This is a genomic window from Pseudomonas sp. UMAB-40 (genome assembly GCF_900095275.1).
In the GTDB taxonomy this organism is placed as follows: Bacteria; Pseudomonadota; Gammaproteobacteria; order Pseudomonadales; family Pseudomonadaceae; genus Aquipseudomonas; species Aquipseudomonas mandelii_B.
On the sequence record NZ_LT607572.1, the window covers coordinates 1 to 57,247 of the forward strand.

A 57,247-nucleotide genomic window follows, 5' to 3' on the forward strand; every position below is an offset into this window, starting at 1 on the left:
GAAAACAGCCCATGAGGTTGCAGGAGATGGGCTGACCATACATTTTTATGTCCGTGAACGTGACCGCGCTCCCACATTGGACCTGTGTCGAGGCTACTGGAAGATCAGTTTCTCTGGCACATCTGCATCCCACAACACCCCGGCATCATCCACCGCCACCTCGACCACCCTGCCCTGCGCAAACAACGGTTTGGCCCCATGATCACCCGATAACGCCATCAACCCCGGCGCAAAGCTGCGCCCGAACCCGACCGGATGCCCATACTCACCCGCATGCACCGGCACGCTGACGCAATCGTCCGCCATCCCCGCCACCACCCGCTCAACACTCGACGGCAAGATAAACGGCATATCCCCCAGTACAATCAACCAGCCATTGAGGTCTGGACACGCCGCCACCCCAGCCGCAATGCTGTCACCCATCCCGGTCGACTCGATCACTACAATCTCGAAGCCATACGCCTGAGCCATGCGAATCACTTGCGGACGATCTTCGGTGGTCACCAGCACGCGCTTCCCAAGACTGATCGGCAAACTCAGCAGCACCTGCTCGATTACCGAACGAACAGCGCCATCGCGACCGGCACAGTCCGCCAGCAGTTTGTCCTTGTCCTCCCCCGCCACCAGCCTGAAACGACTGCCCTGCCCCGCCGCCAGCACGATGACGCCGATGGGATCACTCATACAACCTCCTGCAACGGCTTCTTCTGCTTGAGTTCGACGCCGTTCTTGATCGCCACAATCTCGGCCAGCAGCGACAAGGCGATTTCCGCGGGACTGTGGCTGCCGATGTGCAAACCGATCGGGCCGTGCAACCGCTCGATGGCCTGTGATGACAAGCCTAGCTGAGCGAGGTTTTCCCGACGTTTCAGGCTGTTGACTCGCGAGCCGAGGGCACCGACATAAAAAGCCCTGGAATCCAGAGCGGTCAGCAGCGCCATATCATCCAGACGCGGATCATGGGTCAGGGCGACGATGGCCGTGCGTTCGTCGGTCTGGATGTTCAGCACCGCTTCATCCGGCATGCCCGAGACGAAACGGCCGTGCTGCTCTTCCCAACCGTAGACAAACTCGCTGCGCGGATCGCAGATCAGCACTTCGAAATCCAGCAGCCGCGCCATCTCGGCGACATACCGGGACAGTTGCCCCGCACCGATCAGCAACAGCCGCCAACGCGGACCGTAGATGGCGCGAAGGGTGTGGCCGTCAAAGCTCAGCACATCGCTTTTGTTCGCCGCCAGCAAAACCACTTCACCGCTCGCAATATCCAGCGAGCGAGCCACGATTTCATGGGCCTCGCAGCGTGCCAGCAAATCGGCGACCCAACCTGGATCGCCGACCCGCTCTTCGGTCAGGCGCAACGTGCCGCCGCACGGCAAACCAAACCGTGCGGCCTCCTCTCGGGTGACGCCGTAGGTGATCAACTGCACCGGCGGTCCGTCAGGTGGAATCCGCCCATCGTGCAGCCGGGCAATTAAATCATCCTCGACACACCCACCGGACACCGAGCCGATCACCACGCCATCTTCACGCAACGCCAGCATCGCGCCAGGTGCCCGGGGCGCAGTGCCCCAGGTCTGGACCACGCTGTACAACACCACCCGCTGACCGGCGCGGCGCCATTCCAGCACGCTGCGCAGGACATTCAGATCCGCGCTGTCCATCAGGCCTGCGCCTTCTGCCAACCTTGCAGCTGATAACGAACCGGCAAGTTGCGGATGCGCTGGCCAGTGGCAGCGAAGATCGCGTTGCACAGCGCCGGCGCAATCGGCGGTACGCCTGGCTCACCGACCCCGCCCAACGGCACATTGCCCGGAGGCGTGACCAGATGCACCGCCACTTCCTTCGGCGCCAGTGACATGCGTGCCACTTCGTACATGTGGAAGTTGTCTTGCTGCACCTTGCCGTCCTTGAAGCTGATTTCCCCGACCACGGCATTGCCCAGGCCCATGACGCAAGCGCCTTCGAACTGAGCGCGAATCCGCTCGGGGTTGATCTGCGGACCGCAATCCACCGCGATGTCGGCCTTGTGCACGATCAACGTGCCGTCGTCTTTGACTTCGACCTCGATCACCGCCGCCACATAGGTGACGAAGCTGTAATGCACCGCCAGGCCCAGGCCTCGGCCCTTGGGCAGCTCGCGTCCCCAACCGGCGGCCTTGGCGGCCGTTTCCAGCACTGTGCGCATCCGCCCGGTGTCGATCGGATAACGCTCGGGGGATTCGCCGTAGTTCCACTCTTCACTCAAGGTACGCGGATCGATCTGACGGTCCGGGCCGAGCAGTTTGATCTGGTACTTGAGTGGATCCTGTTTGGCCTTGTGAGCCAGCTCGTCGACAAAGCTCTGGATCGCAAACCCATGGGGGATGTTCGACACCGAGCGATACCAGCCGACCCGCGTATGAATCGCCGCTTCCGGGTTTTCCAGGCGCACATTGGGGATCGCGTAGGCCATGTTGGTAAAGCCCATGCCCAGCTCGAAAGCCGCCTCGTGGTTCATGCCCGGGGCGAACAACGCGGTGATGCTCGGGGCCACGGTGCGGTGCAGCCAACCGGAGGGCAGGCCGTCCTTGCCCAGGCTGGCCTTAAGGTATTCGGCCGACACGGTGTGGAAGTAGGAGCAGTGGATGTCGTCTTCACGGGTCCATTGCACCCGCACGGCCTTGCCGGGGAATTCCTTGGCGAGGATCGCCGCTTCGATGATGAAGTCCGGCTTGGATTTGCGACCGAAACCGCCGCCCAGCAAGGTGACATTGAACGTGACCTTATCGAACGGAATGCCGAGGCGTTCGCCAATCCGTTCCCGGGTGACTTGGGGCGCCTGGCTCGGAGCCCAGGCCTCGCACACCCCGTCCTTGAACCGGGCGATGGCGACCATCGGCTCCATCGGCGCCTGCGCCAGGTGCGGCAGGTAATACGAGGCCTCGAGGATGCTGTTGGCGCCTTTCATGGCGTCGTCGATGTTGCCGGTGTTGCGCACCACCTTGCCGGGTTTGAGGGACGCGGCTTCCAGCTCTTTGCGGTAGGCGATCGAGTCATAACTGGCGTTGGGGCCGTCATCCCACTCGATTTTCAGCGCTTCGCGGCCTTTGATCGCAGCCCAGGTATTGCTGGCCACCACGGCCACGCCACCTAGCGGCTGGAACTCGGATGGCAGCGGACGGCCTTCGATCTGAATCACCTTGATCACGCCCGGGACTTTCAGCGCGGCGCTGGAGTCAACGGATTTGACCGTGCCGCCATAGACCGCCGGACGCGCAATCACGGCGTAAAGCATGCCGTCGAAATGCACGTCGGCACCGTAAATGGCGCGGCCATTGACGATGTCGGCACCGTCGATCGCCTTGGTGCCTTCCTTGCCGATGTAGCGAAATTCCGATGGCTGCTTGAGCCGCAGGCTGTCACGGGCCGGCACTGCCAGCGCACCTGCCGCGGCGGCCAGGGCGCCATAGCCCAGTTCACGACCGGTCGGCTGGTGCACCACTTTATGCAGTTGCGCATGGCACTCGCTGACCGGCACTTTCCACTGCGCGGCAGCCGCTTGTTCAAGCATGGTCCGAGCGGCAGCGCCGCAACGGCGCATCGGCTCGTACCAGTGACGCATGCTGCGCGAACCGTCGGTGTCCTGGTTGCCGAAGCGAATTTCGTCGCCCGGCGCCTGCTGCACTTTCATCATGGCCCAGTCGGCATCCAGTTCATCGGCGACCACCATGGTCAGGCTGGTGCGCACACCCTGGCCCATTTCCGAACGGTTGCAGACCACGGTCACCATGCCGTCAGCGGCAATGCTGATGTAAACCTTGGGATCATCGATCCAGCCATTGGGCATGCCGTCTGCGCCGAATTTTTTCTCTTTTTCTTCGGCGAAAGCGTCTTGCCAACCCCAGCTCGCTACCAGAACCAGCGCACTGGTCGCACCGACACCTTTAAGGAAGCCACGGCGGCTGAGGTTGCTCAGCGCAAAATCATTCGGTAACCGGCTCATGCCTTGGCCTCCTTCAGGTGAGTGGATGCCTGGCGGATGGCAGTCTTGATGCGGTTGTAGGTGCCGCACCGGCAAATATTGCCGACCATCGCCTCTTCGATCTGTGCGTCGCTGGGGTTCGGGTTGGTCTTGAGCAGCGCCGTCGCGGACATGATCTGCCCGCCCTGGCAGAAACCGCACTGGGCCACGGCGCTGTCGAGCCACGCTTGTTGCACGACTTGCCCGACCGGATCGGCGTGCAGGTTATCGATGGTGGTGACGTTCTGGCCGACCACCGCGCCGATCGGCGTGATGCAACTGCGCGCCGGAGCGCCTTCGATATGAATGGTGCAGGCACCGCACAGGCCCATGCCGCAGCCGAATTTGGTGCCGTTGTAACCGGCCACGTCGCGGATTGCCCAGAGCAGCGGCATATCCTCTGTGACATCGAGTTGATGGTCTTGACCATTGAGCTTCAGGGTAATCATGGGCACGCCCGCATATTTATAGGGTTATGGGGTCGAGCAATCTGCCGCCGAGGGTTGGCGGTTGGCATCACGCAGATCGGCTCAGGCTAAGAGGCTCTCTTACGCGGACGGCAACGTCTGCATCGGGCCTTTGGTGGAGCAAATGCTTGCATCGTTAGGTGGCTAAGTTAACCCAGCATTAACAAAAAAGCCCTGCACAGTTGAAGGTGTGCAGGGCTTTGAGATCAGTCATTAAAGCGTAGCTTCAATACTGATTCGGCTCCATTTCCAGGTCGACGTTGAAACGTTCCAAAATGTCTTTCTGGATGTGCTGCGCCAGGTGCAGCAATTGCAGGCCGGTGGCGCTGCCGTAGTTGACCAGCACCAGCGCCTGTAACTTATGCACGCCGGCATCGCCGTCACGAAAGCCTTTCCAGCCGGCCCGCTCGATCAACCAGCCGGCCGCCAGTTTCATCTGCCCATCAGGTTGCGCGTAGGCCACCAGGTCCGGGTATTGGCTTTTCAGCTGTGCGACCAGCGCGGCCGGCACCAGAGGATTCTTGAAGAAGCTGCCGGCATTGCCCAGCACTGCCGGGTCCGGGAGTTTTTCGCTACGAATGCTGCAGATCGCCTGGCTGACGTCGGTGGCAGTCGGGTGATCGATGCCCTGATCGGTCAGACGCTGGCGAACCGGGCCGTATTCCAGGTGCAGGTGTGCGGCGCGGTCCAGGGTGAAACGCACGCGCAGGATCAACCAGCGCCCCGACTCCTGCTTGAACAGGCTGTCACGGTAGGCGAAGTTGCAGTCTTCCAGGGTGAAATCCCGCAGCTCGCCGGTCTGGCGATCCAGCGCGGTCAGGCCGGCGAACACGTCCTTGATCTCGACGCCATAGGCGCCGATATTCTGCATCGGCGCCGCACCAACCGTGCCGGGGATCAGGCTGAGGTTCTCCAGGCCCGACAAACCCTGCGCCAGGGTGTGCTGCACGAACGGATGCCAAGGCTCACCGGCCTCGGCTTCGATCACGACCTTGCTGCCATCATCGCTCAGGATCCGAATCCCGCGCGTCGCCATGCGCAGCACAAGTGCCTGGACATCAGCCGTCAGCAGCAAGTTGCTGCCGCCACCGATCACCAGCAACGGCACGTCATGGGCCGACGCATACGCCAGGGCTTCACGCACATCGGCGTCGTTGTGGGCCTCGGCAAACAACCGGGCCTGAACGTCGACACCAAACGTATTGAACGGCTTGAGCGAAACCTGGGGTTGAACCTGCAAACTCATAACCGTCCCTTCAATTCGATCACCAGCAGATCACTGGCGCGCTCGATCAGGTCCAGCACCTGCTCGAAGCCTTGGTCGCCGTCGTAATACGGATCCGGCACTTCATCGAGTTCCGACTGGTAGCGACGCAAAAACAGATCCAGCTCGGCCTTGCCCTTGGCCGGTTGCAGGGCCTTGAGGTGGCGCAGATTGCTGTTGTCCATCGCCAGAATCAGGTCGTAGGCGGAAAAATCGGCGCGGGTCACTTGCTGGGCGCGTTGGGCGGACAGGTCGTAACCGCGCAGTTTGGCCGCAGCCTGGCTGCGTTTGTCCGGCGCCTTGCCGACATGCCAGTCACCGGTGCCGGCGGAGGCAACTTCGATGTGATCGGCCAGCCCCGCCTCGCGCAATTTATGCCGCAGCACACCTTCGGCCGTTGGCGAGCGGCAGATGTTACCCAGGCACACGAACAGAACGCGCATCAGGCCTCCAGCAGGCGACGGACGCGCTCGAGGTCTTCGACGGTGTCGACGCCGGTGGGCGGCGCGATCAGCGCATCGGCGACGTGAATCCGCACGCCGTGCCACAGGGCACGCAGCTGTTCCAGGGATTCAGTGTTTTCCAGCCAGCACGGGCCCCAGCTGACAAAGTCATGCAGGAAACCGGCGCGGTAGGCATAAATGCCGATGTGGCGGCGATACGGCACGCCTTCCGGCAGTTGCTCAAGGCTTCTGGCGAAGGCGTCACGGGCCCACGGCAATGTGGCGCGACTAAATGTCAGCGCCAGGCCATTGAGATCGCTGACGACCTTGACCACATTAGGGTTGAACAGGGTTTCGACGTCTTCGATCGGCTCGGCCAGGGTGGCCATGCGCGCCTCGGTGTGGGCGGCCAGGTTGGCGGCGACCTGATCGATCACGCTCGGCGGAATCAACGGTTCGTCACCCTGGACGTTGACCACGATGGCGTCGGCGGCCAGGCCCAGTTTCGCGGCGACTTCGGCCAGGCGATCGGTACCGGAATTGTGATCTTCGCGGGTCAGCACCACTTCGGCGCCAAACGCCTTGCACGCTTCAACGATGCGCGCGTCGTCAGTGGCGACCACCACACGCTCGGCACTGCTTTTGCTCGCCTGCTCCCAGACGTGCTGGATCATCGGCTTGCCGGCGATCAGCAGCAGCGGTTTGCCCGGCAGACGGGTGGAGGCATAACGCGATGGAATGACAACGGTAAAGGCTGTGGTCATTTATCCAGACGCTCGTCGGTGGTCAGGGTGCGGGCTTCGGTTTCGAGCATCACCGGAATGCCGTCGCGAATAGGGTAAGCCAGGCCGGCGCCCTTGCTGATCAGCTCGGTCTTGTCGGCGCTGAGCTTGAGTGGGCCTTTGGTGACCGGGCAAGCGAGGATGTCGAGCAATTTGGTGTCCATGAGCATTCCCTGGATTAGAACGGAGTTAAGGCAGAAGACGATCCGGCAACAGGCGCATCAGCTGCGTATCGAACCAGGCCACGAAGGCCGGTGATGGCGCAGCATCGACCGCCAGGTACCACCAATCGACGGCGGCGAAGGCACGGCACTTCACCGCGTCCTTTTCGGTCATCACCAATGGTAATGACGGTGTGAAATTCAAGGCCTGCACGCTGTACTCGGCGTGGTCGGCAAACGCATGCGGCACTGGCTGCCAGTGTAGCGTTTCGAGGGTCGTGAAGAAACGTTGCGGATTACCGATCCCGGCCACGGCGTGCAGCGCCTGGCCTGCAGGGAAGTGGTCGAGGGGACGACGCTCACCGCTGTGCAGGTTGACCAGTTCGGTAGGTTGCAGCTGGAAGGCAAAACCGTCGTCGCGATCATTGGTGGCGCCGTTGTATAGCACGGCGTCGACGCTTTGCAGGCGTTCGACCGGTTCACGCAAGGGACCGGCCGGCAGGCAGCGTTTGTTGCCCAGGCCGCGGGCGGCGTCGATCAACACCAGTTCCAGGTCCCGGGCCAGCCGGTAATGTTGCATGCCGTCATCAGAGAGGATCAGATCCAGCGGCTCACTCGCCAGCAGCGCTTTGACGGCGCTGCTGCGATCCGGGTCGATCATCAACGGCACGCCCGTGCGCTGGACGATCAACAGCGGTTCGTCGCCGGCAATCTCTGCGCTCTGATCGGCCTCGACGCGCCACGGCAATTGCGGCGGTTTGGCGCCGTACCCACGGCTGACCACCCCGACCCGCAAACCGCTGCGCTGGCAATGCTGGATCATCCACAGGATCAGCGGTGTCTTGCCGGTGCCACCGACGGTGATATTGCCGACCACGATCAGCGGCACGGGCGGCTGATAGATCTCGCCCTCACCCGCCAGAAAGCGCTTGCGCTTGTTCATGACTACGCGCCGGTACAGCCACTCCAGTGGCTGCAACAGCTTCAGGGCCGGATGACCTTGGTACCACGCGGCGAGCAAGCGATCAGACATGGCCATCAGGGCGCGGGCGGTGCCGCTTCGACCGTGGTCATGCGCAAGTGGCTGAAACCCAGCTTGCCGGCAGCGTCCATGGCCGTGATGACTGACTGATGCTGAGTCTTGCCATCCGCGCTGATGGACAGCGGCAGATTGGTGTCGCCATTGGATTCTTTTTGCAGCGCCTCCATCAGCGTCGCGAGGTCGTTCTTCGGCAATATCTGATTGTTCACCGAGAACGCACCTTCGGCACTGATGGCAACGTCCAGGTGCTTGACCTGCTGGTCTTCGGCAGGCGAACCGCTGACCGCTTCCGGCAGATCGACGCGCAACTGGGTTTCACGGGTAAACGTGGTGGTGACCACGAAAAACAGCAGCAGGATAAACACCACGTCGATCAGCGACGCGAGGTTGATGTCGACCGTTTCCCGCGGTTTGCGGCGGAATTTCACGCTTTGCCCTCGGCCAGGTCCACATCACGGTCGCCCTGAACCACTTCGACCAGTTTGATCGCTTCCTGCTCCATGCCCACCACCAGCTCATCGATCCGGCGTTGCAGGAATCGGTGAAAGAATACTGCCGGGATACCGACCATCAGGCCAGCGGCCGTGGTGATCAGCGCCTTGGAGATACCACCCGCCAGCACAGCGGCATTGGTGCCCATGCCCGTGCCCATGAACGCACTGAAAATGTCGATCATGCCCAGCACCGTGCCCAACAAGCCCAACAATGGGGCCATGGCGGCGATGGTGCCCAGCGCGTTGATATAGCGCTCGAGTTCGTGAATCACCCGCGCAGCGGCTTCTTCGATGCACTCTTTCATGATCTCGCGACCATGTTTGGAGTTGGCAAGGCCCGCCGCCAGGATCTCGCCCAACGGTGAGTTGGCGCGCAGCTCCTTGAGTTTTTCTTTATTAAGCTGCTTGTCCTTGATCCACACCCAGACTTGCCCGAGCAAATGCTCCGGGGTCACACGGCTGGCTCGCAGGGTCCAGAGACGCTCGGCGGTGATCGCCATGGCCGCGATGGAACTCAAAATGATCGGCAGCATCATCCAGCCGCCGGATTTGACCAATTCCCACACAGTGACAGCTCCCTCGAAAAAGTGCGCCACTCTAACATAGGGGCCGGATGCACCGAAGACTGTGATGTCGCATCCGGTCGGGCTTTCATAACTGGCGGTTATGGGTCGGACGGTGGCGGATCGCGCCAGAAACGCCGTTCCAGACGCATCGTCCACGGCGGCTTGAAGCGCCCCAGTTGCAGACGAATGGCACCGTGGGTGGCGGAGTCGTAGATCGCCGTCCCGCGCTTTTTATAACGCGCCATGACCGTGGGATGCGGGTGACCAAAGGAATTGCCCTGGCCACGGGATATGAGCACAGCCCCGGGTTGTAACGCGGCGAGCAGCGCCATCGAAGAGGAACTGCGACTGCCATGGTGCGGCGACTGTAGCCAATTTGTCGGCACGGCAAGCGAACTGTCGAGCAATGCCCGCTCGGCAGCAACATCAATGTCACCGGTCAACAGCAATCGCTCGCCATTGGCTTCGATCTGCAAGACACAGGATTTTTGATTGCTGTCGCCGGCGGATGTCCATTGCCAGAGCCGGAAGTCCACACCGTCCCAGGTCCATTGCCGGCCGCTTTCACAACCCTCTGCGCGCAATTCGACTGGCAGCGCCTCGGGATCGCCGCTCAGGACCTGCGTCACCGGCAATCCGTTGGCAACCGCACGCGCACCGCCGGCGTGATCGGCGTCGGCGTGACTGATGAGCATCAGGTCGATCCCGGCTACGCCCAGTTTGCGCAATGACGGCAGCACCACCCGCTCGCCGAGGTCGACATCACCGAAACGCGGTCCGGTGTCATACAGCAACGTGTGGTGGCGGGTGCGCACCAGGATGGCCAGGCCCTGGCCGACGTCCAACTGCCAGACGTCGGCGACGCCTTCGCAAAGCATTGGACGAGGTGGAAAAGCCAGCAACAGCAGCAGCGGCCAACCCAACGGGCGCATCGGCACACCTTTGGGCAGCAATAGAAGAAAGGCCCCCAGGGTACCGAGCGCCCAAATCCACACCGGCACCGCGACCGGCACCCAGGCGGGCAATCGCCCGGCCATCAATGCCAGCCCCTTGAACAACAGGTCAACCAGACCGCCCGCCAGCCACAGCAACCCCTCGCCCACATAAGGGACGGGCAATAACAACGTCCCGAGCAAAGCGGGTGGCAATACCACCAGGCTGACCCAGGGCACCGCCAGCAGATTGGCCACGGGTCCGCTGACGCTGATCGGCAAGCCGAGTATCAACAGCAATGGGCACAGTCCGATCGCGATCAGCCATTGCGCACGGGTCCAGGTTTGCCACCATCGCCAGGGCCCCAGCCGCCCACCGAAGGTGAAGATCAACACCGCCACCGCCGCGAACGACAACCAGAAACCCGGTTGCAGGCTCGCCAGCGGGTCGAGCAGTAAAACGCCGTTGAGCGCCAGCAACAGCGGCCACCAGGCACCGAGATGACGAAACCGCAGGCGCCACAACAGCACCAGGCCGATCATCACGCAGGCCCGGCGCACCGGCACCTCGAAACCGGCCAGCAACCCGTAACCCAGCGCAGCGGCAAACGCCAGTCCGCAGGCCCATGGCAGCCAGGGCAAACGGCTTGGCCACAGGCCATAGCGGGCCAACCCTGCGATCAGCAGATACACCAGCCCCGCCAGCAGCCCGATGTGCTGCCCGGAAATCACCAGCAGATGCACGGTGCCGGTGTCTTGCAGCACTTGCCAGTCCTCGCGACTCAGCCCGCCGCCGTCGCCCAACACCAATGCGGTCAGCGCCCCTGTCCGGCCTTGGGCATCGACGGCCTGCAACCGCTGGCGAAGGCTGTCGCGCCAGGCCCATTGGGCGGCGGCCAGCCTCTGGCCATCCTTGACCGTCCCGGTAGCGCCGATGCGTTGTGCCAGCAGCCAGGCGTCGTAGTCAAAGGCATGCGGATTGAGCAGCCCGGCAGGACGCTTCAACTTGACCGCCAGCCGCCACCGTTCGCCGCTGTTGACGGGCGGTCCGTCATACCAGGCGAGGCGCAGATGCCGGGGTAGCCGGGTGCTTCGGGACTGACTGTCGGTCAACTCGAAGCGCACCACCCCTTCGGCATTCTGCGGCAGGCCCGTCACCCGGCCTTCGACCCAACGAGTCTCGCCATCGAGCTTCAGCGGCAAGCGATCATCCAGCGCCCACTGCGCACTCGCGCACGCCCAACTGAAGCCGAACAGGCAGAACGCCAACGGGTAAGTCCGAAACGGCAACAGCATCAAACCCACGACCGGCAGCAACATCCATAACCAGACCGGCGGTAACACCGGTAAAAAACGCAGGGCCAGCAGACCCAACGCCAGCGCCATCATCCCTGTGCGCATATGCCCGTCCTTGAGAGTCCCACCCTAGGCATAGCTGCCCGACTGCACGCGCACGGTTATTAATTGTCACAAAGTCTGAATGGGCGGTTCATAGAATCCAGACATACTTGCCGCCTTAACCGACCGAGAAGCCTTATGCCCCGGCGCTTATTCAAACGTTACATGCCAGACCCGACCAGCATCAGGGAACACAAATCCTTACGCTTTCTCGGCACCCTGCTGCATGACCCGAACCTCTGGCACCTCAATCGTCATTCCGTCGCACGGGCCATGGCGGTGGGTCTGTTCGCGGCTTTCCTGCCCATTCCGTTGCAGATGCTGGTCGCTGCCATTCTGGCGATCATGGTGCGGGGCAACATGCCCATCGCCGTCAGCCTGGTCTGGCTGACCAACCCGATTACCATGCCGGCAGTGTTCTTCTGCACCTATCAGACGGGAGCGTGGTTGATGGACGTGCCGGCCAGGCATTTGCCGGACGAGCTGACCTGGGAGTGGATCAGTGGTGAGCTTTCCACGTTGTGGCAGCCGTTTTTGCTGGGTTCAGTGGTGACAGGGCTGGTGCTGGGCGCCCTCGCCTATTGCCTGGTGATGATGTATTGGCGCTGGTGGGTTGGGCGGCAGTGGAAGCGACGTAAGCAACGCCGGATGCGGTAAATGCAAAACGGCCTCCATTGTTGGAGGCCGTTTTTTTGTGGTGTCTGGGCTTGCCCGCGAAGCAGGCGACGCGGTCTTTCTCAGGTACGCATCCCGCGCCCACTGACCAGCAACCGCGCACAACCGACATACAACACAACTGTCGCCACCAGCATGAAAGTAATCGCCACGCTGATCTTGATGTCCGAAACGCCAAGAATGCCGTAACGGAAGGCGTTGACCATGTGCAGCACCGGGTTCGCCAGGGAAACGGTCTGCCAGAACGGCGGCAGCAAGCTGATCGAGTAGAACACCCCGCCCAGGTAGGTCAGAGGCGTCAGCACGAAGGTCGGGATGATCGAAATATCATCGAAGTTGCGTGCAAACACGGCGTTGATGAAGCCCAGCAGCGAGAAGATCGTCGCCGTCAGCACCACCACCAGAATGGTGACGCCCAGGTGATGCACCTGCAAATGGGTGAAAAACAGCGACAGCAGCGTCACGATGACCCCGACCATCAAGCCGCGCAGCACGCCGCCCAGGGTGTAGCCGATCAGAATCGTATGCGGCGAAACCGGCGACACCATCAATTCTTCGATGGAGCGCTGGAACTTGCTGCCGAAGAAACTCGACACCACGTTGCCGTAGGAGTTGGTGATCACCGACATCATGATCAGGCCTGGCACGATGTATTCCATATAGGTGAAGCCACCCATATCACCGATCTGCCGACCGATCAGGTTACCGAAGATCACGAAGTACAGGACCATGGTGATGGCCGGCGGCAGCAGGGTCTGCGGCCAGATCCGGGTAAAGCGCTTCACCTCGCGGTAAACGATGGTGTTGAGGGCAACGAGGTTGGGTTGCAGCTCGGAACTCATACCGCCACCTTCGACAGATTTTTCTCCACCAGGGACACGAACAACTCCTCGAGGCGATTGGTTTTGTTACGCAGGCTCAGCACTTCGATGTTCTGCTGCGCCAATTGAGTGAACAGCGCGGTGATGCCCATGGCCTTGTCGACCTGGACTTCGAGGGTGTGGCTGTCGAGCAGCTTGGTCGGGTAACCGAGCAACTGCGGCGCGACGTTCAGCGTGTTCTTGAGGTCGAGCAGGAAGGTTTCCACATGCAGCTGGCCGAGCAGCTGTTTCATGCTGGTGTTCTCGACAATCGTGCCGTGGTCGATGATGCCGATGTTGCGGCACAACTGCTCAGCCTCTTCCAGGTAATGGGTGGTGAGGATGATGGTGATGCCTTTCTGGTTCAGCTCGGTGAGGAAGGTCCACATCGAGCGACGCAGTTCGATGTCCACACCTGCGGTCGGTTCATCGAGGATCAGCAGGCGGGGTTCGTGAACCAGTGCACGGGCGATCATCAGGCGACGTTTCATGCCACCGGACAGCGAACGCGACGGCACATCGCGTTTGTCCCACAGCCCGAGCTGGGTCAGATACTGCTCGGCGCGTTCCTTGGCGATCTTCGGCGGGATGCCGTAGTAACCGGCCTGGGTCACGACGATGTCGAAGGTTTTTTCGAACTGGTTGAAGTTGAATTCCTGGGGCACTACGCCGATCGAGCGCTTGAGCTGCGCAGGATTCTTGTCCAAGTCGTGACCGAAGATATTCACGGTGCCGCTGGTCTTGTTTACCAGGGTCGAGAGAATGCCGATGGTCGTGGATTTGCCGGCACCGTTAGGGCCAAGCAAGGCGAAAAAGTCACCTTCGGCGACGTCCAGATCGATACCACTCAGGGCCTGGAAACCGTTGCCGTAGGTTTTGGTTAGCTGCCGGATGGACAGAGCGGAACTCATATCGGATTTACGCACCAAGAAGGGAAGAAAGGGATAACTATGGGCGGGCGGCGAGCAATGCAACCGCGGCGCACGAGCGCAATGGTGCTTGTCGCCGCCACACAAGTACAGTCAAGTGTGTCGATAGTGAGTATTAAGTCAACGCGGTCATAACGGCTTTTTTATACGCCGGACGCTGTTTCAGTCGCGCATACCAGGCTTCAAGATGCGGCTGCGGTGCGCGCTCGATCGGCATCTCGAACCAGGCATAAATGAAACTGCCAAGGGGAATGTCGCCCATGCCAATTTCGTCGCCGGACAGATACGGCATGGCCGCCAACGCCTGGTTCGCCATCGTCAGCAGGTCATCGCACTCCTTGATCGCGGCGTTGATGGCGGGCCAGTCCTGCTTGTCTTCAGGTGTGCGTAACACGCCCCAGAACACCGTGCGGAACGGGCCGGCAAAACTGGAGGTGGTCCAGTCCATCCACTTGTCAGCAGCGGCGCGGGCCTTCAGATCCGCCGGATACCAGGCCGTACCATCGGCGCGACTGGCCATCAGGTAACGCACGATGGCGTTCGATTCCCATAGCACGAAGCCGTCGTCTTCGATCACCGGCACACGGCCGTTGGGGTTCATCGCACGGTACTGCGGCGTGTCGACTACACCAAAGGCGCCGCCCGCATCGATGGCTTCATAGGCCAGGCCCAGCTCCTCGGCGGCCCACAATGGCTTTCTGACATTCGACGAATTTTTCCGACCCCAGATCTTCAGCATGACCGCCTCTTTATGGATGAATGCGCAGGCAGCATACGCCGGATCAGGCGCGGCTCAAATCACTCTGCATGTCACCCAGCAATGCTGGCAAAGTGTCGCTGAACAGATGCGGGTAGCACTTTTCCAGGTGCTCGAAAAAGAACGTTTCGGGCACGTCAGTGAACTGGCCGTGGTCCACCAGATACTCCATCAGCGGCTCGCCGTCGCGGTTGAAGGGATGAAAAACACTGTCGTGGATGCCGTCGAACTCCAGCGGCGCCACATTGAACAGTTCGCAGAGTTTTTGGTTAAAGGCAGGCGTCGCCTTGACCCAGCGACCGTTCAGATACAGCTCCGTATAACCATGCATGGCGAACACATCGCTCTTGAGCAACTCAAGCAACCGCGGGGTCGACAGGTGATTGCGCACGTCAGCCAGACCGATCCGCGCAGGGATCCCGCAATGTCGGGCTGCTCCGGCCAGAAGCGTGGCCTTGGGCACGCAATAACTCTCTCCGGCTGCCAGTGCATAACTGCCGCACAACGTATCCGGGTCGCGACTGAAGGTGTAGGGGTTGTAGCGCACGGCTTCGCGCACCGCGTAATAGAGCTTGATCGCCTGCTCAAGCGGATCGCGACTGGCGCCCCGATGTTTTTCAGCGAACTCCACCACCGAGGGGTGGTCACTATCGATGAAGCGGCCGGGACTCAGATACTCGTGCATGAGAACAATCTCCTGGGGAAGCCACGAGTCTAGCGATACCTTTAGCACAGAGATAACGACGTTTCGGCCAAACATGGGCGCATAGCCGCGTAGGAAACGAACGATTTCCCGGGCGTGTTGCCAACCCAACCTACAAAACTCATCGATGGTTTCCCACGAATTCAATCACCTCGCTCCGACCACCTTGTTTTGCGGATGCCGTCTAAGCTCTGAAGGTTGGTTTTACCCTGGTTCACGGAGGATTAAATATGCTGCTGTTGTGGATACTGGTTCTGGTTGTCGGGATAGCTTATTTAGCCCACCGTCTCATCGCCCCCCTGCCCGCCCTGTGCATCGTCGCTGTCTATATCGTCGCGATGGGTGCCTTCAGCCGCGCGCCAGGCTGGCTGCTGCTGATTTTCTGGGTGTTGATCGCAGCCGTCGCGGCGCCGTTGTTGCTGCCCGACCTGCGTCGCAAATTCTTCAGCGCGCCGCTGTTCAGCTGGTTCCAGAAAACCCTGCCGCCAATGTCGCAAACCGAACGCGATGCAATCGACGCCGGGACCGTGTGGTGGGACGGCGAACTGTTCAGCGGTCGCCCGGACTGGAACAAACTGCTGTCCTATCCAAAAGTGCAGCTCAGTGAAGAGGAACAGGCCTTTATCGACGGCCCGACTGAAGAACTCTGCGCCATGGTCACCGATTGGCAGATCGGGCAAGACATGGATCTGCCGCCCGAAGCCTGGACTCACATCAAGGAAAACGGCTTCTTTGCGCTGATCATTCCCAAGGAGTTTGGCGGCAAGGGCTTCTCGGCCTATGCCCACTCCCAGGTGGCGATGAAACTGGCGACCCGCAGTGGCGACCTCGCGTCCACCGTGATGGTCCCTAACTCCCTGGGCCCGGCCGAACTGCTGCTGCATTACGGCACCGACGAACAACGCAACCATTACCTGCCACGGCTGGCCCGGGGCGACGACATCCCGTGCTTCGCATTGACTGGCCCACTGGCGGGCTCCGACGCCGGCGCCATGCCCGACACCGGGGTCATCTGCAAAGGTGAATGGGAAGGCAAGGAAACCCTCGGTCTGCGCCTCAACTGGGAAAAGCGCTACATCACGCTGGGCCCGGTGGCCACCCTCCTCGGCCTGGCCTTCAAGGCTTATGACCCGGACCATTTGCTGGGCGACAAGGAAGACCTGGGTATCAGCCTGGCGCTGATCCCGACCGACACCGCCGGTGTCGAGATCGGCCGCCGTCACCTGCCGCTGGGTGCCGCCTTCATGAATGGCCCGAACTCCGGCAAGGACGTCTTCGTGCCGCTGGACTTCCTCATCGGCGGCCAGGAAATGCTCGGCAAGGGCTGGATGATGCTGATGAACTGCCTGTCGGTCGGGCGTTCGATATCCCTGCCGGCGGTCGGCACCGGCGCCGCCAAGTTCACCAGCCTGGTCACCGGACAGTACGCGCAGGTTCGTGAGCAGTTCAACGTTCCACTGTCGGCGTTCGAAGGTATTCAGGAAGCCATGGCACGCATCGGCGGCAACGCCTGGATGATGGACGCCGCCCGAATGCTGACCGCCAACGCGGTGGACCTGGGCGAGAAACCGTCGGTGCTGTCGGCGATTCTCAAGTACCACCTCACCGAACGCGGCCGCGAGTGCATCAGCCACGCCATGGATGTTCACGGCGGCAAGGCGATCATCATGGGGCCGAACAACTACCTCGGTCGCAGCTGGAATGGCGCGCCCATCTTCATCACTGTGGAAGGCGCGAACATTCTCTCGCGCAACCTGATGATCTTCGGTCAGGGCGCCATTCGCTGCCATCCGTTCGTGCTGAAAGAAATGGCCCTCGCTGGCCGTGAAGATAAGGATCAGGCACTCACCGAATTCGATGGCCTGCTGCTCAAGCACATCGGTTTCGCCGTGAGCAACGCCGCCAGCACGCTGGTGTTGAACCTCGGCTTCGGGCACCTGGAACATTCGCCGGGTGACAAGCTCAGTCAGGGTTACTTCCGTGCGCTTAACCGTCAGGCCGCCGCGTTCGCCATGCTTGCTGACCTCAGCATGATGTTGCTGGGTGGTGAACTGAAACGTCGCGAACGCCTGTCGGCACGTCTTGGGGATGTGCTCAGCAACATGTACCTCGCCTCCGCAGCGCTCAAGCGGTACCACGACCTCGATTCGCCGGAGCACATGGCGCCGCTGTTCAAGTGGGCCATGGAAGAAAGCCTGGGCCAGTCGGAACGGGCGCTGGATGAATTGCTCAGCAACTTTCCGAACAAGGTGTTGGGTTGCCTGTTGCGGGTGATCGTGTTCCCGTTCGGCCGTCGCCACAAAGGCCCATCGGACAAACTCGGCGCCGAAGTCGCCGCAGTGATCGGCCGCGCCAAGGGCGATCCAACCCTCGAAGAATTGCTCGGCGGTTGCTACCGCCCGCAATCGGCGGACGACGCGGTCGGTGCCCTGCAACATGCCTGCAACCTTTTGAACGCAGCTCAACCGTTACAGAAAAAACTGCACGTGGCGCTCAAAAGCGGTCAGGTCAAACCGGCTGCCGGGGAACATGTCATCGATGCAGCGCTGGAGGCGGGGGTGTTGCAACCTGGTGAGGCGCAGTCCCTGCGTGATGTTGAAGTAGCGCGGCGCAAGGTCATCGACGTCGATGATTTCGACAAAGACGAACTGGCGCTGGCCGACGGAAAGGTCCGCTGATCCTGTAAAAACGGGCGCAGGAGCTTTATACTCCTGCGCCCGTTTTGCTCTTGAGGACTTATCTCGTGTCCAACGTCGTTGCCGATCATCTTGTCTTGCTCGACCACCTGCGCAGCATCCTGGTCGCCGTAGGTGAGGCCGAACAGGTTCCCGAAGAAAGCCATGCCTTGTTCCTGGAGCGCTTCGACGAACTGCGTGCGTTGCTGCCGGTCGACCCGATCGAAAGCCAATACCTGGGCCAGGACATTCTGTGCCAGGTGATCACCCGTTATCCGCAAATCGCCCACCTGGTCCCGCGCGACCTGTTGTGGTACTTCGCCGGTGACTGCCTGCATTACATGCCCGATGATGAAATCGAATTGTACCAGGCACTGGAAGAGCGTCGTTTCGAAGCCGAACAGAACGACGAACCCTTCGACTGGAATCAGGAAAAACAGCTGCTGGCGATGTCGAACGACGACAGCAAGCACTGATCCCTGATCTGAAATGCAAAAGGCCCGCATGGTTGAACATGCGGGCCTTTTTTATGGCATTTCCGAGTGGTGTGGTGTTCGAGCAGCCGCCATCGTCGGAACGCCGCCCGGAGCAAGCCCGCTCCCACAGGTTTTTGTGGTGAAGCTGCAATCTCAGGCATCACACACATCACTGTGGGAGCGGGCTTGCTCCGGGCGGCGTTCCGACGAAGGCGTTCGTCAAAGCAACCCATCACTCTCAGGCAACTCATACTCCGCCGCGACCTTCCCCGCCTTCCCCGGCTTGCTCAGGGTCGGCTCCTTCTCCAGACACTCCACCAGATAATCAATGAACACCCGCAGTTTCGGTGGCAAATAGCGCGTCGGCGAATGCAGCAACCAGGCGCCGCCATGGTAGGACGCGAGGAAGGTCCAGTCCGGCAACACCTGCACAATCAACCCCTGCTCCAGCGCATAACGCGCCGTGAAATACGGCAGGCTGCCAATCCCGATGTGCTGCAACACCGCCCCCAACCGCACGCCGGTGTGATTGGCCGCATACCGCCCACGTACACCGACCGTCACAGCCTTGCTGCCTTTCTTGAATTTCCAGCGCGCATCGCTCGGGGTTTCACCCAGATAGATGCAGCTGTGGTTGAGCAAGTCGTGGGGGTGCGTCGGCGTGCCATGTTCGGCGAGGTATTGCGGTGTAGCGCAGAGCAAATGGTCGATGGTCAGCAACTGCCGCCCGACCAACCCGGCGGGTGGTCGATCGGTAATGCGAATCGCCAGATCAACGTTGTCGTCGATCAGATCCACCTGGCGATCCTCAAGCAACAGTTCCACATCCACTTTGGGATAACGGCGCAAAAATTCCGGCATATGCGGGTGAATCACAAATCGACCGACCGCCTTGGGCACGCTGACCCGAACCAGCCCTTCCGCTTCATGGGTGAACTGCCCGCTGATTTCCATCACGGACTTGGCCGCACTGACCATTTCCTGGCAGCGCTTGAACACCTCTTCGCCACCGTCGCTCAAGCGCAACTTGCGTGTGGTTCGCTGCAGCAGACGCGTGGCCAACGCTTTTTCCAGACGCGAAATACTGCGACTCACCGCCGAGGGTGAAGAACCCAATTGACGGGCTGCTTCGGAAAAGCTACCGGACTCGACAACCTTGACGAAGATCGCCATTTCACCCAGCAACGGTAGCGGTAGATTTATGCTCACAGCGCAACAGTCCTTTGATGTTTGAACGGATTATCACGCAATTCCACGCTTCATATAATAAAAAGAGAAACTTTAATGAGGACATGGAATATGACGCTTCGCCTCTTTTTCCATAGTGATGACCTCAAGGCCAATGTGGAAGTCCTGGATTGCACGCCCCAGGAAAGCGAGTTTGCGGTGGTGCTGCGCGCGACGTTGTTTCACCCCCAGGGTGGCGGTCAGCCTTGCGATACCGGCTGGATCGGCGAAAGCCAGGTGCTGCGCGTGGTCCAGGACCCGGACCGAATCATTCATTTTGTCGACCAGCCAGTAAAACTCGGCATGACCCAGATCCGGATCGACGAGCAACGCCGCCGGTTCAATTCGCGCATGCATTCGGCCGGCCACCTGATCGGCCATTTTGTCCAGGCACTGGGCTGGATGCCGGTCAAGGCTCATCACTGGCCGGGCGAAGGACGCGTGCAATTCAAACCGGTGGAGTCGGCAAAAGAGGTGGACGCCGAGATGATTCAGCACGGCATCGAGCAATGGGTCGCCCATGACCTGCCGCGCCTGACATCGATGCGCGAAGGCGCCCGGGAAATTGGTTTTGGTGAACTGCCCGCCTACGGCTGCGGCGGCACACATGTACGTAGCCTGAAGGATTTGGGCACGGTCACGATTGCTTCCCTTTCGCTGAAAAAGGGAATGCTGTCAGTCCACTACAGCGTGGATTGAGCTTTTGGGCGATGCCGCCCCCGGCATCGCTTGACGCCCGGGGGAGCCCGCACTCGCGGGCTCTGTTGACTATCTGATAGATGGACCTAAGACATGATGCTTGACGTCGAGCGTCTCGATGAGACGTGCATAAAAAAACTGGCCAACGAAGAAGTCCTCGCCATCCGCGTCAAAGGCCTGTTGCCCCAGCCGCTGGCGATTCAGATTGGTGACAAGATCCTCGCCCCGGGTTTTGAAGGCTATATCAATGCACCGAGCATCGGTCGCATCGGCATGGCGTTTTATGAGGCGGAAAACCAGCCACTGCTGATCGAAGATTATTTCGAGCATGCCTCGCGCAACATCGCGGAGTTGCGCAAACGTTGCGCGCCCTATTCTTCCCCGGTCGACACCCTGCGCTGCATGCTCGATGAGTCCTGGCCGGCGGGTGCGCACCTGGAAAATCTCTACGGCCGCAAGATGTATGTCGGGCTGTCCCGCGTGGTGAAACCAGGGGTGTGCTTCCTGGCCCATCACGACATTTTCGCCAAGGATGCCCCCGACAGTTATCAGGCCAGAAGCCTGGAAGCGCAGTTCGCCTGCAATGTTTACCTGAACATGCCCACTGAGGGTGGCGCCTTGCAGATGTGGGACCACGATATTTCTTCAGATCAATTCGACGAGATGCGTGGCGACAACTACGGCATCGATCCGGCCCTGCTCGGAACACCAACCTTGGAGATTCGTCCTGAGCCGGGTGATTTCATCATGTTCAATTCGCGCTGCATGCACTCGGTGACACCGGGCGTGGCGGATCCGCGATTGAGCCTTTCGTTCTTTGTCGGCTATCGCGGCAATGCTTCACCCCTTACTTTCTGGAGTTGAAATGCTTTCGAATTACCTGGGCGAGTTCCTGGCGCTGGCGACTATTCACTTTCTGGCTGTGGTCGCACCGGGACCGGACTTCGCTGTGACCATCCGCCAAAGTGTGCGTTTCGGCCGGCTGGTCGGGATCTGCACGGCGCTGGGCATCGGTGCGGGGATTTCCGTGCACGTGCTTTACACCCTGCTCGGGGTCGGCGCGTTGATGCACACAACGCCCTGGTTACTGACGGTGGCCAAGGTGGTGGGCGGCGCTTACATTTTGTACCTCGGTGTCAGTCTGCTGCGCAGTAAACCCAAATCCGCGCTTGAGGGTGACAAAATTGCCGAAGAGCCGGTCGTCCAGCAAACGCTGCTGAAGGCGTTCACCACCGGTTTTCTGACCAACGCGACCAACCCCAAGGCGACGCTGTTTTTCCTGGCAATTTTCACCACGCTCATCAGCGCCACGACACCCTTGAAGATCCAGGCGCTTTATGGGGCCTGGATGTGTTTTGTGAACGCGCTGTGGTTCGTGATCGTCGCGCTGTTCTTTTCCAGCGCCCGGGTGCGATTGCTGTTCATGCGCATGGGGCATTGGTTCGAACGCACCATGGGGGTGATTCTGATCCTGTTCGCCGGGCGTTTGATTCTGTCGATGTAAAACCTGCGCCCACGCAAAAGGCCCGCTCAGTCTGACTGACGGGCCTTTTTCGTTTCTGCGCCGCTTTTGCATTACTGTGCGACAGATCCCACATCAGGGACTCCCGTAACACTCCGTTACAGTGTTAGCTTGGAAACGTTTCTGTCTCATCGATCAGAAACTTCTCACCCACTGCCTGCAAAGGAATGCCCACAGCAATGAATTTCTCACTCAAGCACCTGGCTGCGTCAACCCTGATACTGGCCAGCCTTTCGTCGTTCACCCTGACAGCGCAGGCCAACATCACCCCGCAACAGAGTGCGGCGATCCTCAAGACGTTCAGTGACGCATCGGTAACGGATTTCAGGCAATTCCTGGGAGGCCTGGCCAAGAGCGATCTCGGCAAAACCGCCGACCTCGCCCCCGCCATCAGTGCCTTCCTCGACAACAAGACCCTTACTCCAGACCAGCAGAACGAAATCCATCGCCTGCTTGGGCTCTACGCACGGGTGAAATACGGCAGCGCTGCTACCGAGACCCTGCGCGAGCTGGTGGCCATCCCGACCTTCCGCGTCGAGGGCGTTGACCAGCATGACAATCCCGAATTCATCAAGATCGCCGAGAAGATCAAGGGCCTGGCCCAGGCGTTCAACCTGAACTTCCGCAACATCGACAACCGCGTCTATGAAATCTCCCTTGAGGGCAGCAGCGACGAAGTCGTGGGCATTCATGCACATGCCGATGTGGTGCCCGTAACGCCGGAGAATTGGGTCCTGAAAGATGGCACCAAACTTGATCCGTTCAAGGTCACCCTGATCGGCGACCGTATGTATGGCCGGGGCACCGAGGATGACAAGAACGGTATCGTGGTAGCGCTTTATGCGATGAAGGTCATCAAGGAAGAGAAGCTTCCGCTGGCGCGCAATTTCAAACTGCTGGTCGATACCACCGAAGAAACCACCGGCGACGCCATCCCTTATTACTTCGAACACAATCCGACACCCAACTACAACCTGGCGCTGGATGGCGGCTACCCGGTAGTGATTGCGGAGAAAGGCTACGGCACCGTGATGGCGAACTTTGCCAAACGCAAGGCTGAGGGCAAGGGCGCCGAAATCATCTCGATGACCGGCGGCATGGCCACCAACCAGATCCCGTCGACATCGGTCGTCACCCTTTTGAGTGAGAAGCCTGCCGAATTGGCCGCCAGCCTGCAGAAGGCCGGCGCCGATTATGCCAAAAGCAATGGCGGCAACTTCGACGTCACCGCCAAGGTTGAGGGCAAGGACGTCAAATTGACGGTCACCGGCGTTTCCGCCCACTCCTCCGAGCCCGAATCCGGCGTCAACCCGGTGTCGAGAATGCTGGGCTTCATCAATAGCCTGGAGGGCAAGGTTGCGCTCAAGCACAACCACATTACCGACGCCGCCCGCTACGCTGCCGACAACTGGGGCCTGGATTACCTCGGAGGCAAATTGGGGGTCGGTTTTTCCGATGCCTTCATGGGACCGCTGACCGCTTCGCTGACCTATGTCGGGATGGACGATAAAGCCTTCAAGCTCGCAGTCAACCTGCGGGTGCCGAAGGGCAAGTCGCCGGAAACGCTCAAGACCGAAATCGCCGACAAGCTTGATGCCTGGAGCAAGAAGACCCACGTCGCGGTGGCCTTCGACTACTCGATCGCCGAGCCGATGTACCGCAACCCTGAGGGTGATTGGGTCAAGGCCTTGCTCGCCGTGGCCAGCGAAAACCTGGGCATGGAACACAAGTACGGCACCTCTGCGGGCGCCACTTCGGTCCATGAACTGCCCAATGGCGTGCAATTCGGCCTGGCCAGGCCCGAAGTCAAGTACACCGGCCACACCGATAACGAGTTCAAGACGGTCGACCAGTTCCTGCTGGACCTGCAGATCGTGACGGAAATGATGGGGCGGATCGGGCAGTTGCCGAAACTCTGATCGCTTTTTCGGACCTGCTGTTGTGGCGGGTCCGACGCGTTGATTTTGATACCCACAAAAAAAGGACCTCAACAAGGTCCTTTTTTATAAATGACACACAAACAAAAACGCCGCTCATTGCTGAGCGGCGTTTTTGTTGAATATGGAGCGGGAAACGAGACTCGAACTCGCGACCCCGACCTTGGCAAGGTCGTGCTCTACCAACTGAGCTATTCCCGCAAATGGCGTCCCCTAGGGGACTCGAACCCCTGTTACCGCCGTGAAAGGGCGGTGTCCTAGGCCACTAGACGAAGGGGACACGCTAACTGAAACACATGGTGTGTATTTCAGTGCCCAAATCCGCATCCGAAGATATCGGTTCTGGTTTCACTCAGCCCTGCCCGAAAGCAACGCTGTTTAAAATTGGAGCGGGAAACGAGACTCGAACTCGCGACCCCGACCTTGGCAAGGTCGTGCTCTACCAACTGAGCTATTCCCGCAAATGGCGTCCCCTAGGGGACTCGAACCCCTGTTACCGCCGTGAAAGGGCGGTGTCCTAGGCCACTAGACGAAGGGGACACACGTACAACATTCACTTCCTACCGCGTTTCGCTGTGTGCTTTACGCTGTAAGTGGCGCGCATTCTATGGATGGATTGAAGGGTCGTCAACCCCCAGATATAAATTTATTTAAATCAATGACTTCGCCCCGCTTTCAGGCGCGATTCAGGCTTTTACGCCTCCCGACCTTTGGCGACTATATTCTGGCAACGACCAAGACGTTATAGTCCGCCGCCGAAGATGATGGCAATCTGAACCATAGTCGCCAGCATTTATATAAGTCGAACCCCGGCCGATATAAAGATAGCCAGAACCGATTCAACTCGTCGAGCGGTCCTATGCGCCCAAATGCCAAGCCACTACACTCGATCGCGAACCCTATAAAGAGGTCTTACCGGTGACACCACTCATGATCACCCTGCTAGTCGTAGCCGGGATCGCACTATTGATCGCCATTGGCTACATGAACCATGTGGTGGAAAACAACAAGCTGGAAAAGGCCCGTACCAAGGTTGAACTCAACGACCGCCTGCGTCGCTGCGGCGAAATCACCGAGACGTTCCCCGGTCAGCTGATGACACCCGGGCTCAAGCTGCTGCTGACCCGCCTGGAACTCAATGTCTGCAAGCGTTTGCTCAACCTGGAAAAAACCAGTTCCAACCTGAGGGCCCGGATTACCGAACTCGAAGCCCTGGCCGCGCAAGGCGAATCGATCCCGGTCAACAACCCGCCGGCACCGATCCAGACCGAAGCCAAGGCCAAGGACGTGCGTTTCCTGCTCGAAGCCCTGCACGGCCAAATCACCCGTGCCGCACAGGACGGCTTCCTGCCGACCAACGAAGCCAAGCGCTGGATCCGCGAAGTTCGCCACATTCTGGTGCTGCTGCACATCGAGTTCTTCAACAACCTCGGCCAACAATGCCTGCAACAAAACCAGCCAGGCCAGGCCCGCCTCGCCTTCGAACGCGGCGTGCAATACCTGCGTAAACAGCAGGAACCGCAGGTCTATGCCGAACAGCTCGAATACCTGGAAAAACTCCTGGCCCGTGCCAACGCCATGGTGATGGACAAAATCGCGGCGGTTGAAAGCGAAGCGAACCAATTGAACGTAGGCCTCAAAGACGTCGAGGCGGATGCGGACTGGAAGAAGAAAGTGATCTACGACTGATCGGAAGAAGCAAAGAAGCCACCGCGAGGTGGCTTTTTTTTGGGTCGGGTTTGGTGGGTGAGTACTGCCGGGGAAGATAGGTTGAGTCTCAAAAAGGTTTGCAGTCCATCTGAAAGATATTGGTCGGCTGTCAGGCCGCCATCACGAGCAGGCTCGCTCCCACAGTGGAATGATTTGTACCTGCAAGAAACTGGTCGGCTGTGAGGCCGTCATCGCAGCGATGCGGCGACCCGACAAGCCAGCTCCCATAGGGTTCGGTGTCCACCTGCAAGAGATTGGTCGGCTGTCAGGCCGCCATCACGAGCAGGCTCACTCCCACAAAAAGCAGATCGGCATACGGCTTTTGCTTTTCACCACTCATCAGGCCGAGCGTTAGCTCGCCTGCAGCTCTTGATCTTGATCCACCCGCCCCTTTCGGGAGGCTGAGTGGAGGTGTTCATCCGGGGAGTGGCGCGCAGCGCCGTTCGACGCAGTCGAACACGCTGCATGTAGGTCGTCGCGAAGCAGACCGGAGGGCAGTGTCCCCGGATGGATACCGGAGCGAAGGTACGCCGAGCCTTAGCGAGGGGCCGGACGCTTGGGGCGAGACTTTTTGGTTCCTTTTGTGGCGTTTGACAAAAGGGACTCGCCGTAAGGGCGAAACCGCCAGCTGCCGTTACCGCAGGAATGGATATGTACACCTGAAAGAGATAGGTCGGCTATCAGGCCGCCATCGCGAGCAGGCTCACCCCCACATTAGATCTGTGCACATACGCAGGGAGACAGATCAGAGCCTGAAGTGCCCGACCATCCCCTTCAACTCAACCCCCAACTGCGCCAGCTCAATGCTCGACGCCGCATTCCCACGCATCGCCAACGAAGACTGATCCGCACTCGCACGAATACTCGTCACACTGCGATTAATCTCCTCGGCCACCGAACTCTGCTCCTCGGCTGCCGCCGCAATCTGCTGGTTCATCTGCTGAATCAACGACACCGCCGCCGCGATACTTCCCAGCGCACTCTCAGTCTGCAACGCGTCACTTACCGCCAGCTTCACCAGCTCACCACTGTTCTGAATCTGCTGCACCGACGACTGCGCCGCCGAACGCAAGGCGCTCACCAGACGCTCAATTTCCTCGGTCGATTGCTGTGTGCGCTTGGCCAACGCCCGAACCTCATCCGCCACGACCGCGAATCCCCTGCCCTGCTCGCCGGCCCGTGCCGCCTCGATCGCCGCATTGAGCGCCAACAGGTTGGTTTGCTCGGCGACACTCTTGATCACACTGAGTACCGTGCCGATGTTCTGGATTTCCGCACTCAGGCTTTCGATGCTCGAACTGGCCGACGTCGCCGAGTCCGCCAGCTGTTCGATCCGCGCCATGCTCTGACGCACTACCTGCTGGCCACTTTCCACCTTACCGTCCGCCGTTTGCGCAGCCTGAGCGGCTTCCTCCGCGTTACGCGCCACATCGTGCACCGTCGCCGTCATCTGATTCATCGCCGTGGCGACCTGCTCGGTTTCTTCCTTCTGGCTGCTGACCTCCAGGTTGGTCTGCTCAGTCACCGCCGACAACGATTGCGCCGAACTCGCCAACTGCTCGATACCGGCCTGCAAACCGCTGACGATGGTGCTCAGCCCCGCACCCATCTGTTGCATGGCCTGCATCAACTGGCCGATCTCGTCACGGCGCGTCACTTCAACCGTCGCACTCAAATCACCCGCGGCGATCTGTTGTGCGACACGAATCACACTGCGCAGCGGCGCCACGATCAATCGGGTTATGACCCACGCCGCGATCAACCCGACCAGCAACGCCAGAGCCGAAGAGCCGATGATCAGCATCGAGTTCTTCTTCAATTCGGCCTGCATCGACTGGTCCTCGGCGACATACGCCTGATCGACCCGTTCCACCACTTGGGCAGCACGCTGGTGCAGTTGCTCATAGACGGTTTTTTCCTGGGCCAGGAGATCGGTGTACTCGGTCAGTTTCTCGCTGAAACTGGTGATGTGACCCGCCACTTCATTGAGGACAGTCTGATAGCCCTCATCCTTGACTGTGGTTTTCAACTGCTCGGCCTGAACCTGCGCCTGATCGGCCTGCTCGATCTTGCCCTGGCCTACGCTGTCGTCCCCCTTGCGGCTCTGGTCCAGACGTACACGTGCTTCGTTCATGGCCTGCAGCATCAACCGCGACACCTGGCTGACCTGATTGGCTTGCTCGATGAACTGCCCTCCGTCCTTGCCTTCGGACTCCTTCAAGGTATAGGCGCCATCGTCGGCAAGCCCTGCTTGCAGGACGTCCAGGTTATTGGCCACGCTGGAGACCGACCAACTGGCCATTTCCAGGGACAGGTCCTTGGCCTGACTTAATGAGACGAACTCGTCGAACGCCTTGCGATAAGCCCCCAGGGATTGCTCGACGTCATTCATCACTGGCACGTTGGCCGGTGACGCAGCCTTGAGCTGCGTCGCCAAGGCGATCAGGCCATCCACGCCCTGGTGCAGGGCATCGACGGTTTTCGGGTTGCCGTGCAAGGCGTACTCCTGCTCAAGCAGTCGCACCTTGAGCAAACCGCTGTTGAGCGACGACATCTGCTTGAGCCCGTCGAAGCGATGACTGATGGTTTGCAGGGACCAAACGCCGATGGCTGCCACCAGGGCCGTCAGCAGCAGCACCAAGACAAACCCGACACCCATTTTTTTTGCCATACCGAGGTTGGCAAAACGTCCTTGCACGGCCGAAATCATTGCACTTAGTCCCCTGACATAGTCTGTTGACGCAGATTCGCAATGGGCATGGGCCAGCACAAGTCTCTGGCGTCGGAATAATGGCAAAAAGCTACGCCCACGTCGTTTTCAGAACGTTTTAGGTCGATTCGCAGCGGTTGCCTGAAAAAATGCCCGGGCACGAGGATCACAGGCATAAGCAACGTTGATGCGCTGCCAATCATTCGCCTGGCCGTCAGGACTGAAGGCTGTAGCAGAAGACAGCAGCACACCGAAACGCCGGGCCTGCTTGCGCACCTGAGCGTAGTCGCACATCCCCGATCGCGCCCAGATGAACAGGCCGCCAGCCGGCTTGCCGAAAACCTCCCACTCGGCGTCTTCGAGCACTTGCAAGGCCGCCTCTCTGTCCGTGTTCAAACGCTGGCGCTGACGCTGCACCAGTTTGCGGTACGCGCCGCTGGTCAACAGGCAAGTCAGCACCGACTCGCAGAACCTTGAGGCGCCCATGCTGCTGATCATCTTGACCTCGGCCAATCGCGATATGACCCCTTCACTGGCCACGACAAAGCCGACCCGCAATGAACTGCTGAGGGTTTTCGAGTAGCTGCCGATGTAGATCACGTTGTCATCGCCCCCCAATGCAGCGAGGCGCGTGCCAGGGCCGTAGTGCAAATCCGCATAGACGTCATCTTCAATCACCAACACGCCATGGGTCTTGGTCAATTGTAAAACCTGCTGCGCCACCGCAGGCGTCAGGCAGCTGCCCGTCGGGTTGTGGTAGAAACTGTTGATGAATAGCGCGCGGGGCCGGTGCTTTATCAAGAGTGCTTCCAGTTGCGCCGTGTCGGGCCCGCGCGGGGTACGCGGCACCTCGATCATCGTCACGCGGTGCAGCCTGAGCAGTTCAAACAACAGTGGATACCCCGGACTTTCCACCACCACGCAATCACCCGGCTTGAGCAGGGTGCGCACGATCAGGTCGAGCCCCTGACTGGCACCTGCAGTGGTCAGAATACGATTTTCGTCCACTTCGATACCGAGCCGTCCAAGGCGTTTGAGAATTTGCAGACGCAAGGCAGGCAGGCCTCGGGAGGTGCTGTAGTTGAACAATCCGGCCATGTCGGTACGGCTGACCTGACGAATCGCGTAGCTCAGGTCGTCAGTTTCGCGCCAGCTCTCCGGCAACCCGCCACAGCCCAGCTTAAGTTCGCCCGAGAAGCCTCCCTGTTTCAGTTCCGCTCCTTCGAACCAGAGGCAATCCTGTTGCCCCTGGGCGACCAGCGCTGGCGTGGCGACAATGAAACCGGCGCCATGACGCGACGCCAGCACACCTTGAGTCACCAGCCGCTCACAGGCTTCGACGACGCTGGACTGACTGAGCAGATTGACCCGCGCGATGTGCCGCGCAGAAGGTAAACGCGTCCCTGGCTGCGCCTCGCTCTGACGGAGCCAGACGGCCAACGCGTCGACGATTTGCTGTACGACTGGCACCAATGCCTGTCGATCGATTCTCAATTCCATGAGCAAGCAAACTCCTGTCCATTTGCGGGAAACAGTTAATCACAGGTCTGCTGGATCGGATGTGCGACAACGCCGCCAAAACCCTCGGTTCTAACCATTTGAAACACATTGGCCGCCGCCCTTCACGACACCATGAAAAAGCCCGCACGTATGCGGGCTTATTCCTACGAGGCAGGTCTTGATGGGTCAGAACGCAGTGACACCACCGTCCACTGCCAGCGAGTGACCGGTGGTAAACGCCGCGCCGTCGCTGCACAGATACAGCACGGCGCTGGCGATTTCCTCGACCTTGCCGATGCGGCCGACCGGGTGCATGGCGTTGGCGAACTCGCCCTTCTTCGGGTCCGCTTCATAGGCACGACGGAACATGTCGGTGTCTATCACCGCCGGGCACACCGCGTTCACGCGAATCTTTTTCTTGGCGTATTCGATGGCCGCCGACTTGGTCAAGCCGATCACCGCGTGTTTCGACGCCGCGTAAATGCTCATCTTCGGCGCCGCACCAAGGCCCGCCACCGAAGCGGTGTTGACGATCGCGCCGCCGCCCTGGGCCAGCAGCAAGGGCAACTGGTATTTCATGCACAGCCAGACGCCTTTGACGTTGACGCCCATGATCGCGTCGAACTCATCAAGGGTGCCTTCAGCCAGTTTGCCTTTCTCGATCTCGATGCCGGCATTGTTGAAGGCGTAGTCCAGACGGCCGTAGGTATTCACCACCTCGTCCATCAGATTTTTTACATCGCTTTCCAGCGTGACGTTGCAACGCACGAAGGTCGCTTCGCCGCCTGCTGTACGAATCAGTGCCACAGTGCCTTCGCCCCCGGCCGTGTCCATGTCGGCCACCACCACTTTCAACCCTTCAGCGGCGAATGCCTGGGCGGTCGCGCGGCCAATACCGTTGGCAGCGCCGGTCACCACAGCGACCTGGCCGGAAAACGTCATGCTCATTGTTATGCCCTCAAAGAGAAGAATGCGGGGGATCGCGTGTTCCCAGTCTAGCCACAGGGGCGTGTGACACGGCAGCACTATCAGAAGCCCGGTTGAGTGACCATGAGTGGCAGTGATAGAACGGCGGGACTGACTATCACTGCACTGGATCGACGTGCATTCGCCGCATCAGCCAAACTTGCGGCATCGATCATGAAGGTCTATCAACAAAGCTTCATTCATCTTGAGTGCCTGTCATGACAACCCAGACCAATCGCCAGTTCCTGCTCGCCAAACGTCCGGTGGGCGCGGCGACCCGCGAGACCTTTACCTATCAAGAAGTGCCAGTCGGCGAACCGGCTGCGGGTCAGATCCTGGTCAAAAACGAATACCTGTCCCTGGACCCGGCCATGCGTGGCTGGATGAACGAGGGCAAGTCCTACATTCCGCCGGTCGGTATCGGCGAAGTCATGCGCGCATTGGGTGTAGGCAAAGTCGTTGCCTCGAACAATCCTGGGTTTGCGGTCGGGGACTACGTCAACGGTGCCTTGGGCGTGCAGGATTATTTCCTCGGCGAGCCACGAGGTTTCTACAAAGTCGATCCGAAACTGGCACCGCTGCCCCGTTACCTGTCCGCGCTGGGCATGACCGGGATGACCGCCTACTTCGCACTGCTCGATGTCGGCGCACCGAAGGAAGGTGACACCGTGGTGCTGTCGGGCGCGGCCGGTGCGGTGGGCAGCATTGCCGGGCAGATCGCCAAGATCAAAGGCTGCCGTGTGATCGGCATCGCGGGCGGCGCGGACAAGTGCAAGTTCCTGATCGACGAACTGGGGTTTGACGGCGTCATCGACTACAAGAACGAAGACGTGCATGCCGGCCTGAAGCGTGAATGCCCGAAAGGTGTGGACGTGTATTTCGATAACGTCGGCGGCGATATTCTCGATGCGGTGCTCGGTCGCCTGGCCATGAAAGCGCGAGTGGTGATTTGTGGCGCCATCAGCCAGTACAACAACAAAGAAGCGGTCAAAGGCCCGGCCAACTACCTGTCGTTGCTGGTCAACCGCGCGCGAATGGAAGGCTTCGTGGTGATGGACTACGCCGCGCAGTTCGCCGCCGCCGGGCAGGAAATGGCCGGCTGGATGGCCAAGGGGCAGCTTAAAAGCAAGGAAGACATTGTTGAAGGACTGGAGACGTTCCCGGAGACGCTGATGAAGTTGTTCAGCGGCGAGAATTTCGGGAAGTTGGTGTTGAAGGTCTGACCCTGATCTGACGACAACACAAACCCTGTGGGAGCGAGCTTGCTCGCGATAGCGGACTGACACTCAACATCAATGTTGACTGTAATGGCCTTATAGCGAGCAAGCTCGCTCCCACAGGTTTAGCGGCGTTTAGGCGAGTTCGGCCACAACTGCCGCCAACGCTTTGGCCGGATCCGCTGCCTGGCTGATCGGGCGACCAATCACCAGGTAATCAGAACCGGCATCCAGCGCCTGACGCGGGGTCAGGATTCGGCGCTGATCGTCCTGGGCGCTGCCCGCCGGGCGAATCCCCGGGGTCACCAGTTGCAGCGACGGGTGAGCCGATTTCAGGGCCTGGGCTTCCAGGGCCGAGCACACCAGACCGTCCATCCCGGCTTTTTCCGCCAGTGCCGCCAGACGCAGCACCTGTTCCTGCGGCTCGATGTCCAGGCCGATACCCGCCAGATCTTCACGTTCCATGCTGGTCAGCACGGTCACGCCGATCAACAGCGGTTTGGGGCCGGTACGCTGATCGAGCACCTCCCGGCAGGCGGCCATCATGCGCAGACCGCCGGAGCAGTGCACATTGACCATCCACACGCCCATTTCCGCCGCGGCTTTAACCGCCATCGCGGTGGTGTTCGGGATGTCGTGGAACTTGAGGTCCAGGAACACTTCGAAACCCTTGTCACGCAAGGTGCCGACGATTTCCGAGGCGCAGCTGGTGAACAGTTCCTTACCGACTTTGACCCGGCACAGCTTAGGGTCCAACTGGTCGGCCAGCTTCAGTGCGGCGTCACGGGTGGGGAAATCCAGGGCGACGATGATAGGAGTCTGGCAGACGGACATGTGCGGGCTCTCAGGCAGGACGAAATCGGCGCGCATTGTAGCGGAACCAGCGCCACTGCGGGACCCGATGATCGGTAATTCGTCCCGAAGACTCCAGCAAGACTAGCCCCTGCGTCGATTGTGTCGAGTTCGATACACACACGACACGCCCACAACATCCTTGCTCACTACCCTCGGCAGCCGCAACACGTCCTTACAGCACTTCCAGCCTGCGGGCTGGACGCCTATGCTGGAACCACAACCTCGCAGCCCATCTTTGTGGTTGGCAGCCTACCTGGCAGATGAACGCACGCATGCACAGCACCCCAGCATCTCTGAACGACGATCAAAAAGCACCCGCTGACGACAAACGCTGGAGCATTCGCGCCCTGATCGTCGACGATGACATCCCGATCCGCGAACTGATGATCGACTACCTGGCCCGGTTCAACATTCACGCCAGCGGCGTCACCGATGGCGCTGCCATGCGCGTGGCATTGCAAGCGGAGCATTTCGACGTGGTGGTGCTCGACCTGATGCTGCCCGGTGAAGACGGGTTGTCCCTGTGCCGCTGGCTGCGCGCCGAATCGGACATTCCGATCCTGATGCTCACCGCACGCTGTGAACCCACCGACCGGATCATCGGCCTGGAACTGGGCGCCGACGACTACATGGCCAAGCCCTTCGAACCACGGGAACTGGTGGCGCGGATTCAAACCATTCTGCGTCGAGTGCGCGACGATCGCACCGAACAGCGTGCGAATATTCGCTTCGACAACTGGCGCCTGAACAGCGTACTACGGCAATTGATCGCTGCCGATGGCCTTGTTGTGCCGCTGTCCAACGCCGAATTCCGCCTGCTGTGGGTGTTCATCGAACGTCCGCGCCGGGTGCTCAGCCGTGAACAACTGCTGGACGCTGCCCGTGGTCGTTCGATCGAAGCGTTTGATCGCAGCATCGACCTGCTGGTCTCGCGCCTGCGCCAGAAGCTCGGCGATGACCCGAAAGCCCCGCAGTTGATCAAGACCGTTCGCGGTGAGGGTTATCTGTTCGACGCAAGAGACATCGGCTGATGCGGGCGCGCTTCGATACGCTGTTCGGCCGCCTGTTTGGCGTGCTGCTGCTGGCGATCATCCTGGCGCACCTTTTGGCGTTTGCCTGGTTTCACCATTACGGCCCTCCCCCGCCTCCACCGCCGCCGGCGTTTTCCGAAGGCATGGACGGACAGCGCCCGCCGATGGACCCGCGTTTCGAAAACCGGCCTCCACGGCCGTGGTTTGGCGGCCCCTTGGTGCCGCTGACGTTCCAGTTTGTCTCGCTGATCATCGCTGCATGGTACGGCGCCAAACTGCTCAGCCGGCCGATCCAGCGGCTGAGCGACGCCGCCGAACGCTTGAGCGAAAACCTCGATAGCGCGCCACTGGATGAGTCCGGCCCACGGGAAGCCCGGCAAGCGGCCTACACCTTCAATTTGATGCAGAAACGCATTATCGAACAGGTGCAGCAGCGCTCGCGGATGCTCGGCGCGGTGTCCCACGACCTGCGCACGCCGCTCTCTCGACTCAAACTGCGGCTGGAGCAGATCGAGGACGACAAGCTGCAAGGTCAGATGCGCCAGGATCTGGACGACATGATCAGCATGCTCGATGCCACCCTCACCTATTTGCACGAACAGCGCACCAGCGAAGCCGGGCAATGGATGGACGTGCAGGCGCTGGTGGAATCGTTGAGCGAAAACGCCCAGGACCAAGGGGCCGACGTCCAGGCCAGCGGCCACTGCGGGCCGCTGCAAGTGCAGCCGATGGCTTTGCGCTCGTGCATCAATAATCTGCTGGACAACGCCCTGCGCTATGCCGGGCACGCGCGGCTCACCCTCGAAGATAACCGTGAGCAACTGGTGATCCGCGTCATCGACCATGGCCCCGGCATTGAGGCGGACAAACGGGAAGCGGTGTTCGAGCCGTTCTTTCGGCTGGAGGGTTCGCGTAACCGCAACTCGGGCGGCGTCGGCCTGGGCATGACCATTGCTCGCGAAGCGGCAGAACGGTTGGGCGGGCAGTTGAGCCTGGAAGAAACCCCCGGCGGCGGTCTCACCGCCGTCATCCGCCTGCCCCGATCCTGAGCCACACACCGCTCCCACAGGTATCAGGTCTGGCCTGATGACTGTGTGTACCGAACGGTACAAACCTCACACACCCACGACACTTTGCCCCTTGACGCTGCATAAGCCGGTGCACCCGCCGGTTTTCCATTCCAGGGAGTGAGTCCAATGATCGGTAGCGTCAGCAATTACACGAGCTATACCAGCACCAGCAGCACCTCAACCAACAACGCCCGCAGCCAGCAATTCCAGAAAGAACTGTTCACCAAGCTCGACAGCAACAGCGACGGTGCGGTGGATCAGGGCGAACTTGAAAGCGCCCTGTCGCAGAAAACCGACAACGGCCTGCTGGTCAGTTTGAGCAAGCATTTCGGCGATCTGGACAGCGATGAGAGCGGCAGCTTGAGCAGCGAGGAAATGGCGGCAATGGCACCGCCGCCACCACCGCCGCATGACCAGGCACCCAACACCGAACTGGCCGACGCACTCATCAGCGCCATGGACGCCGACGGTGACGGCGCGATCAACAGCGACGAATTGAGCAACGGTCTGAACAACGCTGGCAGCAGTGCCGACAGTAAAGAAATCTTCTCGGCCCTGGACAAGAACCAGGACGGCACCGTCAGCAAGGACGAACTCGCCGCCAGCCTGACCCCGCCGCCACCGCCACCACAGCAGGTGTCCAGCGAAGAATTATTCAGCCAACTGGATACGGACAGCGATGGCAGCGTGACCGCCACCGAACTGAGCAGCGCGCTGCAGGCCAGCAACAGCACCTCATCGACCAGCACCGACACCAGCGCCGCGTTGCTCAAGGTGTTGGACAGTGACAGCAGCGGTGGGGTCAGCAGCGATGAACTGAACGCGGCGCTGCAAGCGGGTCGCGAGAACACCAGCGACAGCTCCACCGCTCAATTCAACGTCAATGAAGCGCTGAACAAAATGATCGCCAACCTGAGCAAGCAGTATTCGCTCGATAACGTGGCGACTGTGGGCAAATACCTGAACGTCGCGACCTGAACCAAGCGTTTAGTCTGACAAATCGCGTCGCCTGCTTCGCGAGCAAGCCCGCTCCCACGTTGGATTCAGGTGAATCACATAAATTGAACACCACTGGACCCTGTGGGAGCGGGCTTGCCCGCGAAGAGGCCATCAGCCTAAACATAAATCTTACGGCCGGCGGTCTTCTACCCGCGCATGGCTCTTGCTCCAGTCCGTCAACAGACTGTACGCAACCGCCAGCAACGTTGGCCCGATAAACAGCCCGATAAACCCAAACGCAATCAACCCGCCAAACACGCCGAGCAACACGATCACCAACGGCAGGTTCCCGCCCCGGCTGATCAGGTACGGCTTCAGCACGTTGTCGACGCCGCTGATGATGAACGTGCCCCAGCACCCGAGGAACACCGCCATCCCGTACTCGCCTTTCCAGGCCAGCCACGCCGTGGCCGGAATCCACACCAACGGTGGCCCCATCGGAATCAGGCTGAGCATGAACGTCACGATGCCCAGCACCAGCGCGCCGGGCACCCCGGCAATCAAGAACCCGATCAACGCCAGGACCGCCTGCGCGGCCGCTGTGCCGATCACCCCGTTCACCACCCGCTGCACCGTCCCGGCCACGAGTTCGATGTAATACCCGGCGCGATCGCCAATCAAGCGCTCCAGCAGCCCATGGACAAACGCCGCCAGCCGCGGCCCGTCGCGGTAGAAAAAAAACACGAATACAATGCTCAACGTCAGCTCGAGAATCCCGCCGCCAATCTGCGCACTGCGTGCCAGCAGCCAGTTGCCGACCTGACCCAGATACGGTTTGACCGCCACCATCATCGCCGCGCCTTGCTGGTCGATGCTGTTCCAGATCACCACCAGCCGTTCACCCACCAAAGGAACACTCCCCAGCCAGGTCGGGGCCTCCGGCAGACCGTCCATCTGCACATCCTTGATGAGCGCCGTGGCATCACGCACGTGATCCGCCAGGTTAAACCCGAGCCAGACCAATGGCACGGCCACCAGCAACATCCAGCCCAGTGTCAGCACCAGCGCGGCCAGGGATTCCCGGCCATTGAGCCAGCGGGTCAACAACCGCATCAACGGCCAACTGGCGAACGCCAGCACCGCGCCCCAGAACAAGGCCGACCAGAACGGCGCCATCACCCAGAGGCTCGCGCCAAACAGCACCAGGAGCAGGATCTGCACCAACAGCCGATCGTTATTGAGCATGTAGGTTCTCGAAAAAATCAGTCAACAAAGAGCAGGCAAACGCGACAGCCGCGTTTGCCTGATGAAGCTTATCGCAACAGTTCGATGTGCAGGCCAGGGCTTTCGGCACTGCCGGCTTCCATTCGCGCCGCCCGCACGCCCTGCCCGATCAGCGCCTGGCGCCAGGCTTCGGCATTAGGCCCGGAAACACTGACCCGCAAGGTGGTGTCGAGGTTCAAACCGCGAGAAATCAGGCGCAGCCAGCTGGCATCAGGATCGGCGTTCAACTTGGGGAAATCGAGTTCACCGGTACTTTTCAGCTCTCGCAGCAAGGTCGCCGACGTCGGCAGCAAATCCCCCAGCGGCGCCGCAGCGTCGAACTGCTCGACGTGCAGGTAGGCTTTGCGATTGCCACGAGTGATGCTGTAAAGCGCCACCAACGTATTGTCCCGGGGTGCCGCGAGACGCAACAACAAGTACGCCTGTTGATCGTCGGCACCGTACAACTTGGCGTTGCCAAAGACATCATTGGCCCAGAGGCTGCTTTCACCGCAATCACGCGCCTGACACCAGAACAGCAAGCCGGCGCCCTGCGCCTGCAACGCTTCACGCGCGGCGGTGAAGGCGTCGGTTGACGAATGTTCCGGCGGCAACTCATAGGTCACCGATGTCGCCGTTCCCCGGGCGCTGACCTGGCCATCGAAGCGCAACTGGCCACTGATCTTACGGATCGAACCCAGCGGATAAATCCGCTCAAGCTCAACGCCGGGGCGATAGTCGACGATCTGCGCATCGGCCATGCGCGGCACGATCGGCAAGTCCTGACTGCCCGGGACATCGGCGGCAAATACCAAGGGACTGAAACAACACAGCGCCAACACCCTGAATGAACGCATGGATAGACTCATCGGATCAGCATGGCCTGGGCACCTTTAACGACACTGGCATCATCGATGCGCTCGGGCACCAGCAAACCACGCTGGACCGCCGGACGCGCTTCCATGGTTGCCATCCAGCGCTGCAAGGCCGGCAAACCGCCAACCTCGACACCGGACCACTCATGGCCACGCACCCACGGATAGGTGGCGATGTCGGCAATGCTGTACTCGCCCGCCAGAAACTCCACGGCTTGCAGGCGCGTGTCGAGTACTTCATAGAGGCGACGTGTCTCATGTTGATAGCGGTCGATGGCGCCCTGGAGTTTTTCCGGAAAGTAGCGGAAAAACACGTTGGCCTGGCCCTGCATAGGCCCGATTCCACCCATCTGGAACATCAGCCATTGCAGGACGACCGAGCGCCCCTTCGGATCCTGGGGCAGCAGTTTGCCGCTCAGCTCAGCGAGGTAAATCAGGATGGCGCCGGATTCGAACACGGCGAAATCGCCGTTGGCGCGGTCGACAATCGCCGGAATCCGGCCATTGGGATTGATCTTGAGGAAGTCCGGTGACTTCTGTTCCTTTTTGTCGAAACTCAAGGCGTGCACCGTGTAGGGCAGGCCGAGTTCCTCGAGCACGATAGAGACCTTGTGGCCATTCGGGGTCGCAGCGGTGTAGAGATCTATCATGGTTGTCTCCCATTTCAACCCGCCCAGCCTCGACAGTTGCCCGGCGCAAGTCAAGGAACGGCGAAGAACCGATTGAAACAGTCTGCGACAAGGTCGGCGCCGGGTTCGTCATTCAGGTGCAAATGATGGCCGCCAGGCAGCTGTTCACGGCTAAAGGGTAGACGCTCCAGCAACTCGGGATGTTTGGCGAGCATGCCGTCAGCGGCAACCACCAATAACGCAGGACAACTGACCCGCTGGACGAAGGCCATCGCCTGCTCGGTGGTCAGACGCAGCGGCGACGGCAGCGTGAGGCGGTTGTCAGTGCGCCAGGTGTAACCGCCCGGCACCGGCATGAGTCCACGCTGGGCCAACAGCTCGGCGGCTTCGCGACTGACCGCCACCAGGCCTTTCATGCGTGCCTCGATGGCACGGTCCAGAGTGTTGTAGACCGGTTTGCGTTTTTCCCGCAGATCCAGTTGCGCTTGCAGGGCCATGCCCATGCGTTCGGCGGCATTTTCGCCTTTGTCTGTAGGAGGAATGATGCCGTCGATCAACGCCAGATGCGTGACGCGCTCCGGCATCGACCCGGCAATAATCAACGAAGCGATCGCGCCCATCGAGTGCCCCATCAGTGCAAAACGCTTCAGGCCCAGCTGTTCGGCGACTTGCAATACGTCGTGGGCGTAGTCCCACATCGCGTAGCCGGCACCAGTCGGGCGATGCCCGGAGTGACCGTGACCGGCCATGTCCAGGGCGATGATGCGCAGGCCTTTGAGCTTCGGTGCCAGTCGGGCGAAGCTGTTAGCGTTGTCCAGCCAGCCGTGCAGGGCGATCACCGGCAGGCCGTCTTCGGGGCCGAACAGGTGCGCGGCCAGCTCAATGTGCGGCAGGCTCAGGCGAACTTCTTCGACGACGTGGCTCATGCGCAATCCTGCTGGCGACGACCTTCCCAGCGACTGAACAGGTTTTTCAGCAGCGTGGCGGTGTCTTGCGGACGTTCGAGGGGAAACATGTGGCCACCGGGCATGGTCAGGGACTCACCCAGCGGCATACGCCCGACGGAGCTTGCATGGTGACGCATCACCACCCGGCTCTTGTGCCCGCGAACCACCGCCAGCGGCACTTTCAACTGCCGTGCCTGGCCTGGACTGGTGTGCGGGACGCCACGGTAAATGCTGATTTCCGTGGCCGGGTCGAAACGCAGGCGCAGCTTGTCGCCAACTTTTTGCAAACCGTGTTGCAAGTAAGCGTCGAAGCATTCCGGATCGAAGCTGCGGAACAGGGTTTTACCGGCGAAATAGAGCCGCGCCGCTTCCAGATCGGTGAACTCTTCCCGGCGCCCCAATGTGCGGCCGGCGGGGGTCAGGCGGTCGATGAAACCGAAACGCTTGGCCGCACGGATCACCCATTGATCGGCACGGGTCAGCACCGGCGAATCGAGCATCACCACACCCCGATACAGTTCAGGGCAACGCAACGCCGCGTGCAGGTGCAGCACGCCGCCGAAGGAATGGCCGACGCCCCAGACCGGTTCCGGTTGCTGTTTGAGGTGATGGATGAGCTCATCCACCAGATTGCGCCAATTGTCATCCGCTGGAAAACGCGGATCGTGGGCGTGCTGTTCCAGATGCGTCACCTGATACTCGGGCGCCAGCGCCGCGAACAACTTGCCGTAGGTGCCCGAAGGAAAGCCATTGGCGTGGGCGAAAAATATCTGTTGCGACATACCGGCAAATCCATGAGCGAAAACAAGGGTTGATTGTCCGTAAGACGCGAGGCGGCGGCAATGACTGTAAGTGCCAGGAATGATGACAGTCCGGTCAGGGGCATGGCGCAAGGTTTAAACCTGCTGAAGATCTATGTAGGGGATTAGCGGGCTGGTGGATTCTCGCCCAGTGGCACGACCGCCATGGTCAACCGCGACACGCAACTGGCCTTGCCCTCGTCACTGCTCAAACGGATATCCCACACATGCGTCGTGCGCCCAATGTGAATCGGCTTGGCCACCGCCGTCACCCGCCCGCTGCGCAGTCCACGCAAGTGGTTGGCGTTGATTTCCAGACCCACGCAATAGAATTTGCTGGCATCGATGCACAGGTAACTGGCCATGGAACCGACCGTCTCGGCCAGCACCACCGACGCGCCGCCGTGCAACAAACCGTAAGGCTGGTGGGTGCGGTGGTCGATGACCATGCTCGCGGTCAGGGACTCGTCATCAAAGGCTTCAAAACGAATATCCAGCACTTCGCCGATGGTGTTTTTCTGGATTGCGTTCAACTGCTCGACGTTGGGAATGGTACGCCACAGACTCATCTTGCTTTCCTTTGTTGGTTTTATTCGTGGCTCAATCCTGCCACAGCACCGTCTCGCTGCGCTCGCTCCATTCTTCGAAGCGAGCGCCGTAAGCCGCTTCGATCACGTTGCGCTTGATCTTCAGGGTCGGCGTCAGGAAGCCGTTTTCCACGGCCCAACTGTCCTTGACCACCACCAGCCGACGCAAGCGTTCATGTTTGTCGAGCACGCCATTGACCTCCTCCAGCAGTTTTTCCAGGCTTGAATGCAACCCTGCCCGCGCCGTTCCGCCGGCGTCCTGTTGACCGACCGCCGACAGCACGCACAACCCCAGCGGCGCACTCAAGCCATCGCCGACCACGCACACCTGTTCGATCCGCGAATGCACCGCCAGCCGATTTTCAATCGGCGCCGGGGCGACGTATTTGCCTTTGCTGGTCTTGAAGATTTCCTTCAGCCGCCCGGTCAGGCGCAGGTTGCCTTCGGCATCTTGTTCGCCCTTGTCGCCGGTGCGCAGGAAGCCGTCCTCGGTGATGGTTTCTGCGGTTTTCTCGGGTTCCTTGAAATAGCCCAGCATGGTTGCACCGCTGCGCACCATAACTTCGCCGGACTCGGCGATCCGCACTTCAACCTCCGGGCAAGGCTTGCCGATCCAGCCGGGTTTGTTCTCGCCGGGCCGGCCGATGTGGGAATAACCGCAGCTTTCGGTCATGCCGTAGACCTCCAGCACATCCAGCCCTAACTTGCGGTACCACAGCAACAGGGTCTGCGGCACGGGCGCGGCACCGGACAACGCCACGCGCAACGCATCCAGCCCCAACCCGGCGAGCACTTTGTGCCCGACCCGCTTGCCGATAAAGGGCAGGCCGAGCAGAAAGTCGAGGCGTTTTGCCGGGATCTTGCTGTACACGCCCATCTGGAATTTGGTCCAGATCCGAGGTACGCCGAACAATGCGGTCGGCCGCGCTCGCTGCAGATCCGTGAGGAAGGTGTCGAGGCTTTCGGCAAAGAACACGGTTTGCCCGGTGTAGATCGACGCCAGCTCGACGAACATCCGCTCGGCGACGTGGCACAGCGGCAGGTAGGACAGCAATCGGTCCGACTCGTTGAGGCCAAACAGCTGAGTGCCACGGGTGGTGGCAAACCCCAGATTACCGAAGCTGTGCATCACGCCTTTGGGCAGCCCGGTGGTGCCGGAGGTGTAAATGATGGTCGCCAACTGATCGGCGGCGGGTTTGGGGTCGTCCTGGATCGGCGAGCTGCGTTGCAAGTCGGCCCAACTGAAATCGAAGGTGCCGGGCGGATGCAGTGGCAGGCTGATGGTCGGCAGATTGGCGCTGACCCCGCGTGCCATGTTCGGCCAGTCATCAAGCTTGCCGATGAACGCCAGCGCCGCTTCGGAGTGCTCGAGCACCTGCGCCACCGACTCGGCGGTGAGGTTCGGGTACAACGGCACCGAAACGTGCCCGGCCATCCAGATCGCCAGGTCGGCGATGATCCAGTGGGCGCAGTTTTTCGAGATCAGGGCGATGTGGCTGCCTTGGGGCAATTCGCGGGCCCGCAGCCAGTGCGCGGCGCAGCGAGCCTGGTGGCCGACGTCGGCCCAGGTCAGGGTCTCGACGTGTCCGCCGCCGGTAGGCTGGACCAGAAACCGCTGGCGGGGATGACGGGCTTCACGCTCGTAAAAGACGTCCAGCGGCAAACGAAAAGCAGCAGACATGCGACTCGCTCCTTTATTTTTGGTCTGGAGCAAGCGTAGTCAACCAAGCGGTTGCTTGGTTGACTATTTCACACAAAAAAAACAGGCCTACCCCCGCACCTGTGGGAGCCGGGCTTGCCCGCGATGCGCCAGGGTCGCGCTCGACCACCTCGGTTTATCTGTCTGACCGAGTGGATGCCATCGCGGGCAAGCCACGCTCCCACAAGGGATCCGGTTCCAACAAATACTAGGGATGTTTGATGCCGTTGAGCTTCATTGCGCCAGCCAGCGGCAAGTCACCTTCAAGTTCTGCAAGGCCGGCGGTTTTCACCGTTTCCGGATCTTGCACATGCCCGTTCTGCAGGTAACCCAGGAGGTTACCCACCAGCGGGTTATGGCTGACCAACAGCGCGTGATCGACAGACACCAACTGCTCGGCCACCGCTTGCGGGCGGTTGTCGGGGGTCAGCCATTCGACGGTGCGAATATCCGGTTGAAAACCCAGCGCTTCACGCACCAGCTGCGCTGTCTGCTGCGCTCGCAGAAACGGGCTGGCATAGATGGCCGTAATCGGCTGACCGATCAGTTCGGCGGCGCTACGCAGCACCTCTTCACAACCGTGTGGAGTCAGTGCCCGTTCGGAGTCTGGACGCGAGCCGTAAGGTTCGGCTTCACCATGACGCAAGACCCAGAGTTTCATAGTTTCGGCTCCTCATCTCGGGCCGGATGTGGCGCTGGCGGCACAACGTGCGGCGCTTCGCCTTCCGGTGTACGCGGCGTCGGCCAGTCGGCGAACGGCCAGGGTTTCTGGTCGCTGTGAAAGGTGCCGAAACGACCGATCTGCGCCAGGAACTGGCTCAGGCTGTCGCCGAAGTTCATCAGGCTGGCGCTCGGGGCGCCATAAATCAAACGATAGATCAGTTGCACCAGCACCACCGCGCCCAGGATGAACTGCGCCACTTGCCAGACCAGCAAGAAGACGATCATCCATAACACCCGCAGCAGAATGGACTCGTAGGTGGCCTCTGTTTTCGGATCGTTCATGTGCAACTCCCTGCTTTATCTCGAAAGCGTGATCAGTTGAAACCGCTGGTGGAAATGAAGTCCACATCGGTTTTGGGTTCGCCGCGCATCAACAGTTCAATCACTTGATTGAGCGTGCGCCCTTCGAACAGGATCGCGTGCAACCCGGCGACCAGCGGCATATAGACGCCCACTTCCTGAGCCTTGGCCTTGAGCACCTTGAGCGTGTTCACGCCTTCGGCGACTTCGCCCAGACGGGTCACCGCATCTTCCAGGCTCAACCCCTGGCCGAGGGCAAACCCGACCTGGTAATTGCGGCTTTTCGGCGACGAACACGTGACGATCAAGTCGCCCACGCCCGCCAACCCCAGGAACGTCATCGGGTTCGCGCCCTGATTCACCGCGAAGCGGGTCATTTCCGCTAACGCCCGGGTGATCAGCATGCTCTTGGTGTTTTCACCCATGCCCAGCGCCACCGCCATGCCGGCGATGATCGCGTACACATTTTTCAGCGCCCCGCCCAGCTCCACGCCGAAGCGGTCGGCGCTGGCGTACACCCGGAAGGTGCGGCCATGCAGCGCTTCCTGGACCCGTTGGCATAGCTCTTCGTCTTCGCTGGCAACCACCGTGGCGGTCAGCGCGTGTTCGGCGATTTCACGGGCCAGGTTCGGCCCGGACAGCACGCCGATGCGCGCTTGCGGGGCGATTTCTTCGAGGATCTCGCTCATCAGCTTGAACGTGTGGGCTTCGATGCCTTTGGTCAGGCTGACCAGCAATTTGCCGCTCAACCGTTCGGCGTGCGGGACCAGTACCGAGCGCAGCGCGCTGGACGGCAGCGCGACGAAGCACAGGTCGCAAGCGTCCAGGGTCGCTTGCAAATCAGTCACCGGTTCTACTTGGGGAAGTATCTTGATGCCTTTGAGGTAGCGCGGGTTCTCGCGATTGACCCGCATGGACTCAGCCTGCTCGGGGTCACGCATCCACTGCCGGACCTGATGCCCGTTCTCGGCCAACAGATTAGCCACGGCGGTACCAAAACTTCCGCCTCCCAGGACCGCAATTGGGCGCTGTTCAGTCATATGCAATCCGTTAATCCATACCAGTGGCGATGTCGGCATTATACGGAGCGTCCCAGTGGCGGCCAGCCCCCGTATCAATTACCGGTACTTGTAGGAAGAAGACCAATAAATCCTAGGAAAATGCCGGCATCGTGAATGGAAAAGTCGATCAGCTCGGTTAACATGCGCGCCATCTCATCGTTATCAAGGACGTTTCGTGTCGTTTGGCTCTCCTTCACCCCGCTCGCCGCTGGTTCTGGCCCTGCTTTTCAGCTCGCCATTGCTGGCCGACGACTTGTTCCTCGACAACGAACCGCTGCCGCAAGTGCTCACGGCCACCCGCCTGAAGCAGTCGCCGGCCGCCGTCCCGGGAAGCATGACGGTGATCGACAGCGAACTGATCAATGCCAGCGGCGCGCGGGACATCAGCGAATTGCTGCGCCTGGTGCCGGGCATGATGGTCGGCAATATCAGCGGTAATCAGGCGGCCGTGAACTACCACGGCACCAACGCCACCGAAGCGCGGCGCATGCAGGTGCTGATCGACGGCCGCTCGGTGTACCGCGCCGGCCTGGCCACGGTGGACTGGAGTGATATTCCGGTGGCCATGGAAGACATCGAGCGCATCGAAGTTTTCCGCGGTCCCAACACGGTCAGCTATGGCGCCAATGCGCTGATGGCGGTGGTCAACATCATCACCCGCAACCCGGCCGACAGCCACGGCACGCGGATGAAAGTCACTCGTGGCCAGCGCGGCATCAATGACTTTTATGCCAGCCAGGGTGTGGGCTGGGATGGCGGCGACCTGCGCCTGTCGCTGTCCGGCCAGCAGGACGACGGCTTCGACACCGACCGCAACGGGGCCGATTATCGCGACAGTCGCCGCTTGAACCGCTTCAACCTTGCCGTCAGCCAGACATTGAGTGAGAACCAGAGCATCGACTGGCAGTTGAACGCCAAGGACGGGACCAACCAGCGGCCTTATACCTACCGCCCGGTGTTCTCCGGGATTACCGCTGCCGGGAACAATTCCGACGTCGTTGCCAAGGACTACGCCGGTTCGTTGCGCTGGAACCTGGACATCAATCCTGATCACAGCCTTTATATCCAGGGCTCGGCCCAGCACTGGGACCGCCAGCAGACTTGGCGCGCCTGTGATGCGGAGGTTTCGTTCAGTCCGGAACTGACCGAACTCTGGCAGCTCAACCCGAACTACACCGAACGCCTGGCGCGCAACATCGAGCGTTTTACCGGTCCTGGCGCACCGGCCGGCACGGCGGCGGAACAGGCGCTGGGCAATCAAGTGCTGGCGCAATGGCGCAACGGTGCCCGGCAAACCCTCTGTGGCGACATCGACCAGAGCGCCCGGGAATCGCGCTACGACCTCGAACTGCAAGACACCCTCAGCCTGTCCGACAGTCTGCGGCTGGTCAGCGGCATGAACTATCGTTACGACCGGGCAAATTCCGAGACTTACTTCAATGGCACGCTCGACGACACCACTTGGCGGGCATTCGGCCAACTCGAGTGGCGCGCCACCGAGCACTGGTTGCTGCAGGGCGGCGCCATGTTCGAAGACACGCAATTGACCGGCAGCTCGCTGACCCCGCGGGTGGCGGTCAATTACCTGATCAACCCGCGTCATGGCCTGCGCGCCGTGTATTCGGAAGCGATCCGCTCACCGGACATGTTCGAGAACAACGTCAACTGGAGTTACCAGGTGACCAATCTGCGACCCAGTGCCTACGGCCAGACCAGCGCCCGGTATTTCGTCAAGACTCGCGGCCCCGGCGACCTCGAACAAGAACGCATGCGCTCGCGCGAGCTGGGCTACAACGGCTACTTTGCAGAGCTTGGGCTGACGGTCGATGTGAAGCTGTTCTACGACGAAATCAGCGGCATGATCAGCGAACCCCTGCGTAATAATCAGTACATCGCCAGCAATTCCAACAGCTCGCGCTTCAAGGGCGCGGAAACCCAGCTGGACTGGCGCCTGAGCAGCGCCGACCGGCTGCGCCTGACTTACGCCTACGTCGATGCCGAGGCGAGCAATCCGCAGGATGAGCGACTGACGGCGCGCAACAGCGGTTCCGCCGGCTGGCTGCGCAACTGGGGCCACGGCTGGAACAGTGCCCTCTTCTATTACGGGGACGACGCCCTCAACGGTTACCGCTTCGAGCGCGTCGACACGCGCATCGCCAAACGCATCGGTCTGGGCAAGGCCAATCTGGAACTGGCCGGCGTGCTCCAGCAGCGCCTCGACAATCAACCCACCACTTTCGTCGACAACAACTACGATAAGCGTCGGGTGCTCTACTTCAGCGCGGAGCTGACGTTTTAAATGCTGCATCGCCTGTCGCGGAAGTCGCCAACCCTTGGCCGCCTGCTGGCAGGGTTGTGTCTGGTGCTTGCCGGCCTGCTCGACAGCCTGCCGATTCAGGCCGCCGACATTCTGCTGACCGGCGCCGAAGACAGCCCCGGCGTGCAATCCTTCGCGCAGGCTCTGAGCGAACTGCGCCCCACCGATAATGTGCGCTTCCAGCCACTGGCGAGCCTTCCGGCGCCCGGCGAACTGCCGGCGGCCACCCGTTTGATTCTGCTCGATCTACCGAGCCTCGACTGGCGCCTGCAGGAGGCTCAGGGCCCGGCGACGCTGGTGCTGCGCATCAGCCGCCTGCAAGCCCGGCAACGCTTTGGCACGAATCTGCCGCCGCAGCTCAGCCTGCTATGGAGTGATCCGCCGCTGGATCGGCAACTGCGCCTGACCCGACTTGTCCTGCCCCAGGCACGCCGGGTTGGCGTGCTATACGACAGTCACAGCGAATTCCTCCTGGAAGAACTGCATCGGGCCGCCCAACCCCTGGGGTTTGAACTGGTCACGGAGCGCTGGGACAACACCAATGACAGCCGCCCCTTGCAGTCATTGCTGAAAAACAGCGACGTGCTGCTGGGCCTGGACGATCCCGATTTGTACAACCCGAAAACCGCGAAAAACCTATTACTGAGCAGCTATGCGCGGCAACTGGCGCTGGTCGGTCCCAACGCAGCTTTCGTCAAGGCCGGCAGCCTGGCCAGCACTTACAGCGATCAAAGTGATTGGCTGGCGGTGCTCGACGAATTGCTCGACCGACCTACGACGAATTGGCCGCGGATGCTCTATCCGCAACACTTTAAAGTCTTGAGTAATCCGCAAGTGGCTCGTTCATTAGGTATTGAACAGATGAATGATGCATCTGTCGCAACACAGTTGGCCGAAGGAGAAAGCCGCCCATGACCTTCCGTCGCGGTTGGGACATCAACACCCGCACGCAGATCATCAGCCTCGGCCCCGCCCTGTTGCTGACGTTGCTGCTGATCAGTTTCTTCACGTTCGTGCGGATCCAGGACCTGCGTCAGGAGCTCAACCACACCGGCCAGCTGATCGCCAACCAACTGGCCCCCGCCACGGAATACGGGGTGATCTCGGGCAACAACGAGGTCCTTGAAAGTTTGCTCAAGGCCACGCTGGCCACGCCCAACGTGCGCTTTCTCGAAGTCCAGGACAGCGCCAACCGGATTCTGGTGTACGTCGAGCAACCGTCGGAAACCCATGCCCGCTCGCACCAGGTCGAAGTGTTCCAGGCGCCGGTGCGGCTGCAACGGATCGCGCTGAACAATGATTTCTTCCAGGGTAGCAACGCCGCCAACACGGCCCCGCCCGAGGACTATCTGGGCCGGGTGATCGTCGGCTTGTCCAACGACGCCTTCAGCCAGCGTCAGCAGGAAATCCTGTTCAAGGCCGGGATTCTCGCCTTGTTCGCGCTGCTGTTTACCTTTCTGGTGGCCCGGCGCCTGGCCGGCAGTCTGTCGCAGCCGATCCGCGACATCGGCCACGCCGTGAAGGCGATTCAGGAGGGTGATTACAAAACGCCGCTGCCGATTGTCGATGACACGGAGTTGGGCGCGTTGTCGCAGCACATCAACAACCTCGCGCAGGGCCTCGAGCAGGCCAGCCGTGAGCAGCAGCAGGCCATTGCGCAGTTGATCCAGACCCGCGAAGAAGCGGAAAAGGCCAACAACGCCAAATCCGACTTCCTGGCGATGATGAGCCACGAACTGCGCACACCGATGAATGGCGTGCTGGGCATGCTGCAACTGCTGGAAACCACCGACATGACCGAGGAGCAGATCGAGTATGCGGCGCTGGCTTCGGAGTCCACCGAACACCTGCTCAAAGTCATCAACGACATTCTCGACTTCTCGCGCATCGAGCGTTCGGAACTGGAGCTTGAACACATTCCGTTCAACCTCGCGGACCTGATCAGCAGCTGCGCCCAGTCGTTCCAGCACAGCGCGGCGCAACGCGGACTCGATCTGGCCCTGGCGATTCCCCAGGACATGCGCGCCTTGCAGGTTCAGGGCGACCCGACGCGGATCCGGCAGATTCTGGTCAACCTGGTCGGCAATGCGCTGAAGTTCACCGAGCAAGGCCGCGTCAGTATCGAACCGCAATGGCAGTCCCTGGATCACGAACTGTTGTGGTTCACCTGCACCGTGCGCGACAGCGGGATAGGCATCTCGGCCGAAAGCCTGGAATTGATGTTCAATGCGTTCCAGCAGGCCGACAGTTCTATTTCAAGGCGTTACGGCGGCACTGGTTTGGGGTTGCCGATTGCCCGCACCCTGGCCGAACGCATGGGTGGCACCTTGCGCGCCCAGAGCGAAGAAGGCCTGGGCTCGGTGTTCACCCTGGAAATTCCTCTGGCCCTATATAAGCAGACGCTGCCGGAATTGAAGCCACGCACACCGGCTGGCGACGGCCATGGCGAAGGGCGCAATGTGATGCTGGTGGAGGACAACCCGGTCAACCAGACGGTCATCGAAGCAATGTTGCGCAGTCTGGGCTTTACTGTCAGCGTCGCGACCGATGGCGCGCAGGCGGTGCGAAGTGCCGAGAGCCTGATTTTCGAGGCGATTCTGATGGATTGCCGACTGCCGATCATCGACGGCTATGAAGCGACCCGCCAGATCCGCCTGCTGCCCGGCTGCGCGGACTTGCCGATCATCGCCCTGACCGCCAATGCGTTGCAGGGCGACCGTGAAGCGTGTTTATCGGCAGGAATGAACGATTACCTGGCCAAGCCCTTCAAACGCACTGATCTGCAGCAAATTCTGCAGCGCTGGGTGCAGTAGTGCAGGCCTTTCGACCATCTGCGACTGGCGTGAAAGGCGAAAGTGCGGCAGTCTTAGGCACCCGAACAGGCCCGAAAAGGGGCTTGAATAATAATTTCAGTGCACAAGTGTACATTCATGTCCTTGGTGCTGTGACTTTCACCACAACGCAATAGTCTATGAGTAGGCTGCTGACTCGAGGCATGAACGCCTCGGTCGGCCGGGAAGATTTGCCCCACCCTGCCGCATGGGACTATTGAGGAGCTCGCATGACCCAACAAAACGCCTTTACTCGGGAAGACCTGCTGCGCTGCAGTCGCGGTGAGCTGTTCGGCCCAGGTAACGCACAACTGCCCGCCCCGAACATGCTGATGGTGGATCGCATCACCCATATCAGTGCCGAGGGTGGCAAGTACGGCAAAGGTGAATTGGTCGCCGAGCTGGATATCACTCCAGACCTGTGGTTTTTCGCCTGCCACTTCGAAGGTGATCCGGTGATGCCAGGCTGCCTGGGCCTCGACGCCATGTGGCAACTGGTCGGCTTTTTCCTTGGCTGGCAAGGTCTGCCAGGCCGCGGTCGCGCCCTGGGTTCGGGCGAAGTGAAATTCTTTGGCCAGGTCCTCCCGACCGCCAAGAAAGTCACCTATAACATTCAAATCAAGCGCGTGCTGAAGGGCAAGCTGAACCTGGCCATCGCCGATGGTTCGGTCAGTGTCGACGGCCGCGAAATCTATACCGCCGAAGGCCTCCGGGTCGGCGTGTTCACCTCCACTGAAAACTTCTAAGGGTTATCCGCATGCGCCGCGTCGTTATCACTGGTCTGGGCATCGTTTCGTGCCTGGGCAATGACAAAGAGACCGTCTCCGCTAACCTGCGTGCAAGCCGCCCTGGCATCCGGTTCAACCCGGAATATGCCGAAATGGGTCTGCGTAGCCAGGTTTCCGGCTCCATTGACCTTCCCCTCGAAGAGCTGATCGATCGCAAGATCTATCGCTTCGTCGGCCACGCGGCGGCTTACGCCTACCTGGCCATGAAAGACGCCATCGCAGACTCCGGCCTGACCGATGAGCAAGTCTCCAACCCGCGTACCGGCCTGATCGCCGGTTCCGGTGGCGCCTCCACGCTGAACCAGATGGAAGCGCTGGACATCTTGCGCGAGAAAGGCGTGAAGCGCGTTGGCCCATACCGTGTAACGCGGACCATGAGCAGCACCGTTTCCGCTTGCCTGGCCACGCCGTTCAAGATCAAGGGCCTGAACTACTCCATCGCTTCTGCCTGCGCCACCAGTGCTCACTGCATCGGCAACGCCATGGAACAGATCCAGATGGGCAAGCAGGACGTCGTGTTCGCCGGCGGTGGTGAAGAAGAGCATTGGAGCCAGTCGTTCCTGTTCGACGCCATGGGCGCACTGTCCAGCCAGTACAACGAAACCCCGGAAAAGGCTTCCCGTGCCTACGACGCCAAGCGTGACGGTTTCGTCATCGCCGGCGGTGGCGGCATGGTCGTGGTTGAAGAGCTGGAACACGCTCTGGCCCGCGGCGCGAAGATCTACGCGGAAATCGTTGGCTACGGCGCAACTTCCGACGGCTACGACATGGTCGCCCCAAGCGGCGAAGGCGCCATCCGCTGCATGCAGATGGCCATGTCCACCGTTGATACCCCGATCGACTACCTGAACACCCACGGCACCTCGACTCCGGTCGGCGACGTTGCGGAAATGAAAGGTGTGCGTGAAGTGTTCGGCGCCAACGCTCCGGCCATCAGCTCCACCAAGAGCCTGTCGGGTCACTCCCTGGGCGCCGCCGGCGTTCACGAAGCGATCTACTGCATGCTGATGATGGAAGGCAACTTCATGGCGGGTTCCGCCAACATCGAAGAATTGGACCCGGAAGTGGCAGACATGCCGATCCTGACCAAGACGCGCGAAGACGCCACCATCAACACCGTGATGAGCAACAGCTTCGGCTTCGGTGGCACTAACGCTACCCTGGTACTGAAGCGCTGGACCGGCAAGTAATACCCCGCCGTCTCACAGCACACAAAAACGCCCCGACTGGTTCGGGGCGTTTTTTTGTGCGCCTTGAAAATGACCTCACCGCCGCTCCCCAGTAGCAGCCTGCGGTTTTGGTTGTCACGAACATGAAGCTTTTGTCATGAAACTCAATGCCCTGCGACCGAATGCCACGTGTTTGGCGGGCTGCAGGACTTTTGCCGATTTCGCAAAAATTCGTTACCGAACTCAGTCGTTTACTTAGCAGGCTAACCAAACATATAACAGAGTCCTGCACACGCCTTGCTGCAGATAACAGAGATTGGAGCTAGCAGATGACTGTAAAAGTAACTGAACGCGACGATTCACATAAATCCCATGAAGGTGTAGCCGCCGGTATCCGTATCTGGGATGTACATCAACAAGACATGCTGGTGGGGATGTTTCATTCCGAAACCGACGCCCACAGCTACAAGGCCGAACTGGAACAACTGGAGCAGCAACGAGCGCTCCGATCCGCATAAGCAATGACAGCATTGAAAACGACAAACCCCGCCATGAGCGGGGTTTGTCGTTGTTGAAGCCGTTAAAGGCTTACCACATCAGATCGTCAGGGATCTGATAGGCCGCGTACGGATCGTCCTCGGCAGCGACTTCTTCAGTCTTGACGTTCAGCTGCACGATGCGCTGCGGATCGCGCTCCTGAATCTTCAGGGCCGCCTCACGCGGGATCACTTCGTAGCCGCCGGCATGATGCACGATCGCCAGGAAGCCATTGCTCAACTGGTTGCGCATCAGCGTGTTGACGGAGATGCGCTTGACCTTCTTGTCGTCAACGAAGTTGTAGTAGTCCTCGGTCGTCAGCTTCGGCAGGCGCGAGACTTCGATCAATTGCTTGATCTGCGCCGCGCGGGCCTTGGCCTCGACTTTCTCTTGCTGCTGACGGTTCAGCTCCTGGTCGCGCTTGACCTTCTCGGCCTTGGCTTCCTGGGCGGCACGCTGCTGCGAGTCATCGAGTTCAATCTGGCCTTTATGGACCAGGCGTTGCTGCTTCTGCTTCTCTTTGCCGACCTGTTTGGCCTGCTTTTGGTTGACCAGCCCTGCTTTGAGCAACTGGTCGCGAAGGGAAATGCTCATGGTGCTTATTTCTCACTTAGGCCACTGCTCAACCGCAGCTGGGCAAATTCTTTTCCTGACGTTTGGCTTCGCCCCACAAGGCGTCCAACTCTTCGAGGGTGCAATCTTCCATGGGACGGTGGGTGTCGCGCAATGCCTGTTCGATAAAACGGAAGCGTCTTTCGAACTTGCTGTTGGCGCCACGCAGTGCAGTTTCCGGGTCGATCTTCAAATGACGCGCCAGATTGACCACGGAAAACAGCAAATCACCGACTTCATCGGCAATCGCTGCCGAGTCATTGTCGGCCATGGCTTCGAGCACCTCATCGAGTTCCTCGCGGACCTTGTCCAGTACCGGCAAGGCGTCCGGCCAGTCGAAGCCGACCTGCCCCGCACGCTTTTGCAACTTCGCTGAGCGGGACAACGCTGGCAGCGCGGCAGGCACATCGTCGAGCAAGGACAACTGCTCGGGCGCGGATGATTTCTCGGCGCGTTCTTCAGCCTTGATTTCCTCCCAGCGCTGCTTGACCTGTTCTTCACTCAGGCGCGGAACATCCAGCGGCGCGTAAAGATCGCCGGTCGGAAACACATGAGGATGACGACGGATCAGCTTGCGGGTGATGCTATCGATCACACCGGCGAATTCGAAGCGCCCTTCTTCCCGGGCCAGCTGGCTGTAATAAACCACCTGGAACAGCAAATCGCCCAACTCACCCTGCAAATGATCGAAGTCACCGCGCTCGATCGCGTCGGCGACTTCGTAGGCTTCCTCAAGGGTGTGCGGGACGATGGTGGCGTAGGTTTGTTTGATATCCCACGGACAGCCGAACTGCGGGTCGCGCAGACGGTTCATCAGGTGCAGCAAGTCTTCAAGGCTATACATCATTTATCTCTCACCACAAAACCTGTGGGAGCTGGCCTGCCAGCGATGGCTTCACCTCGACTCTACTGAAAGACCGAGGTGCCTGCATCGCTGGCAGGCCAGCTCCCACACGTGGACATCTTCAAGGCGTGCGGTTACGCCGGGTTTCGATGATGTTCGGCAACTGGGAAATCCGTCCCAGCAACCGCCCCAACGCATCCAGCCCCGGGATCTCGATGGTCAGGGACATCAGCGCGGTGTTGTCCTCTTTGTTCGAGCGGGTGTTGACCGCCAGCACGTTGATCCGCTCGTTCAGCAGCACCTGCGACACGTCACGCAGCAAACCGGAACGGTCGTAGGCGCGGATGATGATGTCCACCGGGTAGGTGAGCACCGGCACCGGGCCCCAGCTGACCTGGATGATCCGCTCTGGCTCACGTCCGCCCAGTTGCAGCACCGAGGCGCAATCCTGACGGTGAATGCTCACGCCACGGCCTTGGGTGATATAGCCGACGATGGCATCACCCGGCAACGGCTGGCAGCAACCCGCCATTTGCGTCATCAGGTTGCCGACGCCCTGGATCTGAATGTCGCCGCGCTTGCCTGGTTTGTAGCCGGTGGCTTTGCGCGGGATCAGTTCCAGCTGCTCGTTGCCGCGTTCCGGCTCGACCAGTTGTTGCGCCAGGTTCACCAGTTGCGCCAGGCGCAGATCGCCGGCGCCTAACGCGGCGTACATGTCCTCGGCGGTCTTCATGTTGGCCTTGTCGGCCAGCTTGTCGAAGTCCACCGCTGGCAAGCCAAGGCGACTGAGCTCACGTTCGAGCAAGGTTTTACCGGCCGCGACGTTCTGGTCACGCGCCTGCAACTTGAACCAGTGAACGATCTTCGCCCGTGCCCGCGAGGTGGTGATGTAACCCAGGTTCGGGTTCAGCCAGTCGCGGCTCGGGGTGCCGTGCTTGCTGGTGATGATCTCGACCTGTTCACCGGTTTGCAGGCTGTAGTTGAGCGGTACGATGCGCCCGTTGATCTTCGCGCCACGGCAGTTGTGACCGATTTCGGTGTGCACGCGGTAGGCGAAGTCCAGCGGCGTCGCGCCCTTCGGCAAGTCGATGGCATGACCGTCCGGGGTGAAGATGTAGACCCGGTCCGGCTCAATGTCGACCCGCAGTTGTTCGGCCAGGCCGCCGATATCGCCCAGTTCTTCATGCCACTCGAGCACCTGACGCAGCCAGGAGATTTTCTCTTCGTAGTGATTGGAGCCGGACTTGACGTCGGTGCCCTTGTACTTCCAGTGCGCGCATACGCCCAGCTCGGCTTCTTCGTGCATGGCGTGGGTGCGGATCTGCACTTCCAGCACCTTGCCCTCGGGGCCGATCACCGCGGTGTGCAGCGAGCGGTAGCCGTTCTCTTTCGGGTTGGCGATGTAGTCGTCGAATTCCTTCGGGATGTGCCGCCACAAGGTGTGGACGATACCCAGCGCGGTGTAGCAGTCGCGCATTTCCGGCACCAGCACGCGCACAGCACGCACGTCGTAGATCTGGCTGAACTCCAGACCCTTGCGCTGCATTTTGCGCCAGATCGAATAGATGTGTTTGGCCCGGCCGCTGATGTCGGCATCGACGCCGGTGGCCTGCAATTCGTCTTTGAGCTGGGTCATCACGTCAGCGATGAAGCGCTCGCGATCCAGACGCCGCTCGTGGAGCAACTTGGCGATCTGCTTGTACTGATCGGGCTCGAGGTAACGGAAGGACAAATCTTCCAGTTCCCATTTGATATGACCGATACCGAGACGGTGAGCCAGCGGCGCGTAAATGTCGAAGACTTCACGGGCAACGCGATTACGCTTTTCGTCGTCGGCGGTTTTCACCGCACGGATCGCGCAGGTGCGTTCGGCCAGCTTGATCAGCGCGACGCGAACGTCGTCGACCATGGCCACCAGCATTTTGCGCAGGTTTTCGACCTGGCCCTGGGTGCCCAGCACCAACGATTGACGGGGGCTCAGGCTGGCGCTGATCGCCGCCATGCGCAACACGCCGTCGATGAGTTTGGCGACCACCGGACCGAAGCGCTGGCTGACCGCCGGCAGTTCGATCTGGCCTTCGCGCACGCCGCGGTACAAGACCGCCGCAACCAACGAATCCTGATCCAGTTTGAGGTCGGCGAGAATCTCGGCGATCTCAAGGCCTGTGCGGAAACTCGAGGTCCCTTCGGACCATAAATTCTTCGCCGCATTGGCTTGTTGTTCAGACGCGCGAGCGAACTCGCACGCGTCCTTCAAGGCTTCGCGATCCAGTGCCAGATCGACACTGACCGCATGATCGAGCCAAGCCTCGAGATTGATACTGCCGTCAGTGTTGATCGGCTGGTGTGCTCTCACCTGTACCATCTTGCTTACCTTCCCTACGACGCAGATTCAATGCGTCAATTCGCTGACCTTCATTGCCCGATTGCCCTCACGGGGCTACTGCAAGAGCTGCACGGGCGGCCAGTCGGACCAGACGAGCCGTCCTAGCTCGCTTCAAATAACGCCATGGCCTCGACATGTGCCGTCTGAGGAAACATATCGAGAATCCCGGCACGTTTTAACCGGTAGCCCTGCTTGATCAATTCGACTGTATCGCGCGCCAGCGTTGCCGGGTTGCACGATACGTACACCAACCGTTTGGCGCCCAGGGACGCCAGCTTGCGCACGACCTCGAAAGCACCGTCACGCGGTGGGTCCAAGAGTACCGCACAAAAGCCTTCGCGCGCCCATTCGGCATCAGTCAAAGGCTGGGATAAATCGGCCTGAAAAAACTTCGCATTATGAAGATTGTTGCTAGCAGCGTTCGCGGCTGCTCGCTCGACCATTGCCTGCACACCTTCCACCGCCACCACTTCGCGAACAACCTTGGCCAACGGCAATGCAAAGTTACCCAAACCACAGAATAGATCGAGAACCCGCTCTTCCGATGTCGGCTTCAACCAGTTCAGCGCCTGGGCAATCATCGCTTCGTTGACCCCGGCATTGACCTGGATGAAATCGCCCGGCCGGTATGCCAGGTTCAGATCCCACGCTTCAAGGCGATACCCCAGTGACTGATCGACCTCGACCGGTTGCGGTTCGCCGTCACCGTGCAGCCACAACTGGGCTTCATGGAACGCGCAAAAATCCTTGAGGATGGTCAGGTCCGCATCGGACAACGGCGCCATGTGCCGCAGCAAAACCGCCAATGACGATCCGGCGAACAATTCCACATGGCCGAGCGCCTGAGGTTTGCTCAAGCGTCGAAGCAT

General features: G+C 60.4%; 53 protein-coding genes, 4 tRNA genes and 1 pseudogene (1 of these 58 cut by a window edge). 18 read left to right on the forward strand and 40 right to left on the reverse strand.

What is annotated here, in order from left to right; genetic code table 11:
• Positions 1-93: 93 nt before the first annotated feature.
• From K0F88_RS25835 to K0F88_RS25890, 12 genes are all read right to left on the reverse strand, one after another.
• Positions 94-684 carry an NTP transferase domain-containing protein gene (locus K0F88_RS25835; protein WP_094468513.1) on the reverse strand — a complete coding sequence of 197 codons (591 nt, stop codon included), beginning with the start codon at positions 682-684 and terminating at the stop codon, positions 94-96.
• The gene (locus tag K0F88_RS25840) at positions 681-1,664 is read right to left on the reverse strand and encodes an XdhC family protein (protein ID WP_219097116.1); all 984 of its coding nucleotides are present in this window, start codon (positions 1,662-1,664) and stop codon (positions 681-683) included. Before K0F88_RS25840 ends, K0F88_RS25835 begins: the two co-directional genes overlap by 4 nt.
• Positions 1,664-3,985: a xanthine dehydrogenase family protein molybdopterin-binding subunit gene (locus tag K0F88_RS25845; RefSeq protein WP_094468515.1), complete on the reverse strand. Its 2,322-nt coding sequence runs from the start codon at positions 3,983-3,985 to the stop codon at positions 1,664-1,666. The genes K0F88_RS25840 and K0F88_RS25845 overlap by 1 nt, the downstream gene beginning before the upstream one ends.
• The gene (locus K0F88_RS25850; protein ID WP_094468516.1) at positions 3,982-4,452 is read right to left on the reverse strand and encodes a (2Fe-2S)-binding protein; all 471 of its coding nucleotides are present in this window, start codon (positions 4,450-4,452) and stop codon (positions 3,982-3,984) included. The genes K0F88_RS25845 and K0F88_RS25850 overlap by 4 nt, the downstream gene beginning before the upstream one ends.
• Before the next feature lie 244 nt (positions 4,453-4,696).
• Entirely contained in the window at positions 4,697-5,716 is a 1,020-nt protein-coding gene (gene murB / locus K0F88_RS25855) for a UDP-N-acetylmuramate dehydrogenase (protein WP_219097117.1), read from the reverse strand.
• Entirely contained in the window at positions 5,713-6,177 is a 465-nt protein-coding gene (locus K0F88_RS25860) for a low molecular weight protein-tyrosine-phosphatase (RefSeq protein WP_219097119.1), read from the reverse strand. Before K0F88_RS25860 ends, murB begins: the two co-directional genes overlap by 4 nt.
• Positions 6,177-6,941 (reverse strand): 3-deoxy-manno-octulosonate cytidylyltransferase, encoded by a 765-nt coding sequence (kdsB, locus tag K0F88_RS25865; protein WP_219097120.1) that lies wholly within the window; start codon positions 6,939-6,941, stop codon positions 6,177-6,179. The genes K0F88_RS25860 and kdsB overlap by 1 nt, the downstream gene beginning before the upstream one ends.
• Positions 6,938-7,123 (reverse strand): Trm112 family protein, encoded by a 186-nt coding sequence (locus K0F88_RS25870; RefSeq protein ID WP_010461887.1) that lies wholly within the window; start codon positions 7,121-7,123, stop codon positions 6,938-6,940. Before K0F88_RS25870 ends, kdsB begins: the two co-directional genes overlap by 4 nt.
• Before the next feature lie 25 nt (positions 7,124-7,148).
• A complete protein-coding gene (gene lpxK / locus K0F88_RS25875) occupies positions 7,149-8,159 on the reverse strand; it encodes a tetraacyldisaccharide 4'-kinase (protein ID WP_094468520.1) in 1,011 nt (336 codons plus the stop codon).
• Entirely contained in the window at positions 8,159-8,590 is a 432-nt protein-coding gene (locus tag K0F88_RS25880; protein WP_094468521.1) for a biopolymer transporter ExbD, read from the reverse strand. The genes lpxK and K0F88_RS25880 overlap by 1 nt, the downstream gene beginning before the upstream one ends.
• On the reverse strand, positions 8,587-9,222 hold the full coding sequence (locus K0F88_RS25885) for a MotA/TolQ/ExbB proton channel family protein (RefSeq protein WP_219097121.1): 636 nt from the start codon (positions 9,220-9,222) through the stop codon (positions 8,587-8,589). Before K0F88_RS25885 ends, K0F88_RS25880 begins: the two co-directional genes overlap by 4 nt.
• A 98-nt stretch (positions 9,223-9,320) precedes the next feature.
• A complete protein-coding gene (locus tag K0F88_RS25890; protein ID WP_219097122.1) occupies positions 9,321-11,555 on the reverse strand; it encodes a DNA internalization-related competence protein ComEC/Rec2 in 2,235 nt (744 codons plus the stop codon).
• Positions 11,556-11,690: 135 nt separating this feature from the next.
• Between K0F88_RS25890 and K0F88_RS25895 the strand changes: the two genes are divergently transcribed.
• Positions 11,691-12,209: a DUF2062 domain-containing protein gene (locus tag K0F88_RS25895; RefSeq protein WP_219097123.1), complete on the forward strand. Its 519-nt coding sequence runs from the start codon at positions 11,691-11,693 to the stop codon at positions 12,207-12,209.
• A gap of 80 nt (positions 12,210-12,289) precedes the next feature.
• On the opposite strand, the gene K0F88_RS25900 is transcribed toward K0F88_RS25895, so the two are convergent.
• From K0F88_RS25900 to K0F88_RS25915, 4 genes are all read right to left on the reverse strand, one after another.
• Positions 12,290-13,069 (reverse strand): ABC transporter permease, encoded by a 780-nt coding sequence (locus tag K0F88_RS25900; protein ID WP_219097124.1) that lies wholly within the window; start codon positions 13,067-13,069, stop codon positions 12,290-12,292.
• On the reverse strand, positions 13,066-13,998 hold the full coding sequence (locus K0F88_RS25905; RefSeq protein WP_162437993.1) for an ABC transporter ATP-binding protein: 933 nt from the start codon (positions 13,996-13,998) through the stop codon (positions 13,066-13,068). The genes K0F88_RS25900 and K0F88_RS25905 overlap by 4 nt, the downstream gene beginning before the upstream one ends.
• 133 nt (positions 13,999-14,131) lie before the next feature.
• Positions 14,132-14,755, reverse strand: a complete 624-nt coding sequence (locus tag K0F88_RS25910) for a glutathione S-transferase family protein (protein ID WP_094468526.1) — start codon at positions 14,753-14,755, stop codon at positions 14,132-14,134.
• A 43-nt stretch (positions 14,756-14,798) separates the two neighbouring features.
• Positions 14,799-15,458, reverse strand: a complete 660-nt coding sequence (locus K0F88_RS25915; protein ID WP_219097125.1) for a transglutaminase family protein — start codon at positions 15,456-15,458, stop codon at positions 14,799-14,801.
• A 248-nt stretch (positions 15,459-15,706) separates the two neighbouring features.
• Here K0F88_RS25915 and K0F88_RS25920 point away from each other — a divergent pair, with 248 nt between their 5' ends.
• Both K0F88_RS25920 and K0F88_RS25925 read left to right on the forward strand, forming a co-directional pair.
• On the forward strand, positions 15,707-18,154 hold the full coding sequence (locus tag K0F88_RS25920) for an acyl-CoA dehydrogenase (protein WP_219097126.1): 2,448 nt from the start codon (positions 15,707-15,709) through the stop codon (positions 18,152-18,154).
• Between the two features lie 65 nt (positions 18,155-18,219).
• Complete coding sequence (locus K0F88_RS25925) at positions 18,220-18,627, forward strand: PA2817 family protein (RefSeq protein WP_219097128.1); 408 nt, start codon at positions 18,220-18,222, stop codon at positions 18,625-18,627.
• 219 nt (positions 18,628-18,846) lie between these two features.
• On the opposite strand, the gene K0F88_RS25930 is transcribed toward K0F88_RS25925, so the two are convergent.
• Positions 18,847-19,836 carry a LysR family transcriptional regulator gene (locus K0F88_RS25930; RefSeq protein WP_219097129.1) on the reverse strand — a complete coding sequence of 330 codons (990 nt, stop codon included), beginning with the start codon at positions 19,834-19,836 and terminating at the stop codon, positions 18,847-18,849.
• 90 nt (positions 19,837-19,926) lie between these two features.
• Here K0F88_RS25930 and K0F88_RS25935 point away from each other — a divergent pair, with 90 nt between their 5' ends.
• From K0F88_RS25935 to K0F88_RS25950, 4 genes are all read left to right on the forward strand, one after another.
• Complete coding sequence (locus K0F88_RS25935) at positions 19,927-20,553, forward strand: hypothetical protein (RefSeq protein WP_094471192.1); 627 nt, start codon at positions 19,927-19,929, stop codon at positions 20,551-20,553.
• A 93-nt stretch (positions 20,554-20,646) separates the two neighbouring features.
• A complete protein-coding gene (locus tag K0F88_RS25940; protein WP_094471191.1) occupies positions 20,647-21,417 on the forward strand; it encodes a 2OG-Fe(II) oxygenase in 771 nt (256 codons plus the stop codon).
• 1 nt (position 21,418) lies between these two features.
• Positions 21,419-22,057, forward strand: a complete 639-nt coding sequence (locus K0F88_RS25945; RefSeq protein WP_094471190.1) for a LysE family translocator — start codon at positions 21,419-21,421, stop codon at positions 22,055-22,057.
• 197 nt (positions 22,058-22,254) lie between these two features.
• Positions 22,255-23,994: a dipeptidase gene (locus tag K0F88_RS25950; protein ID WP_219097130.1), complete on the forward strand. Its 1,740-nt coding sequence runs from the start codon at positions 22,255-22,257 to the stop codon at positions 23,992-23,994.
• Positions 23,995-24,137: 143 nt separating this feature from the next.
• Here the strand turns inward: K0F88_RS25950 and K0F88_RS25955 are convergent.
• The 4 genes from K0F88_RS25955 to K0F88_RS25970 form a co-directional block, all read right to left on the reverse strand.
• A tRNA-Gly gene (locus K0F88_RS25955) sits at positions 24,138-24,213 on the reverse strand.
• A 3-nt stretch (positions 24,214-24,216) separates the two neighbouring features.
• Positions 24,217-24,292: transfer RNA gene (locus K0F88_RS25960), tRNA-Glu, on the reverse strand.
• A gap of 105 nt (positions 24,293-24,397) precedes the next feature.
• Positions 24,398-24,473, reverse strand: a tRNA-Gly gene (locus K0F88_RS25965).
• Positions 24,474-24,476: 3 nt separating this feature from the next.
• Positions 24,477-24,552: transfer RNA gene (locus K0F88_RS25970), tRNA-Glu, on the reverse strand.
• Between the two features lie 378 nt (positions 24,553-24,930).
• Between K0F88_RS25970 and K0F88_RS25975 the strand changes: the two genes are divergently transcribed.
• Positions 24,931-25,701 carry a hypothetical protein gene (locus tag K0F88_RS25975; protein WP_219097131.1) on the forward strand — a complete coding sequence of 257 codons (771 nt, stop codon included), beginning with the start codon at positions 24,931-24,933 and terminating at the stop codon, positions 25,699-25,701.
• 766 nt (positions 25,702-26,467) lie between these two features.
• On the opposite strand, the gene K0F88_RS33060 is transcribed toward K0F88_RS25975, so the two are convergent.
• The 4 genes and pseudogenes from K0F88_RS33060 to K0F88_RS25990 form a co-directional block, all read right to left on the reverse strand.
• Positions 26,468-27,349, reverse strand: coding sequence for a methyl-accepting chemotaxis protein (locus K0F88_RS33060; protein ID WP_370655173.1), 882 nt, complete (start codon positions 27,347-27,349; stop codon positions 26,468-26,470).
• Positions 27,329-28,432 (reverse strand): annotated as a pseudogene (locus K0F88_RS33065) (HAMP domain-containing protein); the annotation flags it as partial. The gene K0F88_RS33060 and the pseudogene K0F88_RS33065, both read right to left, overlap by 21 nt.
• Before the next feature lie 108 nt (positions 28,433-28,540).
• Entirely contained in the window at positions 28,541-29,932 is a 1,392-nt protein-coding gene (locus tag K0F88_RS25985; protein WP_094471186.1) for a PLP-dependent aminotransferase family protein, read from the reverse strand.
• A gap of 186 nt (positions 29,933-30,118) precedes the next feature.
• Positions 30,119-30,880 carry an SDR family oxidoreductase gene (locus tag K0F88_RS25990; protein ID WP_077749218.1) on the reverse strand — a complete coding sequence of 254 codons (762 nt, stop codon included), beginning with the start codon at positions 30,878-30,880 and terminating at the stop codon, positions 30,119-30,121.
• Positions 30,881-31,116: 236 nt separating this feature from the next.
• Between K0F88_RS25990 and K0F88_RS25995 the strand changes: the two genes are divergently transcribed.
• Entirely contained in the window at positions 31,117-32,121 is a 1,005-nt protein-coding gene (locus K0F88_RS25995; RefSeq protein WP_010457045.1) for an NADP-dependent oxidoreductase, read from the forward strand.
• Positions 32,122-32,250: 129 nt separating this feature from the next.
• Here the strand turns inward: K0F88_RS25995 and pyrF are convergent, their stop codons facing one another.
• The gene (pyrF, locus tag K0F88_RS26000) at positions 32,251-32,949 is read right to left on the reverse strand and encodes an orotidine-5'-phosphate decarboxylase (RefSeq protein ID WP_027924005.1); all 699 of its coding nucleotides are present in this window, start codon (positions 32,947-32,949) and stop codon (positions 32,251-32,253) included.
• 293 nt (positions 32,950-33,242) lie between these two features.
• On the opposite strand from pyrF, the gene K0F88_RS26005 reads away from it, so the two are divergent.
• The 3 genes from K0F88_RS26005 to xopAW all read left to right on the forward strand — a co-directional run bounded on the left by K0F88_RS26005 (position 33,243) and on the right by xopAW (position 36,049).
• Positions 33,243-34,001 (forward strand): response regulator, encoded by a 759-nt coding sequence (locus K0F88_RS26005; RefSeq protein WP_219097134.1) that lies wholly within the window; start codon positions 33,243-33,245, stop codon positions 33,999-34,001.
• The gene (locus K0F88_RS26010) at positions 34,001-35,050 is read left to right on the forward strand and encodes a HAMP domain-containing sensor histidine kinase (RefSeq protein WP_219097135.1); all 1,050 of its coding nucleotides are present in this window, start codon (positions 34,001-34,003) and stop codon (positions 35,048-35,050) included. Before K0F88_RS26005 ends, K0F88_RS26010 begins: the two co-directional genes overlap by 1 nt.
• Before the next feature lie 147 nt (positions 35,051-35,197).
• Complete coding sequence (xopAW, locus tag K0F88_RS26015; protein ID WP_094471180.1) at positions 35,198-36,049, forward strand: EF-hand domain-containing protein; 852 nt, start codon at positions 35,198-35,200, stop codon at positions 36,047-36,049.
• A 150-nt stretch (positions 36,050-36,199) separates the two neighbouring features.
• On the opposite strand, the gene K0F88_RS26020 is transcribed toward xopAW, so the two are convergent.
• The 10 genes from K0F88_RS26020 to K0F88_RS26065 form a co-directional block, all read right to left on the reverse strand.
• Entirely contained in the window at positions 36,200-37,255 is a 1,056-nt protein-coding gene (locus tag K0F88_RS26020; RefSeq protein ID WP_219097137.1) for an AI-2E family transporter, read from the reverse strand.
• A 68-nt stretch (positions 37,256-37,323) separates the two neighbouring features.
• Positions 37,324-38,130, reverse strand: coding sequence for a DUF4892 domain-containing protein (locus K0F88_RS26025; protein WP_094471178.1), 807 nt, complete (start codon positions 38,128-38,130; stop codon positions 37,324-37,326).
• An 8-nt stretch (positions 38,131-38,138) separates the two neighbouring features.
• The gene (locus tag K0F88_RS26030) at positions 38,139-38,798 is read right to left on the reverse strand and encodes a glutathione S-transferase family protein (protein WP_094471177.1); all 660 of its coding nucleotides are present in this window, start codon (positions 38,796-38,798) and stop codon (positions 38,139-38,141) included.
• A 50-nt stretch (positions 38,799-38,848) separates the two neighbouring features.
• Positions 38,849-39,703: an alpha/beta hydrolase gene (locus tag K0F88_RS26035; RefSeq protein ID WP_010457064.1), complete on the reverse strand. Its 855-nt coding sequence runs from the start codon at positions 39,701-39,703 to the stop codon at positions 38,849-38,851.
• On the reverse strand, positions 39,700-40,590 hold the full coding sequence (locus K0F88_RS26040; protein WP_374039751.1) for an alpha/beta fold hydrolase: 891 nt from the start codon (positions 40,588-40,590) through the stop codon (positions 39,700-39,702). Before K0F88_RS26040 ends, K0F88_RS26035 begins: the two co-directional genes overlap by 4 nt.
• Before the next feature lie 59 nt (positions 40,591-40,649).
• Positions 40,650-41,093 carry a hotdog fold thioesterase gene (locus tag K0F88_RS26045; RefSeq protein WP_094471174.1) on the reverse strand — a complete coding sequence of 148 codons (444 nt, stop codon included), beginning with the start codon at positions 41,091-41,093 and terminating at the stop codon, positions 40,650-40,652.
• A gap of 31 nt (positions 41,094-41,124) precedes the next feature.
• Positions 41,125-42,792 (reverse strand): AMP-binding protein, encoded by a 1,668-nt coding sequence (locus tag K0F88_RS26050; RefSeq protein ID WP_219097140.1) that lies wholly within the window; start codon positions 42,790-42,792, stop codon positions 41,125-41,127.
• Between the two features lie 226 nt (positions 42,793-43,018).
• Positions 43,019-43,471 carry a phosphohistidine phosphatase SixA gene (gene sixA / locus K0F88_RS26055; protein WP_094471172.1) on the reverse strand — a complete coding sequence of 151 codons (453 nt, stop codon included), beginning with the start codon at positions 43,469-43,471 and terminating at the stop codon, positions 43,019-43,021.
• A complete protein-coding gene (locus K0F88_RS26060) occupies positions 43,468-43,815 on the reverse strand; it encodes a DUF4389 domain-containing protein (protein ID WP_219097141.1) in 348 nt (115 codons plus the stop codon). The genes sixA and K0F88_RS26060 overlap by 4 nt, the downstream gene beginning before the upstream one ends.
• A gap of 32 nt (positions 43,816-43,847) precedes the next feature.
• Complete coding sequence (locus tag K0F88_RS26065) at positions 43,848-44,873, reverse strand: NAD(P)H-dependent glycerol-3-phosphate dehydrogenase (RefSeq protein WP_219097142.1); 1,026 nt, start codon at positions 44,871-44,873, stop codon at positions 43,848-43,850.
• A gap of 196 nt (positions 44,874-45,069) precedes the next feature.
• On the opposite strand from K0F88_RS26065, the gene K0F88_RS26070 reads away from it, so the two are divergent.
• The 6 genes from K0F88_RS26070 (at position 45,070) to K0F88_RS26095 (ending at position 52,517) form a co-directional block, all read left to right on the forward strand.
• A complete protein-coding gene (locus K0F88_RS26070) occupies positions 45,070-47,193 on the forward strand; it encodes a TonB-dependent siderophore receptor (RefSeq protein WP_219097143.1) in 2,124 nt (707 codons plus the stop codon).
• Positions 47,194-48,126: an ABC transporter substrate-binding protein gene (locus K0F88_RS26075; RefSeq protein ID WP_219097144.1), complete on the forward strand. Its 933-nt coding sequence runs from the start codon at positions 47,194-47,196 to the stop codon at positions 48,124-48,126.
• Positions 48,123-50,024 carry an ATP-binding protein gene (locus tag K0F88_RS26080; protein WP_219097145.1) on the forward strand — a complete coding sequence of 634 codons (1,902 nt, stop codon included), beginning with the start codon at positions 48,123-48,125 and terminating at the stop codon, positions 50,022-50,024. The genes K0F88_RS26075 and K0F88_RS26080 overlap by 4 nt, the downstream gene beginning before the upstream one ends.
• Positions 50,025-50,272: 248 nt before the next feature.
• Complete coding sequence (fabA, locus tag K0F88_RS26085; protein ID WP_140667384.1) at positions 50,273-50,788, forward strand: 3-hydroxyacyl-[acyl-carrier-protein] dehydratase FabA; 516 nt, start codon at positions 50,273-50,275, stop codon at positions 50,786-50,788.
• An 11-nt stretch (positions 50,789-50,799) separates the two neighbouring features.
• Positions 50,800-52,020, forward strand: coding sequence for a beta-ketoacyl-ACP synthase I (fabB, locus tag K0F88_RS26090; RefSeq protein ID WP_219097146.1), 1,221 nt, complete (start codon positions 50,800-50,802; stop codon positions 52,018-52,020).
• Between the two features lie 308 nt (positions 52,021-52,328).
• Positions 52,329-52,517: a hypothetical protein gene (locus tag K0F88_RS26095; RefSeq protein WP_219097147.1), complete on the forward strand. Its 189-nt coding sequence runs from the start codon at positions 52,329-52,331 to the stop codon at positions 52,515-52,517.
• 70 nt (positions 52,518-52,587) lie between these two features.
• Here K0F88_RS26095 and K0F88_RS26100 read toward each other — a convergent pair whose 3' ends face one another.
• The 4 genes from K0F88_RS26100 to rlmD all read right to left on the reverse strand — a co-directional run.
• Positions 52,588-53,130: a DUF2058 domain-containing protein gene (locus K0F88_RS26100; protein ID WP_219097148.1), complete on the reverse strand. Its 543-nt coding sequence runs from the start codon at positions 53,128-53,130 to the stop codon at positions 52,588-52,590.
• 28 nt (positions 53,131-53,158) lie between these two features.
• Positions 53,159-53,992 carry a nucleoside triphosphate pyrophosphohydrolase gene (gene mazG, locus K0F88_RS26105; protein ID WP_219097191.1) on the reverse strand — a complete coding sequence of 278 codons (834 nt, stop codon included), beginning with the start codon at positions 53,990-53,992 and terminating at the stop codon, positions 53,159-53,161.
• A 121-nt stretch (positions 53,993-54,113) separates the two neighbouring features.
• The gene (gene relA / locus K0F88_RS26110; RefSeq protein WP_219097149.1) at positions 54,114-56,357 is read right to left on the reverse strand and encodes a GTP diphosphokinase; all 2,244 of its coding nucleotides are present in this window, start codon (positions 56,355-56,357) and stop codon (positions 54,114-54,116) included.
• Between the two features lie 122 nt (positions 56,358-56,479).
• Positions 56,480-57,247 carry the 3' portion of a 23S rRNA (uracil(1939)-C(5))-methyltransferase RlmD gene (gene rlmD, locus K0F88_RS26115; protein ID WP_219097150.1) on the reverse strand. It continues 585 nt past the right edge of the window, so 768 of the gene's 1,353 nt are visible here — the last part of the coding sequence; the start codon falls outside the window, past its right edge; the stop codon is at positions 56,480-56,482.

Bases quoted from the DNA above. Each gene is read 5' to 3' on its own strand.
- K0F88_RS26010 (WP_219097135.1), top strand. From the start codon at position 34,001: ATGCGGGCGCGCTTCGATACGCTGTTCGGCCGCCTGTTTGGCGTGCTG.
- sixA (WP_094471172.1), bottom strand. From the start codon at position 43,471: ATGAAACTCTGGGTCTTGCGTCATGGTGAAGCCGAACCTTACGGCTCG.
- K0F88_RS25835 (WP_094468513.1), bottom strand. From the start codon at position 684: ATGAGTGATCCCATCGGCGTCATCGTGCTGGCGGCGGGGCAGGGCAGT.
- pyrF (WP_027924005.1), bottom strand. From the start codon at position 32,949: ATGTCCGTCTGCCAGACTCCTATCATCGTCGCCCTGGATTTCCCCACC.
- K0F88_RS25935 (WP_094471192.1), top strand. From the start codon at position 19,927: ATGACGCTTCGCCTCTTTTTCCATAGTGATGACCTCAAGGCCAATGTG.
- K0F88_RS33060 (WP_370655173.1), bottom strand. From the start codon at position 27,349: ATGCAGGCCATGCAACAGATGGGTGCGGGGCTGAGCACCATCGTCAGC.
- K0F88_RS26035 (WP_010457064.1), bottom strand. From the start codon at position 39,703: ATGAGCCACGTCGTCGAAGAAGTTCGCCTGAGCCTGCCGCACATTGAG.
- mazG (WP_219097191.1), bottom strand. From the start codon at position 53,992: ATGTATAGCCTTGAAGACTTGCTGCACCTGATGAACCGTCTGCGCGAC.
- K0F88_RS26030 (WP_094471177.1), bottom strand. From the start codon at position 38,798: ATGATAGATCTCTACACCGCTGCGACCCCGAATGGCCACAAGGTCTCT.
- xopAW (WP_094471180.1), top strand. From the start codon at position 35,198: ATGATCGGTAGCGTCAGCAATTACACGAGCTATACCAGCACCAGCAGC.
- fabA (WP_140667384.1), top strand. From the start codon at position 50,273: ATGACCCAACAAAACGCCTTTACTCGGGAAGACCTGCTGCGCTGCAGT.
- K0F88_RS25985 (WP_094471186.1), bottom strand. From the start codon at position 29,932: ATGGAATTGAGAATCGATCGACAGGCATTGGTGCCAGTCGTACAGCAA.
- K0F88_RS25945 (WP_094471190.1), top strand. From the start codon at position 21,419: ATGCTTTCGAATTACCTGGGCGAGTTCCTGGCGCTGGCGACTATTCAC.
- K0F88_RS26050 (WP_219097140.1), bottom strand. From the start codon at position 42,792: ATGTCTGCTGCTTTTCGTTTGCCGCTGGACGTCTTTTACGAGCGTGAA.
- K0F88_RS26045 (WP_094471174.1), bottom strand. From the start codon at position 41,093: ATGAGTCTGTGGCGTACCATTCCCAACGTCGAGCAGTTGAACGCAATC.
- K0F88_RS25905 (WP_162437993.1), bottom strand. From the start codon at position 13,998: ATGAGTTCCGCTCTGTCCATCCGGCAGCTAACCAAAACCTACGGCAAC.
- K0F88_RS25845 (WP_094468515.1), bottom strand. From the start codon at position 3,985: ATGAGCCGGTTACCGAATGATTTTGCGCTGAGCAACCTCAGCCGCCGT.
- K0F88_RS26065 (WP_219097142.1), bottom strand. From the start codon at position 44,873: ATGACTGAACAGCGCCCAATTGCGGTCCTGGGAGGCGGAAGTTTTGGT.
- relA (WP_219097149.1), bottom strand. From the start codon at position 56,357: ATGGTACAGGTGAGAGCACACCAGCCGATCAACACTGACGGCAGTATC.
- K0F88_RS25890 (WP_219097122.1), bottom strand. From the start codon at position 11,555: ATGCGCACAGGGATGATGGCGCTGGCGTTGGGTCTGCTGGCCCTGCGT.
- K0F88_RS26075 (WP_219097144.1), top strand. From the start codon at position 47,194: ATGCTGCATCGCCTGTCGCGGAAGTCGCCAACCCTTGGCCGCCTGCTG.
- K0F88_RS26060 (WP_219097141.1), bottom strand. From the start codon at position 43,815: ATGAACGATCCGAAAACAGAGGCCACCTACGAGTCCATTCTGCTGCGG.
- K0F88_RS26025 (WP_094471178.1), bottom strand. From the start codon at position 38,130: ATGCGTTCATTCAGGGTGTTGGCGCTGTGTTGTTTCAGTCCCTTGGTA.
- K0F88_RS25915 (WP_219097125.1), bottom strand. From the start codon at position 15,458: ATGCACGAGTATCTGAGTCCCGGCCGCTTCATCGATAGTGACCACCCC.
- K0F88_RS26080 (WP_219097145.1), top strand. From the start codon at position 48,123: ATGACCTTCCGTCGCGGTTGGGACATCAACACCCGCACGCAGATCATC.
- murB (WP_219097117.1), bottom strand. From the start codon at position 5,716: ATGAGTTTGCAGGTTCAACCCCAGGTTTCGCTCAAGCCGTTCAATACG.
- K0F88_RS25895 (WP_219097123.1), top strand. From the start codon at position 11,691: ATGCCCCGGCGCTTATTCAAACGTTACATGCCAGACCCGACCAGCATC.
- K0F88_RS25950 (WP_219097130.1), top strand. From the start codon at position 22,255: ATGAATTTCTCACTCAAGCACCTGGCTGCGTCAACCCTGATACTGGCC.
- fabB (WP_219097146.1), top strand. From the start codon at position 50,800: ATGCGCCGCGTCGTTATCACTGGTCTGGGCATCGTTTCGTGCCTGGGC.
- K0F88_RS25910 (WP_094468526.1), bottom strand. From the start codon at position 14,755: ATGCTGAAGATCTGGGGTCGGAAAAATTCGTCGAATGTCAGAAAGCCA.
- K0F88_RS26095 (WP_219097147.1), top strand. From the start codon at position 52,329: ATGACTGTAAAAGTAACTGAACGCGACGATTCACATAAATCCCATGAA.
- K0F88_RS25920 (WP_219097126.1), top strand. From the start codon at position 15,707: ATGCTGCTGTTGTGGATACTGGTTCTGGTTGTCGGGATAGCTTATTTA.
- K0F88_RS25900 (WP_219097124.1), bottom strand. From the start codon at position 13,069: ATGAGTTCCGAGCTGCAACCCAACCTCGTTGCCCTCAACACCATCGTT.
- K0F88_RS25995 (WP_010457045.1), top strand. From the start codon at position 31,117: ATGACAACCCAGACCAATCGCCAGTTCCTGCTCGCCAAACGTCCGGTG.
- K0F88_RS26005 (WP_219097134.1), top strand. From the start codon at position 33,243: ATGCACAGCACCCCAGCATCTCTGAACGACGATCAAAAAGCACCCGCT.
- K0F88_RS25940 (WP_094471191.1), top strand. From the start codon at position 20,647: ATGATGCTTGACGTCGAGCGTCTCGATGAGACGTGCATAAAAAAACTG.
- K0F88_RS26100 (WP_219097148.1), bottom strand. From the start codon at position 53,130: ATGAGCATTTCCCTTCGCGACCAGTTGCTCAAAGCAGGGCTGGTCAAC.
- K0F88_RS25860 (WP_219097119.1), bottom strand. From the start codon at position 6,177: ATGCGCGTTCTGTTCGTGTGCCTGGGTAACATCTGCCGCTCGCCAACG.
- K0F88_RS25840 (WP_219097116.1), bottom strand. From the start codon at position 1,664: ATGGACAGCGCGGATCTGAATGTCCTGCGCAGCGTGCTGGAATGGCGC.
- K0F88_RS25990 (WP_077749218.1), bottom strand. From the start codon at position 30,880: ATGAGCATGACGTTTTCCGGCCAGGTCGCTGTGGTGACCGGCGCTGCC.
- kdsB (WP_219097120.1), bottom strand. From the start codon at position 6,941: ATGACCACAGCCTTTACCGTTGTCATTCCATCGCGTTATGCCTCCACC.
- K0F88_RS26020 (WP_219097137.1), bottom strand. From the start codon at position 37,255: ATGCTCAATAACGATCGGCTGTTGGTGCAGATCCTGCTCCTGGTGCTG.
- K0F88_RS25870 (WP_010461887.1), bottom strand. From the start codon at position 7,123: ATGGACACCAAATTGCTCGACATCCTCGCTTGCCCGGTCACCAAAGGC.
- K0F88_RS25850 (WP_094468516.1), bottom strand. From the start codon at position 4,452: ATGATTACCCTGAAGCTCAATGGTCAAGACCATCAACTCGATGTCACA.
- lpxK (WP_094468520.1), bottom strand. From the start codon at position 8,159: ATGGCCATGTCTGATCGCTTGCTCGCCGCGTGGTACCAAGGTCATCCG.